The organism is Pseudarthrobacter sp. BRE9, from assembly GCF_031844305.1.
GTDB lineage: Bacteria > Actinomycetota > Actinomycetes > Actinomycetales > Micrococcaceae > Arthrobacter.
Window position 1 is genome coordinate 55,317 of record NZ_JAUZUY010000012.1, and the last position, 53,632, is coordinate 108,948.

At 63.7% G+C, this 53,632-nt stretch carries 69 protein-coding genes and 3 tRNA genes (2 of these 72 only partly in view); 17 read left to right on the forward strand and 55 right to left on the reverse strand.

Translation table 11 applies throughout. The annotated features are described in order from the left end of the window. The 34 genes from Q9R31_RS18430 to Q9R31_RS18595 form a co-directional block, all read right to left on the reverse strand. Positions 1-369, reverse strand: partial view of a hypothetical protein gene (locus tag Q9R31_RS18430; RefSeq protein ID WP_311264160.1) — the 5' portion only. 144 nt of this gene lie to the left of the window's left edge; the window shows 369 of its 513 coding nt (coding positions 1-369); it begins with the start codon at positions 367-369; the stop codon falls past the left edge of the window. Then, positions 370-555 (reverse strand): hypothetical protein, encoded by a 186-nt coding sequence (locus tag Q9R31_RS18435; RefSeq protein ID WP_311264161.1) that lies wholly within the window; start codon positions 553-555, stop codon positions 370-372. It abuts the gene before it with no gap. A 10-nt stretch (positions 556-565) separates the two neighbouring features. Beyond that, entirely contained in the window at positions 566-973 is a 408-nt protein-coding gene (locus Q9R31_RS18440) for a hypothetical protein (RefSeq protein WP_311264162.1), read from the reverse strand. Beyond that, positions 970-1,353, reverse strand: coding sequence for a hypothetical protein (locus Q9R31_RS18445; RefSeq protein ID WP_311264163.1), 384 nt, complete (start codon positions 1,351-1,353; stop codon positions 970-972). Before Q9R31_RS18445 ends, Q9R31_RS18440 begins: the two co-directional genes overlap by 4 nt. Next, positions 1,350-1,745, reverse strand: coding sequence for a DUF6093 family protein (locus tag Q9R31_RS18450; protein ID WP_311264164.1), 396 nt, complete (start codon positions 1,743-1,745; stop codon positions 1,350-1,352). Before Q9R31_RS18450 ends, Q9R31_RS18445 begins: the two co-directional genes overlap by 4 nt. Then, positions 1,742-2,149: a hypothetical protein gene (locus Q9R31_RS18455; protein WP_311264165.1), complete on the reverse strand. Its 408-nt coding sequence runs from the start codon at positions 2,147-2,149 to the stop codon at positions 1,742-1,744. The genes Q9R31_RS18450 and Q9R31_RS18455 overlap by 4 nt, the downstream gene beginning before the upstream one ends. Before the next feature lie 23 nt (positions 2,150-2,172). Further along, positions 2,173-2,484 carry a hypothetical protein gene (locus tag Q9R31_RS18460; RefSeq protein ID WP_311264166.1) on the reverse strand — a complete coding sequence of 104 codons (312 nt, stop codon included), beginning with the start codon at positions 2,482-2,484 and terminating at the stop codon, positions 2,173-2,175. Positions 2,485-2,503: 19 nt separating this feature from the next. Next, the gene (locus tag Q9R31_RS18465; protein ID WP_311264167.1) at positions 2,504-3,463 is read right to left on the reverse strand and encodes a major capsid protein; all 960 of its coding nucleotides are present in this window, start codon (positions 3,461-3,463) and stop codon (positions 2,504-2,506) included. Between the two features lie 53 nt (positions 3,464-3,516). Continuing rightward, entirely contained in the window at positions 3,517-4,032 is a 516-nt protein-coding gene (locus Q9R31_RS18470; protein ID WP_311264168.1) for a hypothetical protein, read from the reverse strand. Positions 4,033-4,089: 57 nt separating this feature from the next. Further along, positions 4,090-5,292: a hypothetical protein gene (locus Q9R31_RS18475; RefSeq protein ID WP_311264169.1), complete on the reverse strand. Its 1,203-nt coding sequence runs from the start codon at positions 5,290-5,292 to the stop codon at positions 4,090-4,092. A gap of 40 nt (positions 5,293-5,332) precedes the next feature. Continuing rightward, on the reverse strand, positions 5,333-6,730 hold the full coding sequence (locus Q9R31_RS18480) for a phage portal protein (protein WP_311264170.1): 1,398 nt from the start codon (positions 6,728-6,730) through the stop codon (positions 5,333-5,335). A gap of 16 nt (positions 6,731-6,746) precedes the next feature. Further along, positions 6,747-7,382: a terminase TerL endonuclease subunit gene (locus Q9R31_RS18485; protein ID WP_311264171.1), complete on the reverse strand. Its 636-nt coding sequence runs from the start codon at positions 7,380-7,382 to the stop codon at positions 6,747-6,749. Further along, the gene (locus tag Q9R31_RS18490) at positions 7,345-8,337 is read right to left on the reverse strand and encodes a terminase (RefSeq protein ID WP_311264172.1); all 993 of its coding nucleotides are present in this window, start codon (positions 8,335-8,337) and stop codon (positions 7,345-7,347) included. The genes Q9R31_RS18485 and Q9R31_RS18490 overlap by 38 nt, the downstream gene beginning before the upstream one ends. A gap of 1,387 nt (positions 8,338-9,724) precedes the next feature. Beyond that, on the reverse strand, positions 9,725-9,892 hold the full coding sequence (locus Q9R31_RS18495) for a hypothetical protein (protein ID WP_311264173.1): 168 nt from the start codon (positions 9,890-9,892) through the stop codon (positions 9,725-9,727). A gap of 118 nt (positions 9,893-10,010) precedes the next feature. Continuing rightward, positions 10,011-10,595 carry a hypothetical protein gene (locus Q9R31_RS18500; protein ID WP_311264174.1) on the reverse strand — a complete coding sequence of 195 codons (585 nt, stop codon included), beginning with the start codon at positions 10,593-10,595 and terminating at the stop codon, positions 10,011-10,013. After that, on the reverse strand, positions 10,592-10,966 hold the full coding sequence (locus tag Q9R31_RS18505; RefSeq protein WP_311264175.1) for a hypothetical protein: 375 nt from the start codon (positions 10,964-10,966) through the stop codon (positions 10,592-10,594). The genes Q9R31_RS18500 and Q9R31_RS18505 overlap by 4 nt, the downstream gene beginning before the upstream one ends. Continuing rightward, positions 10,963-11,223, reverse strand: a complete 261-nt coding sequence (locus Q9R31_RS18510; RefSeq protein WP_311264176.1) for a hypothetical protein — start codon at positions 11,221-11,223, stop codon at positions 10,963-10,965. Before Q9R31_RS18510 ends, Q9R31_RS18505 begins: the two co-directional genes overlap by 4 nt. Positions 11,224-11,296: 73 nt before the next feature. Then, positions 11,297-11,689 carry a hypothetical protein gene (locus tag Q9R31_RS18515; protein ID WP_311264177.1) on the reverse strand — a complete coding sequence of 131 codons (393 nt, stop codon included), beginning with the start codon at positions 11,687-11,689 and terminating at the stop codon, positions 11,297-11,299. A 3-nt stretch (positions 11,690-11,692) separates the two neighbouring features. Continuing rightward, entirely contained in the window at positions 11,693-12,511 is an 819-nt protein-coding gene (locus Q9R31_RS18520; protein ID WP_311264178.1) for a hypothetical protein, read from the reverse strand. Positions 12,512-12,529: 18 nt separating this feature from the next. Then, positions 12,530-13,021, reverse strand: a complete 492-nt coding sequence (locus Q9R31_RS18525; RefSeq protein WP_311264179.1) for a hypothetical protein — start codon at positions 13,019-13,021, stop codon at positions 12,530-12,532. 510 nt (positions 13,022-13,531) lie between these two features. Continuing rightward, positions 13,532-13,978, reverse strand: a complete 447-nt coding sequence (locus Q9R31_RS18530; RefSeq protein ID WP_311264180.1) for a single-stranded DNA-binding protein — start codon at positions 13,976-13,978, stop codon at positions 13,532-13,534. Between the two features lie 2 nt (positions 13,979-13,980). Then, positions 13,981-14,238: a glutaredoxin domain-containing protein gene (locus Q9R31_RS18535; protein WP_311264181.1), complete on the reverse strand. Its 258-nt coding sequence runs from the start codon at positions 14,236-14,238 to the stop codon at positions 13,981-13,983. Then, positions 14,235-14,780, reverse strand: a complete 546-nt coding sequence (locus tag Q9R31_RS18540; RefSeq protein WP_311264182.1) for a hypothetical protein — start codon at positions 14,778-14,780, stop codon at positions 14,235-14,237. The genes Q9R31_RS18535 and Q9R31_RS18540 overlap by 4 nt, the downstream gene beginning before the upstream one ends. After that, entirely contained in the window at positions 14,777-15,601 is an 825-nt protein-coding gene (locus Q9R31_RS18545; RefSeq protein ID WP_311264183.1) for a PD-(D/E)XK nuclease-like domain-containing protein, read from the reverse strand. Before Q9R31_RS18545 ends, Q9R31_RS18540 begins: the two co-directional genes overlap by 4 nt. Next, on the reverse strand, positions 15,594-15,749 hold the full coding sequence (locus Q9R31_RS18550) for a hypothetical protein (RefSeq protein WP_311264184.1): 156 nt from the start codon (positions 15,747-15,749) through the stop codon (positions 15,594-15,596). Before Q9R31_RS18550 ends, Q9R31_RS18545 begins: the two co-directional genes overlap by 8 nt. A 52-nt stretch (positions 15,750-15,801) precedes the next feature. After that, complete coding sequence (locus Q9R31_RS18555; RefSeq protein ID WP_311264185.1) at positions 15,802-15,969, reverse strand: hypothetical protein; 168 nt, start codon at positions 15,967-15,969, stop codon at positions 15,802-15,804. 61 nt (positions 15,970-16,030) lie between these two features. Next, a complete protein-coding gene (locus Q9R31_RS18560) occupies positions 16,031-16,432 on the reverse strand; it encodes a hypothetical protein (protein WP_311264186.1) in 402 nt (133 codons plus the stop codon). Positions 16,433-16,604: 172 nt separating this feature from the next. Further along, a complete protein-coding gene (locus tag Q9R31_RS18565) occupies positions 16,605-16,793 on the reverse strand; it encodes a hypothetical protein (protein WP_311264187.1) in 189 nt (62 codons plus the stop codon). Then, a complete protein-coding gene (locus Q9R31_RS18570; RefSeq protein WP_311264188.1) occupies positions 16,790-16,933 on the reverse strand; it encodes a hypothetical protein in 144 nt (47 codons plus the stop codon). Before Q9R31_RS18570 ends, Q9R31_RS18565 begins: the two co-directional genes overlap by 4 nt. Before the next feature lie 403 nt (positions 16,934-17,336). Continuing rightward, positions 17,337-17,519: a hypothetical protein gene (locus tag Q9R31_RS18575; RefSeq protein WP_311264189.1), complete on the reverse strand. Its 183-nt coding sequence runs from the start codon at positions 17,517-17,519 to the stop codon at positions 17,337-17,339. After that, positions 17,520-18,239: a hypothetical protein gene (locus Q9R31_RS18580; RefSeq protein WP_311264190.1), complete on the reverse strand. Its 720-nt coding sequence runs from the start codon at positions 18,237-18,239 to the stop codon at positions 17,520-17,522. 271 nt (positions 18,240-18,510) lie between these two features. Further along, complete coding sequence (locus Q9R31_RS18585; RefSeq protein ID WP_311264191.1) at positions 18,511-18,777, reverse strand: hypothetical protein; 267 nt, start codon at positions 18,775-18,777, stop codon at positions 18,511-18,513. 129 nt (positions 18,778-18,906) lie between these two features. Beyond that, complete coding sequence (locus Q9R31_RS18590) at positions 18,907-19,107, reverse strand: hypothetical protein (protein WP_311264192.1); 201 nt, start codon at positions 19,105-19,107, stop codon at positions 18,907-18,909. A 41-nt stretch (positions 19,108-19,148) separates the two neighbouring features. Then, positions 19,149-19,409 (reverse strand): helix-turn-helix transcriptional regulator, encoded by a 261-nt coding sequence (locus Q9R31_RS18595; RefSeq protein ID WP_311264193.1) that lies wholly within the window; start codon positions 19,407-19,409, stop codon positions 19,149-19,151. 141 nt (positions 19,410-19,550) lie between these two features. Here Q9R31_RS18595 and Q9R31_RS18600 point away from each other — a divergent pair, with 141 nt between their 5' ends. Both Q9R31_RS18600 and Q9R31_RS18605 read left to right on the forward strand, forming a co-directional pair. Beyond that, positions 19,551-19,811, forward strand: a complete 261-nt coding sequence (locus Q9R31_RS18600) for a helix-turn-helix transcriptional regulator (protein WP_311264194.1) — start codon at positions 19,551-19,553, stop codon at positions 19,809-19,811. Between the two features lie 312 nt (positions 19,812-20,123). Then, a complete protein-coding gene (locus Q9R31_RS18605) occupies positions 20,124-20,396 on the forward strand; it encodes a helix-turn-helix transcriptional regulator (protein ID WP_311264195.1) in 273 nt (90 codons plus the stop codon). A 62-nt stretch (positions 20,397-20,458) separates the two neighbouring features. Here the strand turns inward: Q9R31_RS18605 and Q9R31_RS18610 are convergent, their stop codons facing one another. The 7 genes from Q9R31_RS18610 to Q9R31_RS18640 all read right to left on the reverse strand — a co-directional run bounded on the left by Q9R31_RS18610 (position 20,459) and on the right by Q9R31_RS18640 (position 25,851). After that, on the reverse strand, positions 20,459-21,583 hold the full coding sequence (locus Q9R31_RS18610; RefSeq protein WP_311264196.1) for a tyrosine-type recombinase/integrase: 1,125 nt from the start codon (positions 21,581-21,583) through the stop codon (positions 20,459-20,461). Continuing rightward, entirely contained in the window at positions 21,570-22,328 is a 759-nt protein-coding gene (locus Q9R31_RS18615) for a hypothetical protein (protein ID WP_311264197.1), read from the reverse strand. Before Q9R31_RS18615 ends, Q9R31_RS18610 begins: the two co-directional genes overlap by 14 nt. Continuing rightward, a complete protein-coding gene (locus tag Q9R31_RS18620; protein WP_311264198.1) occupies positions 22,325-22,528 on the reverse strand; it encodes a hypothetical protein in 204 nt (67 codons plus the stop codon). The genes Q9R31_RS18615 and Q9R31_RS18620 overlap by 4 nt, the downstream gene beginning before the upstream one ends. Further along, on the reverse strand, positions 22,519-22,704 hold the full coding sequence (locus Q9R31_RS18625; RefSeq protein ID WP_311264199.1) for a hypothetical protein: 186 nt from the start codon (positions 22,702-22,704) through the stop codon (positions 22,519-22,521). Before Q9R31_RS18625 ends, Q9R31_RS18620 begins: the two co-directional genes overlap by 10 nt. A gap of 176 nt (positions 22,705-22,880) precedes the next feature. Then, positions 22,881-22,969 (reverse strand) — tRNA-Ser (locus Q9R31_RS18630). Between the two features lie 102 nt (positions 22,970-23,071). Next, complete coding sequence (locus Q9R31_RS18635; RefSeq protein ID WP_311264200.1) at positions 23,072-23,602, reverse strand: GNAT family N-acetyltransferase; 531 nt, start codon at positions 23,600-23,602, stop codon at positions 23,072-23,074. A 5-nt stretch (positions 23,603-23,607) separates the two neighbouring features. After that, positions 23,608-25,851 (reverse strand): prolyl oligopeptidase family serine peptidase, encoded by a 2,244-nt coding sequence (locus Q9R31_RS18640; RefSeq protein WP_311264201.1) that lies wholly within the window; start codon positions 25,849-25,851, stop codon positions 23,608-23,610. A gap of 84 nt (positions 25,852-25,935) precedes the next feature. Here Q9R31_RS18640 and Q9R31_RS18645 point away from each other — a divergent pair, with 84 nt between their 5' ends. Next, positions 25,936-27,867 (forward strand): FAD/NAD(P)-binding protein, encoded by a 1,932-nt coding sequence (locus Q9R31_RS18645; protein WP_311264202.1) that lies wholly within the window; start codon positions 25,936-25,938, stop codon positions 27,865-27,867. 17 nt (positions 27,868-27,884) lie between these two features. Here the strand turns inward: Q9R31_RS18645 and Q9R31_RS18650 are convergent, their stop codons facing one another. Together Q9R31_RS18650 and Q9R31_RS18655 are read right to left on the reverse strand one after the other, a co-directional pair. Beyond that, positions 27,885-28,664 (reverse strand): VOC family protein, encoded by a 780-nt coding sequence (locus tag Q9R31_RS18650; protein WP_311264203.1) that lies wholly within the window; start codon positions 28,662-28,664, stop codon positions 27,885-27,887. Between the two features lie 186 nt (positions 28,665-28,850). Further along, positions 28,851-28,938: transfer RNA gene (locus Q9R31_RS18655), tRNA-Ser, on the reverse strand. 108 nt (positions 28,939-29,046) lie between these two features. Here Q9R31_RS18655 and Q9R31_RS18660 point away from each other — a divergent pair. The 8 genes from Q9R31_RS18660 (at position 29,047) to Q9R31_RS18695 (ending at position 36,005) form a co-directional block, all read left to right on the forward strand. After that, positions 29,047-30,030, forward strand: coding sequence for an NAD(P)H-quinone oxidoreductase (locus Q9R31_RS18660; RefSeq protein WP_311264204.1), 984 nt, complete (start codon positions 29,047-29,049; stop codon positions 30,028-30,030). 118 nt (positions 30,031-30,148) lie between these two features. After that, complete coding sequence (locus tag Q9R31_RS18665) at positions 30,149-30,754, forward strand: PadR family transcriptional regulator (RefSeq protein ID WP_311264205.1); 606 nt, start codon at positions 30,149-30,151, stop codon at positions 30,752-30,754. A 125-nt stretch (positions 30,755-30,879) separates the two neighbouring features. Continuing rightward, a complete protein-coding gene (locus tag Q9R31_RS18670) occupies positions 30,880-31,164 on the forward strand; it encodes a DUF1540 domain-containing protein (RefSeq protein WP_311264206.1) in 285 nt (94 codons plus the stop codon). Between the two features lie 221 nt (positions 31,165-31,385). Continuing rightward, positions 31,386-33,683: a carbon starvation CstA family protein gene (locus Q9R31_RS18675; protein WP_311264207.1), complete on the forward strand. Its 2,298-nt coding sequence runs from the start codon at positions 31,386-31,388 to the stop codon at positions 33,681-33,683. Beyond that, on the forward strand, positions 33,683-33,886 hold the full coding sequence (locus Q9R31_RS18680) for a YbdD/YjiX family protein (RefSeq protein ID WP_311264208.1): 204 nt from the start codon (positions 33,683-33,685) through the stop codon (positions 33,884-33,886). The genes Q9R31_RS18675 and Q9R31_RS18680 overlap by 1 nt, the downstream gene beginning before the upstream one ends. A gap of 78 nt (positions 33,887-33,964) precedes the next feature. Next, a complete protein-coding gene (locus Q9R31_RS18685; protein WP_311264209.1) occupies positions 33,965-34,591 on the forward strand; it encodes a bacterial proteasome activator family protein in 627 nt (208 codons plus the stop codon). A 7-nt stretch (positions 34,592-34,598) separates the two neighbouring features. Further along, a complete protein-coding gene (locus Q9R31_RS18690) occupies positions 34,599-35,042 on the forward strand; it encodes a hypothetical protein (protein ID WP_311264210.1) in 444 nt (147 codons plus the stop codon). A gap of 117 nt (positions 35,043-35,159) precedes the next feature. Further along, entirely contained in the window at positions 35,160-36,005 is an 846-nt protein-coding gene (locus Q9R31_RS18695) for an aldo/keto reductase (RefSeq protein WP_311264211.1), read from the forward strand. 155 nt (positions 36,006-36,160) lie between these two features. Here Q9R31_RS18695 and Q9R31_RS18700 read toward each other — a convergent pair whose 3' ends face one another. The 3 genes from Q9R31_RS18700 to Q9R31_RS18710 form a co-directional block, all read right to left on the reverse strand. Continuing rightward, entirely contained in the window at positions 36,161-36,346 is a 186-nt protein-coding gene (locus Q9R31_RS18700) for a hypothetical protein (RefSeq protein ID WP_311264212.1), read from the reverse strand. A gap of 99 nt (positions 36,347-36,445) precedes the next feature. Beyond that, on the reverse strand, positions 36,446-37,216 hold the full coding sequence (locus Q9R31_RS18705) for a hypothetical protein (protein ID WP_311264213.1): 771 nt from the start codon (positions 37,214-37,216) through the stop codon (positions 36,446-36,448). Positions 37,217-37,613: 397 nt separating this feature from the next. Then, positions 37,614-38,648, reverse strand: coding sequence for a hypothetical protein (locus Q9R31_RS18710; RefSeq protein ID WP_311264214.1), 1,035 nt, complete (start codon positions 38,646-38,648; stop codon positions 37,614-37,616). A 130-nt stretch (positions 38,649-38,778) separates the two neighbouring features. On the opposite strand from Q9R31_RS18710, the gene Q9R31_RS18715 reads away from it, so the two are divergent. After that, complete coding sequence (locus tag Q9R31_RS18715) at positions 38,779-40,020, forward strand: NAD(P)/FAD-dependent oxidoreductase (protein ID WP_311264215.1); 1,242 nt, start codon at positions 38,779-38,781, stop codon at positions 40,018-40,020. Positions 40,021-40,192: 172 nt separating this feature from the next. Here the strand turns inward: Q9R31_RS18715 and Q9R31_RS18720 are convergent, their stop codons facing one another. From Q9R31_RS18720 to tmk, 6 genes are all read right to left on the reverse strand, one after another. Further along, the gene (locus Q9R31_RS18720) at positions 40,193-41,134 is read right to left on the reverse strand and encodes a polysaccharide deacetylase family protein (protein WP_311264216.1); all 942 of its coding nucleotides are present in this window, start codon (positions 41,132-41,134) and stop codon (positions 40,193-40,195) included. A 230-nt stretch (positions 41,135-41,364) separates the two neighbouring features. After that, on the reverse strand, positions 41,365-43,341 hold the full coding sequence (locus tag Q9R31_RS18725) for an amino acid transporter (protein WP_311264217.1): 1,977 nt from the start codon (positions 43,339-43,341) through the stop codon (positions 41,365-41,367). Positions 43,342-43,520: 179 nt separating this feature from the next. After that, a tRNA-Thr gene (locus Q9R31_RS18730) sits at positions 43,521-43,593 on the reverse strand. Between the two features lie 105 nt (positions 43,594-43,698). Further along, positions 43,699-45,267: an alpha/beta hydrolase gene (locus tag Q9R31_RS18735; RefSeq protein WP_311264218.1), complete on the reverse strand. Its 1,569-nt coding sequence runs from the start codon at positions 45,265-45,267 to the stop codon at positions 43,699-43,701. After that, positions 45,264-46,427, reverse strand: coding sequence for a DNA polymerase III subunit delta' (locus Q9R31_RS18740; protein WP_311264219.1), 1,164 nt, complete (start codon positions 46,425-46,427; stop codon positions 45,264-45,266). The genes Q9R31_RS18735 and Q9R31_RS18740 overlap by 4 nt, the downstream gene beginning before the upstream one ends. Continuing rightward, positions 46,411-47,097 carry a dTMP kinase gene (tmk, locus tag Q9R31_RS18745; protein ID WP_311264220.1) on the reverse strand — a complete coding sequence of 229 codons (687 nt, stop codon included), beginning with the start codon at positions 47,095-47,097 and terminating at the stop codon, positions 46,411-46,413. The genes Q9R31_RS18740 and tmk overlap by 17 nt, the downstream gene beginning before the upstream one ends. Before the next feature lie 135 nt (positions 47,098-47,232). Between tmk and Q9R31_RS18750 the strand changes: the two genes are divergently transcribed. Continuing rightward, positions 47,233-48,423: a PLP-dependent transferase gene (locus Q9R31_RS18750; RefSeq protein ID WP_311264221.1), complete on the forward strand. Its 1,191-nt coding sequence runs from the start codon at positions 47,233-47,235 to the stop codon at positions 48,421-48,423. Between the two features lie 9 nt (positions 48,424-48,432). Beyond that, positions 48,433-48,786: a DUF2516 family protein gene (locus Q9R31_RS18755; RefSeq protein WP_311264222.1), complete on the forward strand. Its 354-nt coding sequence runs from the start codon at positions 48,433-48,435 to the stop codon at positions 48,784-48,786. Here the strand turns inward: Q9R31_RS18755 and Q9R31_RS18760 are convergent. Continuing rightward, the gene (locus tag Q9R31_RS18760) at positions 48,771-49,625 is read right to left on the reverse strand and encodes a class I SAM-dependent methyltransferase (protein ID WP_397428271.1); all 855 of its coding nucleotides are present in this window, start codon (positions 49,623-49,625) and stop codon (positions 48,771-48,773) included. The two genes, Q9R31_RS18755 and Q9R31_RS18760, sit on opposite strands and share 16 nt — an antisense overlap. Positions 49,626-49,720: 95 nt before the next feature. On the opposite strand from Q9R31_RS18760, the gene Q9R31_RS18765 reads away from it, so the two are divergent. Beyond that, entirely contained in the window at positions 49,721-50,467 is a 747-nt protein-coding gene (locus tag Q9R31_RS18765) for a phosphoglyceromutase (RefSeq protein WP_311264224.1), read from the forward strand. Between the two features lie 74 nt (positions 50,468-50,541). Here the strand turns inward: Q9R31_RS18765 and phoU are convergent, their stop codons facing one another. Beyond that, the gene (gene phoU, locus Q9R31_RS18770; protein ID WP_311264225.1) at positions 50,542-51,204 is read right to left on the reverse strand and encodes a phosphate signaling complex protein PhoU; all 663 of its coding nucleotides are present in this window, start codon (positions 51,202-51,204) and stop codon (positions 50,542-50,544) included. A 205-nt stretch (positions 51,205-51,409) separates the two neighbouring features. Between phoU and Q9R31_RS18775 the strand changes: the two genes are divergently transcribed. Together Q9R31_RS18775 and Q9R31_RS18780 are read left to right on the forward strand one after the other, a co-directional pair. Continuing rightward, positions 51,410-52,642, forward strand: a complete 1,233-nt coding sequence (locus Q9R31_RS18775) for an ATP-binding protein (RefSeq protein WP_311264239.1) — start codon at positions 51,410-51,412, stop codon at positions 52,640-52,642. Continuing rightward, positions 52,639-53,319, forward strand: a complete 681-nt coding sequence (locus Q9R31_RS18780; RefSeq protein ID WP_311264226.1) for a response regulator transcription factor — start codon at positions 52,639-52,641, stop codon at positions 53,317-53,319. Before Q9R31_RS18775 ends, Q9R31_RS18780 begins: the two co-directional genes overlap by 4 nt. Before the next feature lie 93 nt (positions 53,320-53,412). Here Q9R31_RS18780 and Q9R31_RS18785 read toward each other — a convergent pair whose 3' ends face one another. Beyond that, positions 53,413-53,632, reverse strand: the end of a protein-coding gene (locus tag Q9R31_RS18785) for a hypothetical protein (protein WP_397428272.1). 419 nt of this gene lie beyond the right edge of the window; the window shows 220 of its 639 coding nt (coding positions 420-639); its start codon lies beyond the right edge, outside the window; its stop codon occupies positions 53,413-53,415.

Below are 53,632 nucleotides of genomic sequence, written 5' to 3' on the forward strand. Positions count from 1 at the left end.
CAGCGCGGTCGAGTACGGCAGGCCGGTACGAACCACAAGGTACTGGGTAGTGCCCGGAACGAGCGTGTCCTTCGCCTTGTTGAACGTCGAAGCGTTCGGGGAGTTGGTGTTGTCGATGTACTCGACTTCCAGGCCACGCTGCGAGCGGCCCTTCTGCTCATACGTCTGAGTCGTGCAAAGACGCTCGTCGTTGATGACCTGCTCAGACAGGGACGGCTTGTAACCGCCGCCAGTCAGGTAGCAGGAGATGTCAACGGCGCCGGCCACGTTCAGCTCAGTGAGCTTCGGGGCGGACGTGTCAGCGATAGCGGGAACGAGCTTGACGAGTACGTTACCGTCCGCCGGTGTCGATGGGATGTCAGCAGCCATTTAGCTTTCCTCTTTCTTGGATGCCCGAATGGGCTGAATGTTGTGTTTCGGGATTCGCGGCCGGTCCACTTCGGGGAAACGGTCGCTCTTGACGGGGGTGAAGATACCCTCACTGATCCGCCAGTCATCGGCCGGGACATCGAACTCGTGCCCGGATTCTTTGTCTTTCACTCGCACAAAAGCCATGGTTGGCCTCCTATGTAGTGGGGGATCCGGTCAGGATCCAGTCGAACGGCTGATACAGAGGGCTCTCGGCAGTGCCTGGGATAGTCACGTCAAGGTCTGGTTGGATCGGCTGCTCATTCGGGACGGACTCGATAGCACCCAGAACCCAACCAGCAACAGCCGGGCGCTTGCCCTCCAAGGCGTCACTGACCTTCTGAGCGATCACCCGCACCGAACTGGCAGTGATACCCACAACGGTCGTCCGGGACCGCAGAACACGGCTCGAAACCGTGCGCGCCATGGAACGCTCAGCCGCGGTCGGGAAGTTCGTCAACACCAGCACATAAGGGAACGACGGGCTACTGGGAACCTTGTCTTTGTAGACCGTGAACCCGGTAAGTAGCGCCTCAAACGCAGACGCCAGCGCATCCCCGGTCATAGTTGACCCGCCCATTTATCCAGCAAGTCAGCGAGCGCACGTTGGAAACGCGGGCCTTCAGAGTTGAGAGGCTGCTCAATGTCGAGCGTGCCGCCACCGCGGCTAGTACCGAAGTACGCCACGTTACCGATGCCTCCACCACGTCGGCTCTTATCGGGCCCGATAACGTACCGCACCTTCCCCGGCAGGTAATGGGAATCGTAAGAGATAGCACTAGCCATGCCCTTGAAGTGCTTAGACCACAGGGCCGAGTACGCCATTTCCTTCTTGATATTCAGGGCACCCTTTTGCACAACCGCGTCAACCTCTTTCAAAGCGTCCCCGGCCACATGCCCTAGATTCACCGCAAGCTGCTTCAACTCCGCGCTGCCATCACTCACGCCGACACCTCTTCCACCCTCACCCGCTGAGCCGTCGCACCCGACTTATGGAACAACTCCACAACCCGATACACCCGCCCCACCAGTTGCGGATCCAGGACCGCGCCCGTCATCGTCACCACATCATTCACAGCGAACGGGCCAGCACTAATCGGCGTATCCCACCGCGTGGACTGCACCGTAAACGAATGCCCACCGGCTGTTGGGTTAGACGACTGCGCGATGGTCTGCTGCACCTTGCACTTGCCCTCATAAATCCGGGACAGGCTCGGGGTAACGGCGCCCGTGTCAGGGTCAGTCACAGGCGCGCCGGGCCGGTCCACCACGCACGAATCGAACATGAGGGCTTCCGCCTTTGCGCGGCCACGCAGGACAGCCGACTCGGCGCTCATACTCCACCCAGGCCCAGAACGTACATGCCATACACCGGAACTTCAGCCCGCGGGGTCAATAGTGCGGCCTCATCCTCGGTTAGGTACATTTCGCCGGACGAAATCGCAGCATCCAACGTCGCCGCGTCCGTATGGTCATCAATGGACTCCGAGCGGACCCGCAGACTCTCCGGATTCTTCAACACCCGGACAATCATCGACGCCATCACGTCCATAACAAGATCCACAGAAACCAGAGGCTCAGTGGCCGGCGGGACAGGCGCCGTGTTCGTCTCAATGTCCGGGAAACGTGCCCTTATCCGGATCCACGCCCGATTAGACAACCCCGGAACCAGCGCGGCTTCCTCGGTAGTAAGAGGGCGCCACACCTTCTCAATGTCAGATTGCTCAACAGTGACCTGCATGGCGCCCTCCTACCCTTCGACTACTACTTGCGCTTCGACTCGCCGGTCTCGATGTTCCGGACCACGCGGACAGTCTCACCGTCAGGGGCAATAACGTCGTACTCTTCAGTACGCGCCTCACCACTCACGACCTCTTCCTCAACCTTCGGGAGGGGTTTGACGGAGTTCACGGTCCCAACCTTCAGCGCCTCAGCGCCGGGGTTAGGGGTTACCGTAGAAGCGAGCTCACTCGGGTCCGTGGTGTCCGCCGGCCCATCGCCGGGTGCGGTCACAGACGGCTTGGTAGTGTCCGTGTCGAGAGTCGTAGTCTCTTCGGTCTTCTTTGAAACAGCCATGATGCTAGTTCCTTCCTGTTTATGCGTTCAGCACGCCGGTCAGGCGAGCTGCTGCCTTACCGCCGAACACACCGAGACCGCAGTAAAACTCGATGCGGGTGCGGTAGACAGGCTGGGACTGGAGCATTCCAAGGTCATCGACCATAACGCCGCCGTTGGTCAGGCCGGTGACAGCCTGGTCGCCTTCACCCTGGCCAAACTTCACGGCGTAGACAGAGGACGTGGTCCCGGATGCGGTGCCCTGAGTTTCGGTCTGCGCCAGGATGGAAGTGCCGGCCAGGTTAGCGCCAGGATCCAGAACAGGAATGCCGTTCCAAGTCACAACGCGCTTGCCGGTCAGGTCTTCCTTCACCAGGTCCACGCCGCCGAGGCGACGGCCTGCGGAACGGATCTTGCTGATGATGGACGAGTTGGCGTAGATGGCTCCGTTGGTGCCGTCAATGCCGGGGACGGCGCCGATGAGGGCGTCCATGGCGTCGAAGAACGCCTGAGCGTCCGTGGACCCATTGCCCAGGACGGGTGCGCCGTTGGTGCCGGCCGCGATGACCTGATTGCCGGTGATGCGCTTCTTCAGACCATCGAAGCCCTTGGTGTCAACGGTCACGTCGCCGTTGAAGAACTTATCCTGGAAGAAGTAGGAAGCGGCCTTGACCTTGAGCGCGGTCTGAGTAGCGCGCTGATCGTTGAGGTTGCCGCGGGTCTGGACAATGAAGCGGTCCACGTCCGCATCGCCACCGAGGATGACCAGAGACTCGGTCTTCTGGTTCACGGTGCCGGTGGACTCAACGTAAGCCTCGTTCACCGAACGGAAAGCAACACCCGGCAGGGTGCCCTCTTCGTTGTAGGCGTAGGCGTTACCCTCAATGTTCATGAGGGGCAGCCGGTCAAGGACAGGGGAGGACTGGACAAAGGTTTCCAGCACGCCGCGCTGAAGGGTGTTCTGCGACAGGGTAGCCGCTTGTGCAAGGGTGACAGCCATTGTGGCCTACCTCTTTCTTTTTGAAATGGCCCGCAGGCTATCGCCCTTGGGGTTTACTTACCTGCGGTCTCGTAGGCGTGGGTCAGAGTGCCCAAGCCGGGGGTAGTCTTCACGTCAGTTGTTCCACGCGAACCAGCGCCGGGAACTTCACCGACGCCGCCAGCAATGAAGGACTTAGCGAAGTCGTCCGCGTCAGCCTCAAGCTCTTCCTTCGTGGAGCCCTGCAATCGCAGCGCCGCCTTCAGGTCAAGGCCCTTAGCCGCCGCGACCTCGTACCGAAGCAGCTTCGATTCAAGGCCCGAAATGGTTGCGCCCTTTTCGCGGTCGGACTCTTCCAAAGCAGCAGCCCGCTCGGCGGCTTTCTGCTCGGCGGTCTTGCTGGACTCTTCAATTTCCGCGAGCCTTTCAGCAAGCGGGGAGAGTTCAGCGACCTTCGCGGAGTTTTCCTTAGCGCGGGCTTCCCATTTGCGGGCTTCCGACTTCCAATCCGTAGCGTCCTGTGCAGGAGCCTCGGCGGTATCAGTAGCGGTGGTTTCAGCCGCGGACTGCTCTGAAGCGTTTTCGCTCATTTGTGCTATCTCCCGTGCGGGTAGTTGCCTTCGGGCCGTGCGGCCTTCCAGCGTTTGTTAGCCGCCCATCGACTGACGGGCGGTGATCTTCGCCGCAGCGTCACCGTTCACGATGATGTTGCGGAAGTCGTTTTCAGCGGCGGCGGCAAGCTCGGGGGTGAGTTTCCCGCGCCCGTAGGGGTTCCTGCCGGCGCTCACCGCATCCCAGTTCGCTTTAGCGTCGAACACGCGGCGTTCAGCAGCGGTCATAGTCGCCCGCAGCGCAGGGTTGCGCTCACCGGTCCTGCGCGCCTCTAGGATGGCCTCACGGACGCCCACTCGGGTCCCGCCTCGCCCCAGCGCGCCGAAGCCCTCAGCCTGCCCACGGAGGACGCCGGAAGGGTTCTGACCGCCAGGCAGGATGTACCCGTTACGCTCCAGGAGCCGCAACGTGTCGTCACGCGACAGTCCTTGAGAGTAGATACCTTCGGGAGTGAGCCTAGGTTGCCGGCCACGCCCGAAGTTCCCGGCCCGCGTAGTGCCTTCCCGCGTGACCAAGCCGCCCGGCTGCATCCCGCGCCGGGAGTTGACCACTTGGAAGATGTCACCACCGTCACGAATCGCCTGCGCGCCGGCAGGAGTAAAGGACTTATCCTGATCTGCCTTAGAGAGGCCGTGGAAATACTCGTAAGGGTCAGTGCTGACATCCTTAGCGCGGTTCTCCGTAGACGGGATATGCCGGCAATCGCACCGCGGATGACGTTGAAAGCCCGCGTTCCAGCGGAAAAACTTACCCGCCAGAACCACGCAGCGAGGACACGACGGAACCGACAACATCCGCACATACCCAACACGCGGGCGCGCCACAATATCCACAGAAGCAGCAGCCCGGCCCGTATCAGCAACCATCGTCTGCACGTTCCGCTCCAGCACGCCACGCCCAGACCGCAACGCAACACCAGGAGACGCGCCCCCGGCAATCGCCGCCTTCACCTGAGTAACCGGCGAATACAGCAATCCCGACAGGGAACGCCCATCAGGGGCCGAACCGACAAACCCGGAAGGATCCACAAACGACGCAGGCGCCGAATAGGCACCCTGCGCCGCCAGTGAAGAAGCCCCGTACCCGGCCCCAAGCTCAGCAGCCCGGAACTGCACCTGCTCAATAGCAGGCTGTAACCCAGCCAAAGACCGAACCCACGAACCCGTAAGATCCGCCGGGTTCAACTGCCGCCAAAACCTGCGGCTAATACCCAGGGCGACAATCTCAAGCTCACGCATAGCCCGGTCATACTCAACAGCGGCATCAGGGAAGCCCACACTAACCGCCGATCTTGGCCGCCAGTGCGTTTATACCCGCGTCCTGCTGAGCCACATCCGAATTTGAGTTATCCACCCATTCCTGAACCTTCGGCGGGGTAGCATCCGGCAGCATAGACCAGGCATCCTTACGAGACATGCCCGACGTGATCAGCTTCCCAACACCGTCCACGATCTGCGCGAACGACTGAATCTCCGAGCTGCCCCAGATAACCTCAGCCGCCACGTTATCGCCGGACTCACCACGGGAACGCGCCGCCAGTCGCATAACAGACTCCAGCGACTCGCCCGCCGCCATCTTCAAGTCAGTGATGAGTGACTGGAACGTCGATTCAGCGCCGGCCATACCGTCGCCGGTCAGGTTCGCCATTTTCGTCAGCGAATACTGCGGCGGGATCTGCCCCGTACTGAAGAACGTGTTCAGGAACGTGTCGTAAACCTTGATGTAGTTATCGAGGTTCGATTCCGGCAGGTCAAAGACCTTCGTATCAACACCAGGGAACACCAAAGCCCGGTCAACGCCCAACCGGCCCGGAGTATTCAGCACCGGGAGCGGCTGACCGTTCAAGTCCAGCATCGGCGTACCGTCAGAGTTCTTCCGAACAATGACGTTGCCGCTCTTATCCCGCGCAACAGGATCGAAGCCGGTAAAGACGCGCTGACGGTAAGCGGAAAACTGCATCGCCAACAGAGTGTTAAACCGGATTGTGTTGATTGCATCCTGCTGCGGAACCAGCTTGTCAATCGGCGCGTGAGGAACACCATCCGCGTCAACATTGAAATCGAACGTCACGAACGGCAACCCGCCAAGGTTATGCCGACCACCCAGCGACAGGGTCCAATCCTTATCGCCCTTAGCCTGCGTGAACTGCACCCACTCGGCATCCGTGTAAACGTAAGCATTCAGGACGCCATCAAGGCCCGCGATCTGCTTGACCGCAAACAAACCCTCAAACGGGTCATCCGGGTTCGGCTCAATCCAAACCCGCTTACCATTCTCAGGGCGGATCTTCGGCGTCTTCGGCGTAGCCTTCACAGGCGAAACAGACATGATGCCGCGGCCATGAATATACATCTGCTTGTAGACGATCTTCTGACGAGAATCCAGCTTGTTAGGCTGCCAAATCTCATTCCAGGCCGTCAGGTCAGCACTGTCATTCTGACCAGTCCGGAAACCATCAGCCTGCATACGCTGAACCGGGGCGTTCATCGCAATCTCCAAGAAATTAGCGATGGACTGCTTCTGCAACGACGTGTACTCCGTATTCACGCCCTCAGGCGCGAACGGGGCATCCTGCCGGCCCTCAACATAATCCTGACGGCGCTGCCAAGCCGGAGCCTGAGCGCTCAACCGGTTCAACCCGATCTCCAGGTAGTTACGTGCGAGCTTGGCGTCCACGCCACCACCTCATTCTTTAGTTGAAGCCATACACCGCATTAGAAATACGCGAGTTTGACTGGTACGCATCCGTCCAACCCTCTTCGCGGGCGTCGGAAGCAGCCGTATGCGCAAGGATGCGCGCCATAGCGGCGTCTATCTTCTGATGATTCGTAGGTTTGATAAGCACATACTGCTGCCCCGGCTTAGCGGCCTTACGGGCATTCGCAAGATGAAGCCCAGCGATAGGGCAGCCGTCGTGACTGATCCGCTTAGTAGCAAGGTCAATCTCAAACCGCTTAATCTCCGCGTACATGGCCTTGATCCGGTTCGTAGCCCACTCGAAAACGTGATTCTCGCCGTACTTCAGCGACCAATCACCAATCTCCGAATACCAGTCCTGCGGGTCACAATAGAACCGCTCCACCCGGTAGCGCTCAAACAGTTCATCAACGGCCGCGTGAACCTCACCGCGGGGAATCTGACCGCCCCACTCAGCAGGGTTCCAAATCGCCGGGCGCCTATCCGGGCCGTAACGCGGGGTAAACGTAAACCCGTCAATCGTCTCAGCCTGGAGAGCCGTGTAATCGTCATTCTCGGAACCGTCAAAACCTAGGCAGATAGCGGTACCATCATCAGGATTCGGAAGCCACGGGCGAGGCGTAAGCTGCATCCCACAAACCATCCTTCAGCCATGCGCCAGAACCAGACACCAGACGGTTACCAAAGAACCTCTCAGCCTGAGCCCTATCCGTCTCCATCAGCTCCGCAGCCTCACCCTCAATCGAGTCAAGGTTCACCCACGGCGAGCCCTCATAAACGAAACGGTGAATCCTAGCCCGGTCACGCTTGTTCCCGTAGGACAATTCAGCGGGAGGCTGCCGGAAGAACTTGAAAACATCCTTCGACTGTGACTCAAAAGTCCGCTGGGCCGTGGAGTTCTCCGCAGGATCCCAAGCATTCGTCGTCTCAATCGTCCGGCCGCCCATGCCGGCAGCGCCACGGCGCTGCGTCTCAGCAACCTTGATCATCTTGTTTGTCTTCGTGTACAGGCCAGACTCATCCTGAAAAGCAAACGAAATAGGGTTACCAAGCTTCGATTGAGCGTTAGAAGTAACCGCGTCAATCCGGTCCATATCCTCATCGCCGGACTCGCCAACAATGCGGATAAAATCCTCACGAATCAGCAGCAAATCAGCCAGCGGACCAAGGCGAATCATCGCCTTCAAGGGCCGCAGGATGTTATCAACCTGATCCTCAGACGTGGCCGTCAACTGAATCAGCGGAGATGGGTGACGGATACCCTTCGGCTCGCCGTCCAGGTACTCATACGTCCAACCACACGAGCAACCATTAGCGGAGCACTCGTACAACTCGCCAACCTGAGCCCAACCATTAAAAATGACCGGGCCGACAGCCTCACCAGTCGTCACAGCAGCCGCCCAAGGACCCTTGCCGGTCTTCTGAGGCGCCACAATCTGCGAACGCCGATAGACAAACGCCTGATTCAACATAGGCCGCTCGGGAACCCACACAGCATCCGACCGGACACGGTAATGGTTCGCCGTACACCAAAACTGCCAATCAGACTGCCGAAACTCAGAACCACGCGAAAACCCATCAGGCACTCGGCAATGATGAGCTATCCAAGCGTCAAGCAAATCGCCCAACGTAGGAAAATCAACGAGAAAACCCTCAGCCGCCGCCATTAACAGCCCTCAACCTGCGAGCCGGCGCAGCCTTAGTTTCAGGAGCAGCCTTCGTGGTGCGCTTCTCAGTGACCTCATCAGCAGCAATAGCCCAGCCATTCTCACGTAGCCCAGCCGGCGTCAAACCAATCTGATCACCCAGCCGATGAACCTGACCGAGAAACGCAGCCGGCACATCACCCTCAGACCGCACAGACCAGCGGCAATACATCGCCACGGTCCGGATCCGCCAAGGCTCAGCAGCCCAAGCCGCAGCCTGAGGAGTCGCCCACAGCTCGGCCCACACTTCCCGCTCCCGGTCAGTCGCATCCGGCAAGTCATAGACCGGAACATCGCCCGTGTAGCCCTCAGAAGGCAGCGCAGTGAACTTCAAGCCCCGAGAGTCAGAACGGCCAGACCGAGGATCCGCCGGAGGCCCAGAACGATTACGAGAACCACCCTTAGTCATGGTGCCCTCCTTCGCCATTCTGGAAACTCTGAACCCTGCGGACCCCCGAGAGACCTCACCGGCGGTCTGGCGCGGCGGTGTCGGTTTGGGGGTGCCCCCCACCCTTGTCAGGTCGGTCAGAGGTGTGATCGTCGCCCTGCTGCGGCGCGGTTGCAGCGGTCGCGGTGCTCGGGTCCGTTGTACTTAGTGCGGTCGTTGTCGTCGTGCCCTAGGTCCCAGGGTTCGCCTGGTTGTATGGGTTCGTTGCATCGTCCGCATAGGACGCCGCCTCTTGCGACCTTGGGCGCCCATTGTTTGCGGAGTGCTTGGTGTTCGGCGCCGTATCCGCGTTGGTTGCTGTTGCCTCTGACTTTGTCTGCTTCGGCTTGGTGCTTGGTGCAGTAGCTTGTGGTTGCAACGACTGGGCATCCGGTCTTAGCGCAGATGCGTTTAGCCCTTGCCATCTAGTCGGCGGCTTTCAGGTAGCCGTCCTCGTTGCCCCAGAGTGTTTGGGTGAAGTAGGTTCCGTCATCGATGCATAGTCTTGCCCGGCATTTGCCGCAGGTTAGCCAGTCGCAGTTGGGGGAGTCGCAGTGTGGGGCTGATCGGGTTAGTGATGCGGTGCAGCAGGGGCAGGCTTCAGTCACGCTGACCTCCCTGGTGTTGGAGTGTGGAGCTACTGGTCGATGGCCGCGTTCTCAATTGTTGGTCGGCTGGACGTTCGCTCAGTGGGGCGTCAGGGCCTTGCACCTGACTAGGCCGGCTTGGTTACCGATACCCCTTGTGCCGTCTGCGTGGGGGGTCGCGACGGGCACGTCACCTGCTTACGTGAGCTGGGGTCTCGACCAGCCGTCCTCGCAGGTAGTTCTATCCGGCTGCTTAGGCCAGCGGGTAAGTCTTCTTGGCGAACTCATCCGCCTTCATTGCCCACACCTTTTCGGGGGCGTGGTCGAACCGGTAGCTAACCGATGCGGGCGAAGCAGCAACGACTTCGCCCGTGCTGTCTGCACCAAAAACCCGGAAGCGTTCACCTTTGTTGATCGTCATGATTCCCCCTGCTTTGTTTTGGGCAACAAAAAAGGTCCGAACCATCCGACGGTCCGAACCTATTTAGCAGACAACTCTGCCTTCAATTTGCCACACTATCATTAAGTGGTGTTGATTACTACTTCTGTGCTCGCGTGTCGTGCCATGCTGCAAGGACTTCGTGCGGGTGGTAGGTCGGCAGCGGGTCACGCTCAACCGGCCTGAGTTTCCCGCGCCGCGCCCAGTCCCTTACGTCCATGCTGGTGATGGTGATCTTCGCGTGCTTCCTCAGCCATGGGAGTAGTTCGCGGGTCGGCATGGGTGGTGCTGCTTCCCTGAGTCGTTGCCGGTTGGCGTCGTGGTTGATGACAGGTTCTTCAGGCCCCCAAACCAGTTCCCGAGCTTGTTTGACCCAGATCCTGGCCATGTGGAGCCATTGCCCTGCGTCGGGGTAGTCGTGCGCGGCTGTGTGCGCCCGCTCAGGGAGTTGTTGCAGCCACGCCTGTAAGAGCATCGCGTCTAGGCTTCCGGGTGGCTTAGAACCCGCGTGACCACCCGTTGAACCGGCGGCAGGGTTACGGACCACAGCGGTACCAGCCCTGACACCGGCCAGCATCTCGATAAGCGCCGGCACATCCACAAGTAGGGCGTCCAGTTCCACGATGCAGGCGGTGCAGAGGTAGAGGCTTGTCGCTCGGCCGCAACCCTCAGTCGTGCAAGTCATGCTTCCTCCAGTTCGGTGATGGTGAGGACTATTGCGGGGTCACCTTTACCGCCTTGACGTAGGTCTGGGCCGATGAGGTGGGCGTTGGTGTCGTCGGGTATGAGCCCGTAATCGACCAGCCCATCGATTGCCGCTTTGAGGGTAGGCAGCAAGTTATGCGCGTCGTAGGCCCGGTTCGTGGGTTTGATGACGTGCGCGACGATATGCACCCGGCCCAGGTTGCGGGGCAGGTCAGCGGCCATCGCGTTAGTCAATGCGAGCGTCCGCCAATGCTTCGTCAGTTGCGCCTTCTTCGCCCAATGATGTCTTTGGTTCAGGTTTAACATCGGGACCGCTGATGCCACGGTTAGCGTCCAGGTGCGGGCGGTCATGCGGTGATCGTTTCGCGGGCTTTGGTGAGGGTCACGTCGCGTTTGTTGACCATGCAGGAGAACAGCCGGTAGTTCCCTGTTGCGCGGGTGTGCCAGGTGATCCGGATCGTGTCGATATCCTTTGACCGCTTTGCCTCGATGCTGATGAACGGTGAGTCTCCGGTGTCTTCGCCGTGCTGCAAGACGAAAGACCAGCCGTAGTCGAGTAGTTCGGTTACGACGTCGGCCAGCTTGGCGGGGTAGGTGAGCGTTGTCATCCCTGCTCCTTAAAGTCGTGAGCCCCAGACTTGTCCGGGGCGTGGTGGTTGGTGGTGGGGGCGGTCATGCGGCTCATATCCGGCCCCGTGCTTTTAGGTCGTTGATGCGTTCTTGTCGGCCTTGTTCCATGAGCCGGTCCCACTCTTCGGGGTTACGTTGGCGCCAGGAGCGTTGAATCTTGCCGTCCTGGGCTTCCAGTTCGCGGCGGGTTTTTGGGACCTCTATGGCCCTTGTGCTGGCTTCCTGGGAGGCTCGTGCGTTGAGTGCACGCTTCAGGATGGAGCCGGGCTGTGCTTGCTGCCCCGGATTGGCCCGGTAGTGGGCGACGACGGCGGCTTCTGCTTCGTCGTAGGTGATGGGCTCCATGGAGTGTTGCCAGATGTCGGCGGCGGCGTCGTTGGCCTGGACGAACGGGTCGAACTGGTTTATCCAGATAATGAGGCGGGTTGTTCCGATGAGGTCCACGGGTCATCCTTCGATTTCGAACATTTGGGTTTGGCGTTCCTGTTTGGCCTGGGCTCGCTGCATGAGTTCAAAGCCGGCCTGTAGGCGGACTTGGGAACCGGTGGGGCGCATCCCTGCCGGCGCGTTCTTTTCGGGCAGTGGGCCGTCTTCCCAGCATTTGCCGTTGAGCCATGTAGCAGGGAGTTTGGTGTATTGGGCTTCGCGGTTGGGGTCTTCGCGGTATCGGATGGCGCCTTCGACCAAGGCCTCAGCGGTTGCTTGCTTCCTGGCTTTGGCGTAGGCCTTCTCTGCTACGCCTTTGGATTCTTTGCGCGGGTATTCGAGGTACCAGTCGATGAACTCGTCCTGCGGAGCTGGACAAGTCTTTTTCCCCTGTTCCTCTGTTCCTCTGTTCCCCTGTTCCCCTGTTACAGGCGCGAGGGTTTCGGGAGGGCTCGCGACACTCTCGCGAATTTCTGACTCTTTGTAGTCAAAAGTCCCGTCAGGACGCGGATTTCTGCCCTTGCCAGGCTTGTCTATTCGCTGCGCTGACTCCCAGAACGATATGTACAGCAGGTTGTCCCCGCGGGCCTCGTATCGATGCACTAAACCGGCTTGGTGTAGCTCGGTAATAGCTTCGGACACCCTCGCGACAGTCTCGCGAGGGTTAGCGAACATGTCGCGAGGGAATACGTCGGTGACGATAAGTTCGATGTCGTCCACTCCGACGCCGTTGTCGTCCACGTAGGATTCGAGGCCCTTTAGGACGAGTCGGGCGTCCCAGGATACTGACGCGATCCTGCGGGATTTCCAGAACTCCGGTTTGGTGCCACGGATCCTCATGGGGACCCCTCCTTTCGTTTAGCTTGCTTTGTTGCCGGTCAACTGTCGGCGTCGTTTGTCGTAGCGGGCGGATTCTTTGGCGGCTTCGATGAGTCCGTCTGGTCCGCCCCAGATGATGGGCGGTTCTGAGAGTTTGCGTGCTGCGAGGACGAGCCTGTTACGGGCTTCCTCGGCTTCCTTGGTGGCTTGGATGCGGCGGCGTTGCAGGGCTGCTACTTCTTGTTCTTCGGCCCTGAGTGCGGCGAGTTCGGCTTCGGCTTTTTCGACGGCTGCTGCGGCGATCTGCTTTTGAATGCGGAGGGCTTCGAGGTTCTGTTTCGGGGCGTTGCGAATGTAGGCCATTACTTCTTCTGTCCTTTCATGGCTCGGCGGATTGCTTCGTTTGCGGTTGGATCGGCGTGTGTTGCGGCGCTCCCTGCCAGTCCGCCGGGTTTCCGTTCGTCCCAGTGGCATGGGCATGAGCGTTGTTTTCCGCAGCAGTGCGGTGTCCAGCAACACGAGCGGGCGCACGGGGTCATCCGTAGGTTTCCTGTTCTTGTTTGCGTCTGGCGCGGTATTCGCGGCAGGCGTTTTTGTTCGCTTGCCTACAGGCGTCGTCGATGGGCTCTTTGTGTTTGCGGTGTCGGGCGTAACCTCCGGGTGTGCCGCAGGGTGAGGGTGTGTTGTTGCGTGTGCGGCGCGGCTTGTCGTGCTGCCTGGGTGGTCGCTTGGGCTTGGGTTTGGGTTCGGGTAGGGGTTTGCGTTCGGTGTCCGCGTCAAACACGGTCCCGCGGTAGACGTAGGCCATCAGGTCCTTCCTGGGGATGCAGCAAGGGGCGCCCCGTGTTGGAGCGCCCCTTTGCTGGGTTGGTTATCGGTTGTCGAGTGCGGCCCGTAGATCCGCTAACGTAATCGGTTGTGGTTCGCGGCAGTCGTGTTTCTCGGGCCTGCCATGCGTGACGGTCAACTCCCCGCCGCACCGGTAACAGTCAGTCAGGAAGGACAGTTGCTCGTCGCGGGGCTTCGTGCGGAACGCCATGACTAGAAAGCTGGCTCGTTGGCCGGACCAGAACCCCAGCCGCCTGCGTTGGCCGGCTGCCCACCCCATCCACCCTGTGCGGGCTGCTGAGACGGCTGCTGCTGGGACTGTGCGGGCTGGTTGCGGGGCACGAAACCAACTGAGTCAGCCACGACATCCAACGATTCGCGCTTCTCGCCGTTGTGTTCGTACTCGCGGGTGGACATGCGGCCCGTGACGATGACCTTGCCCTTGCCGCCCTGTGCTGCGATCTGCGCGTCCGTGGCTTCGGCGAGGTAGCCGAACAGGGTCACGTTGAACCAGGTTGTGCCGCCGTCCACGTACTGCCCGGACTGGTCCTTGACACGGGCGGTTTCGGCTGCGGAGAACGACAGGCGCGGCTTACCGTCCTGGCTGAACTTGAGGCCCTGAGACTTGCCAATATTGCCGGTGAAGGTTACTGATGCCATAGTTACGCTGCCACTTCCTGCTGGGTGTACTTGTTGAGGTTGTCGGGGTGGAAGCCGTGCCAGTGGAGGTCGGTTTCCGGGTCGCCGTTGGAGACGATGACGACGGGCACGCCTTCATAGCCCAAGGCCTTGATGGCTTCGAGGTCAGCCGGTGACGTGGTGACATCAACGGTCGAGTAGTCAACGCCGCGCTTGTCGAGCCAACGCTTAGTAGCGCGGCAGGGCTGGCAGTTCGGCTTGGTGTAGACGGTGATGGTCACGCTTTGTTTTCCTTGCTGTGGTTGTTGACGTATTCGAGGATGTAGGCGGGGGCGCCTTGTTCTGCGAGGTAGGCGTGGTAGGCGTCGATGGTTCCGTCCGCTGCTGCCTTGGCGGTGTTGGTAGCCACTAACTCGGGGATCTCGCCCGGTGCCAACGCGGGCGCGTCGGGGAGGGGCTGCACAGTGTAGGTAACCCGCTTACCCCTCGTGGCTGTCAGCTTCAGGTTCAGCGGGCCGTCAAGGTGGGAGAGCGCGGCGATGCGGATACCACCCACCGCTTCCTTACCGAAGCGCACGTTCGGATCATGGAAGAGCTGCACGCGGCGCCCGACCCATGCGTCGGAGTCGTCGCCCCATGCAGTGAGCAGAACGCGCAACATGGTCAGCGGTGGACGCCATACCCTGCTCTCGCCCGCCAGGTCGATGTCATACTTTTGTTCCGCCGCGCCGTTCTTGACGCCTGCAATAGCAAAGACCCTCGGGCCTTGCAGGAAGTCCTCGGCGTTCCATTGGTCGGAGCGTGGTTCTGCGGTGATTTTCATAGCTTCAACTCCAGTTCTTCGATGCCCAGTAGGTCTTCGGTTTCGTAGACCGCGTAGTTGGGGAGGCTGATGGGTTCGACGGTTGGGTAGCCGGGCCAGTTGCCGTTATCGGAGCATTCGCGGTAGATCCGCTTAGCCCGGTCGTTGAGTGCCCGGCCTAGTTCGATGGCTTCCCAGTCAAGTTCCACGACAGACACCAGGTAGGGCGCGGTCTTTTCAACCAGGATGAAACCGAACGGCAGATCTTCGCCGGTCAGCGCCTTCACGCCATCAACGTAATGCGCGTTTGACTGGTGATAGCCGTAGTTGTGCGCCGTCTTGCCGAACTCTTTCGGGTCAGCGTTGATCGTGGTCTTCAAGTCCCAAAGCTTGCCGGGCTGCCATGCGTCCGGGCGGCATTTCAACGTAACGTCTTCCTCCTCCCAAAAGACGGACTGTTCCGCCTTGTGCCCGGTCAGTGCAGCCCGTGCGATGGGATGCGCCATGACTGAATCGCGCATGGCCCGGATCCCGTCCATTTCCTTCTTGGTCAGCGGGATCAAGCCGGCGGCTTTGGCTTCGTCCGCCGGGCCGGTCCACTTGGCGCCGCGCTTGTCGGCTACGTCGATGACCTTGACGCCGGATTCGTCGCCTTCGAGGATCAGCGAATGCGCCACGGTTCCGATGTCGTAGGCGTCCTTGCGTACCGGGTGGTCGCGTTCCCAGCGCCAGTGAGCTGGCGTCCGGGTTGCGAGCGTCTTGAGGCTAGTCGAGCCCAGTGCGGCATGTGCGTGGTACGCCTGATTGGACAGTTCCGGGATGATGTATGGCTTCTTAGGCACTGGCTGCCTCCTTGGTGGCTGCGTGGCGGTAGGTTTCGACTTCCCAGGCGTACTTCCGCTTGGTGGCCGCGTTTTCCCATAGGTGGTAGGTGTAGCCGTAGTGTGTTTCGATGCCCTGGTAGGTCCAGCGCCGGTCACTTTCGGGCAATAAAAAAGGACCGTTTTCGGCGGTCCTCATTCTGGTTTCGAGTTCGTACATGTCACGTCGTGGCGGTTGAGATGTTGGATTGCACACCTTGTTCTCCTTCGTGGTGGCAGTCGGTGCCGGTGAGGATTTGTTTGATCGTGGCGATGTCGATCACCCATGCGCCCATCATTTGTTCGATAGCGAAGACGGCGCGGAGGTTGCGCTCGGCTGATTCACACATACGGGCTCCTTTGCCGGCGTGGATACTGGGTTGCGGTAGTCAGGTTGACGGACACTGCGGCTCACGAGGTGGCCCTCGTTTTCGCTGCCTGGGTTCGGAGCCATGTTGCGGTCGTGTTGGCCTCTGCTGAGTAGGCGCCATACCGGACAATGTCTTCCAGCCCATATTCCTTGCTGGCTGTCATTTCCTGCATGGTGTTGTGGTAGGTGTCGGATCGCTGCTTGAACCGCTCGGCAGCCTCACCCAGTGCTTCGGCTTTGGCGTCGGCCACCAACCCAAACCCCGCAGCAGACAGGGCCTGCGCTTGGTGCCACTGGAGGCCCTGATATCCAGGCAGCCTATCTACCCCAGCGCGTTCGTCGCCATTCCAGTAGCCGCATCGGCAGGTCACGCCAGACGCTACGGACATGCCCGTTGTGGGCTGGTGCGCCCGGATTACTTCAGCTATCTGCTCGGCGCTCACACTGTCTCCTTGGTGTCGGTTTCCCATTCGCGGGGCCTGTAGTGGGGCATGGGCGGGAGGGGCTGGGAGTAATCGAACACCACGCCGGTTGTTTCGGCCTGGTTCGTCAACAACTCAAACCGGGCCGTCCGACCAGCAGCGTCCGCCGTTATCGCGTTCAACTCAGCGGCGGTCATCCTGCCAACCCCCACGCCCGAAAATAAGACTCGCGGTGGTCAACCTTGACGATGGCCGGCAACGCGTTCCACTGCTCCGGGGTCAGCCCATGCCAGCGAAGAATCAGCAGCTCCTGGATTTCCTCACGCGACAACTGCTGCACATGGACAACCGGGCGGCGGCGCTTGAAAAACTTGAGCATCACTTGGCCTCCTTAGCTTCGTTGCTGATAGTGACAAGGTCCTTGAGCGCGGTAATCAGTTCCCGCAACACCGGGTAGTTGTCAGCGGTTTCGGGCACTGCTTGGGCGAGCCGCAACACTGCGGCGGGGTTCGTGCTGGTCATGGCAGGTCCTTAGTGGTGGTTTGGAGCCTGCCGCGTGATCGCAGGTAGGCGTCAAGTTCGCCCTTCACATACCGGGCGCGGTCATCGCTGACCGTTGCACAAGCCGAGTCGCAGTTCCGGCACAGTTCGCCAACACGGATCCTTGTTCCGGGGAATAGTTCGGCCTTGATCTTGCCGGGGCGGGTCATGTGCCCGCAGGTCTGGCAGGGGCGGATCAACTTCTGATCGCCCTTTACCGGTGTCGGGTCCGTGCGGCGGTGACAGTATTTGCACATGCCCTTCGCGTGCCGGCGAACCGTACCAGGAACCTCAGCCTCATCCGCGGTCTGATACGACGGGCGCAAGTACCGTTTGCAAGTACCAGCGCACAACACCACACCCTTGATGTACTGACGCTTCTCACTCACCTTTGAGCCCTCCCATTCAGCAGGTCCGGGAACTCAGCCAACGCTGCGGCCAGTTCCTCGTCATCCAGGTTGTCGAGCATGAACATCAGCCGGTCGTGGGCTATGGCGCGAGGGATGAAGATTACGGCTCCGATGATGACAGCGGCCCACGCGAACACGTACAAACCATTGAGCATCATTTACTTCACTTCCTTGCGGCGGCGGATCTTGGATGCGGCGAAGATGAGGGTGCCTACACCGGTTGCGCCGACCGCGTAGGGGAGTGCTGTCATGACCGCGCCGGTGTTGGACAGTTCGCACTGGCCTTTACCGGTTTTGGAGTCGATCACGTACAGCGGATCCTGTGTGATGGGGACTGCGGTGAACTCCCAGTTACCTGTCACGCCAGCGGGCCAGGAATAGACGCGCTCTTCGGTCGGTGCGGCCAGGGCGTAAGTGACTGAGAACTTGGCGTTATCGGGTGATAGGGCAGACGACGCGCCCGCAACACCAGCGCCCAGGTCCTTCGGGATCACTACACGCCCAAACGGCTCCTCCGGGCGGGCGCATGATGCCGGAACATACACGGGCTTGTTCGGTGCGGCGACAACCTGCTCAGCCGGCGCCATGCAACCAGCGGCGAGAATGTCGAGCTTGTCGGTGTTCTGCCCGTCAAAGTAGTACCGCACACCCTTATCGACCCAGTTGTATGCGGGGATGATGTCGGCGGCGTCCAGGTGGTTCGCGTGTCCACCAGCCGTAGCGTCCTTGGCTACCTCGATCTGGTTCCAGTGACCGTTCGCCGCGGACGTTGCATGGCAGATCGTGACCTTATCCGAACCAGCGTGCGCCGGAACAACAGACAACAGCGGGGCCGCAACCAGTGCGAGGACAGCGGCGGGAATCAGGGACTTCTTCACTTTGTAACTCCTTGGGTTGTGGTGCGGCGCCAGACCTTCAGCGATCCGTGTCGGCGGGTCTTACTGGTTGATGTTTGGTATGCGACTGGTTCGATGAGGCCGTTACGTGATGCCCTTCCGAATGCGAGCCCCACCCAATTCGGATTAGGTGCTGGGCGGAGGACCTTACGCAGCGCATCGGCCGTAAATTCGGGTTCCGTGATTGCGAGCCGAAGGATTGCTAGGTCAGCATCCAGATGCCAATCGGCATCTTCGAGGACTGCGGCGGCGGTCATGCTGCGTGCCTCCTTGCTGCGTTTTCATGGTTCTGGGCGGCGCGTTCGGCGTCCACGTTCTCTGTAGCAACTTCGCCCGTCTCGTCCCAGTAGTGCAGGCAGTAGGCGAGTAGCTGCTCCATCTCGTCAGGCGTCCGTATATAGGACTCGTGTGTGCGGCTCATCGCTTTGGCGAGCTTCTTCACGGCGGAGCGGGGTAGTTCAATGTTCAGTTCGTTTTCGCGGATCCGGTTTTCCCAGGTTGCGAGGCTGCATTTAGGCATGGCAATTAGACCTATCTCCGAGGGACGAACCCAAGGGTGAGGTGAAAAAGGGGTGTGGTTGGTGCCCTGATGCGGGCGAGAGTGTTGCGTGGCCGGCGCTAAGGCTGCGGCGGGTGGTGCGGTGGTGCTTTATGCGGAGAGTTTGCGGAGTGCTTCCGCGATTCGGTCCTTGTCGTACCCGGACTGCTTGGCGCCTGCTACGATTTGTGCGATTTCGTCTTGCTGGTCCGGGCTGAACCTGTAGAGCCTGCCGATCCGGTCACAAGGCCATTCGCCCGACTGGGCTTTGCGCCTCACGGTATCGGTGCCCACCTGATACTTAGCTGCCATGTCCTGTGTTGTTGCGTAGGACTCGGATATGCGGCCCATGACTAGGCGGCTGCCTGTCGTTTTTCGGTGAAGTCTTCGGGGAGGATTTCGGAGGGCCACACTTGGAGTGCGGCGGCGATCTTGCGGAGTTCGATTAGTGTTAGTAATCCGTCGCCTTCGAGCCGGCGGCAGAGGGTCTTGTAGGGGATGTTGGTTTGGTCTGCGAGGGAGTTTTTGCTGACTCCCTTGTCTTCGAGTACCTGGTTGATGAGTTCGGATGCGGTGACGTGTCGAGGCTGCTTCCCAGCGTTTGTCTTAGCCATGTGACTAACCGTAGCTTAGTCGTCCGACTAAGCGCAACCCTATAAGCAAGTAATTGCAGGCGTGTCATTCGAGTACCCGTTTGGCTTACCCAATTAGTCGATCTATTGCAAACCGTGTCCGTTTGAACATAAGCTAGCCACATGACTAACGCATTCGAGGGTTTAGAAGAAGCTCTCTCAACTCAGATCAAGGTCGAGCTTGTAGAGCGAGGCATGGATCAGAAGACGCTGGCCGAACGAGTGGGCATCCACCCCGTAACGATGACCAAGTACCTGAAGAACCAGCGCACCATGCCAGTCACCACCCTTTTCGACATCGCCGCCGCTTTCGGCATTAGTCCTCGTCTACTGATGCAGCGCGCCGAAGCCAGAATCTCCCGTCCAGCAGCTCGGAGGGCATGAGGCCGCGAGCCGCAGCCAGGGTGAAGAGTTCACCAACGGTCATCGTAGCTACGTGGATGTAGTTGTTATGCACTGCGGCTGCCCCCGAGGTTAGAACAAAGTTTCGGTTCCTGAGACTAGCCCGCCCCTCCGACAATCGGATGGGGCGGGTTTTTTGGTGGAATCCGCAGTCAGATTACCGCAAGAAAACTTGATTGCTTAATCTCACTTCCTACTTGCAAGTATTGTTGGCATCGGCTTATATGGACTAGCCGAGCGCACTTGCGGTATAAATGCTGGTCAAGGGTATATTTACCCCATAGGAGCGTTAGCATGGCGATCATGCCCGCAGGAAAAGAGCCAGAGCCTGGCGCGTTCGCCCGTGCCGTGAGTCATGAGGTGCGCCACCTGTTGACTGACCGGCGTGTGAGTGGGGCGCAGATGGCAAGCATGATTGGAAGGTCGCAAAGTTACGTGTCGAAACGGCTCCGGGCCGAAAGTAGTTTCACTGCGAACGACGTTGAGACGATCTGCCGCGCACTCAACATGGACCTGCTGGAGCTACTGACCGCCGCGGTACGTCGCGCACGCTCTGGCCGCGTCTGACCCCCAACAAAAAGCAGGCCCCGCACCCCCCGATGATTGGGGGAGTGCGGGGCCTTAGTTGTTTACGCTTCGATGATGCCGGTTAGTGCCTGCTCAACCGCTGCGGCTGCCCTAAAATGCACGTCCGGGACGAGGTGACCGTATGTCTTAGTGGTCGTGGAAATATCCTCGTGTCCTAGCCGGTTCGCCAGCTCGAATAGGTTCATGCCGCCGGCGATTAGCAAACTTGAGTGCGCGTGCCGGATGTCATGAATCCTAGGCCGCTTTTCTAACCCGAGGTCCGCTGCCTTGACTGCCGCATACCAGGCATCGAGCCATTGCCGGTGTTGCGGGTAGACGGTGGTGGTGGGGCTGATGCTGAACACTGGTTTACCTCGTGGCGCACTCTCTACCCGTTCCCGGATGGCTTCAACGGTGGACGGTGCGAGGGCCACTGTCCGCCGCGCTTTCTTGGTTTTGGGCGCCCCGACTGCCCAGCCGTCTTCCATTTCCTGCCAGGCTTTCATGATGCGCACTGAGGGCGTCACGGCGTCTAACTGGAAGTCTGTAGCCAGTAGCGCTGTTGCTTCTCCTAGACGCAGCCCTGAGCCGATTAGGAGCCGCCACATGGGTTGGTGCCAGGGGTCGGCGTGGTCGATGATGGCGTTGACTTGCTCCATTGTGAGGAACATGGCTTTGTCTTCGGTGGCGTCGTCTTTGGGGAGTAGCCGGCCGTTGCATGGGTTGTCTACGCGGAGTCGTCGGCGGACTGCACTGTTCATGGCGGCGTGGACGAATCCGTGGACGTTGGCGACTGTTTTGGGTGAGCAGCCTTTTTTGGTCATGCCTTTTATCCAGCGGATGAGGTCATCCTCTGTCACCTGGTCCACGGGTAGGTGTCGCAGCCCGTCGAAGTGGTTTTTGATGTAGCCGCGGTACCGTTTGATGGTGTATTCGCGGACGTTGATGAGCCGTTCAATATGGCCGAGTGCTACTTCCTCGAACGTGGGCGACTGTGACACCTGCCGCAGTAGTGCTGTTTGCGCGGCCATGGTGTCGTGTTTGACGGCTTCTAACAATCCCTTCCACTGGTTGGCTGCCTGCTCGGTGGGGAGTGTTTGTCGTTTCCGTTGCCCGCCGTCGTACCATTCGACACGGTAAGACGTGACCCGGCCCGCTGCGTTCCTCCGCGCCTCAATCGTCGCCATCGGTGGTCCTGTACCCTGCGGCCCGGTTGCGGATCCATTGGGCGACTTCACTGCGAGTAGCCCCATTAGCCAAGCCGATTCCACTGTAGGGCTCAATCAACTCGGCTAGTTCCGCAAGTTCTTTAGCCAGAGCTTCCCGGACTACGCCTGGCGATGCTGCTTCAAAGGTAGCGCGGGCGTTGCTCAACACTGCGCGCAGGTTGTCTACGCTCACGTAGCCGCTAGAAGGGCCTTGTGAGTCGTAGTGTTCTGGGCCGTCCACTAGCGCGTAGATAGGAGCCAGCATGTGCGGTGCCGCGGCTTCGAGGATGGTTCGTATGTATTCGATGTCGCGTGCGTTGGCTGGCTCGTTGAATACAAGACCCGCCGCGTTCGCCGCCGCCTCGACAGCCTCCGCCGGGATCACTTGGTGGCTCATTTCTCCCCCCTCGGCTACTGCGAGTTTCCTGCATCTTGCCAGCCACTCTTCGACGGTTTCCAGGTATTCGAAGGTGATGGTTGGCGCCGGTTCGTGGACTTCGGTCCCGTAGTCCGGCCCGCCCCATTCGGTGCCCTCATATGCTTCCAGAGCTTCGAGTCCGGCTTTTGCTGCCCGGTAGCGTTCCCATGCTTCCAGCGTCGGCGGCGTTGTGATCTTGTTTGCTTTCCGGTCAAAGCGCGGATCTTTCCAAGCGCGCATTGAGAACACTTGTTCCTCGCTGAGCTTGACACTCATGGAAACCTTGCCGTCAGGGGCTATCTTCATTTCTCTCCCTCGGTGTTGAGCATGTACGGTGCCGCGGCTTCGAGGGCGGCCCTTATTGCGGCGGTCAGATCGAATTCACGCACGTCGATGGTCACACCGTCGGGCGCATCTGCGTCCACCCAGCCAAGATCCATAGCGCACAGGGATGCAATGACAGAATTAGTCGCCGCCTCGACAGCCTCCGCGGGGATCATGCCCATGCCGCCATCATGGCTTTGTGCGCCCGTTGCTGGGCTTTCAGTGCGTCCTTCAGGTGGGCGCGGTACTCGGTCACGGTTTGGTCCTTGGGTGGCTGCTCTGTCAGGTCCAGGAGCCTTTGCTGTGCTGCTTCGTAGACGACTACTGCGGCGTCGAACTGTTCGCCTCGTTCACTCATAACTTCCCCCATCGGTAGGCCGGGAGTCCGTGCGGATTTCCGGATTAAAGAAGGAATCCCCTAGAACTCGCCGGTTCCGGGGGCTTCATGACTCAACTTTAACACCGCTTGGGGGGATTTTCGAGGTTTTTGGGGGGATGCCCGGCAACTTCGTTGAGTTACCGGGCATCCACGGGCGGAGACGGGGGGATTTGAACCCCCGGTCGAGTTTAACCCCGACCCTTCATTAGCAGTGAAGTCCATTCGGCCGCTCTGGCACGTCTCCAATTGCTATTCCTAGCCCACCAAGGATACGCAGATCCGGCCATGCAGTGCAAAACGCGGTCCCCGCCAAGCCCCCGGGCATGCCGCCGCGGGCCCGGGCACCCTACGGGAGGCGCTGCGCCTGGCGGACCATGCGGATTTCAGGCAGATCCTCCCAGTCCGCCAGCACATCCCGGGCGCCGTCCGGTTCAAAGCCAAAGCGGCGGTAAAAATCAATGGCCCGGCCATTCCCGGCGGCCACCCACAGGCTCGCCGGCCTGTTGCCAAGGGCTGCCGTGATCAGGCCGCGGCCCAGCCCAAGGCCCTGGTGCGACACGAGAAGGTACAACCCCCACAGCTCCAGGTCTCCGGACGCCGGCGGCGGGTGCCCTTCGGGGGAACCGGGAGCAGGCAAGAGGCGCGCACCCGCGAACCCAACCACCGTCCCGCCGTCGCACGCCACCCACGCCGCGGCAGGTTCCGGCCGGTCCAGCAGGTGCCGCCAGAGCCGCAGCCGGTCTGCCGGATCCACTGCAGCGAGGAAAGCATCGGACAGCATGCCCCGGTATGTTTCCTGCCAGCAGCGGACGTGCACCTGGGCCAGGCGTTCGATGTCCCCGGCGACGGCGCGCCGGACGGCCAGCCCGGATTCCACGGCGGTCAGCCTGCCAGCGCCTTCCACAGGAAATGCTGGCTGCGGGCCTGCAGCGCGGCTGCCTGCCGGTTGTCCGAGGCGCCGGCATGGCCGCCCTCCAGGGCCTCGTGGAACCACACGTTGGGGATGCCCATGGCCAGCATCCGCGCGGCCATCTTCCGCGCCTGCACGGGGCCCACCCGGTCATCGGAGGTCGCCGTCCAGATGAAGGTCTCCGGGTACTCCACCGCGTCCTTGAGCAGGTGGTACGGCGAGAAGGTCCTGATGTACTCCCACTGCTCGGGGACGTCCGGGTCCCCGTACTCGGCAATCCAGGAATGCCCGGCGGAGAGCTTGGTGTAGCGGCGCATGTCCAGCAGGGGCACCCCGCAGGAGACGGCCCTGAAAAGCTCGGGGTACCGGGTGAGCATGTTTCCCACCAGGAGGCCGCCGTTGGAGCCGCCCACGCAGCCCAGCCGCCGGGGTGATGTGACGCCGCGCGAGATGAGGTCCCGGGCCACGGCCGCAAAGTCCTCGTAGGCGCGGTGCCGGTTTTCCTTCAGCGCCGCCCGGTGCCATGCCGGCCCGTACTCCCCGCCGCCGCGGATGTTCGCCACCACATACACGCCGCCGCGGGAGTGGAGTGCCTTCCCGCCGTTTCCCTCAGACAGGGTGGTCCGCCGCTCCAGCCATGCCCGGCCGACCGTGCCGCTGTAGGCCGGCGTCCGCGAGACCTCAAACCCGCCGTAGCCGGACAACTGGGTGGGGTTCTGCCCGTCCAAAGCCAGCCCGCGCGGGGCGATCTGGAAGTACGGGACCCGGGTGCCGTCGTCGGACACGGCGAAGTGCTGCTCCACTTCATACTCGCCGTCGGCAAAGAACGACGGCGACCTCTTCACCGCGGCATGCCGGCTCACTACTCCACTGGTCCCGTCAGCGGCGGATTCCAGGGTGCCGCGCATCAGGGTGGTGGGGGTGGTGAATCCAGTGGCGATAAGCCAAAAGTCGTCGCCGGCGCCGCCGTCGGCCGGTCCCTCGTCTTCGTCGTCCACGGCGTAGGCATTCACGTCATGCAGCGGCGGGCAGGCGTCGAGCAGGGTGGCCGTCCAGCTGCCGTCCGCGCTGACGGTGGGGCGGGACGGATCCAGCACCCGGATCTCCGAGGAAACGTCCCTGAGCAGGTTGAGCAGCAGGAAATTTCGGGTCCAGCTCCAGGACTGCAGCGACGTGTGGGCATCGGGGGTGAACAGCACGGTGAGCTGCCGGGTGCCGGCGAGGTAGTCCTCGAAGTTGGCGGCGAGCAGTGATCCTGACGGGTACGTGGTGCCGCCCAGGACCCAGTCCTGCTGCGGGCGGAAGAGCAGCCATTCCCGGTGTGCGCTGACGTTGACGTCGGTGGGCACATCGATCTGCACCCAGTCCCCGTCCCGCAGCACAAAGTTGGTCCGGTTGAAGAAGTCGATGTAGTCCACAGCGAAGGTGCGCTCGAATCCGGGCGTGGAATCGTGCGCCGCAACCGCCATCATGTGGTCTTCAGGCACCTCGAAAAGGCGCGGGGCGGAGGCCAGGGAAGCACCGCGCTTGAGGGTCACTGCCGTGCGGGCATAGGAGGACGCGGTCTTGGGCAGGCCCTCTGCGGTGGAGGAAACCAGCAGCGTATCGGCGTCCAGCCACGACACGTTGCCCTTCGCCGTCGGCAGGTCGAAGCCGCCCCGGGCAGGATCCACGAAGCCGCGCGCGTCGACGTCGAACTCACGGTAGCGGTTCGCGTCGCCGCCGTCCGGGGAGAGGGCAAGCAGCGCCAACCGGTAGGGCTGGCCGGCCGCGGGGCGCAGGAATGTGGCGCCGTGGAACACCCACTCCTGGCCTTCGGTGCGGGACAGTTCGTCAACGTCCAGCAGGACGTCCCATTCGGGAGAATCAGTGAGGTAGCTCTCCCAGGTGGTGCGCCGCCAGAGGCCCTTGGGATTCTGGCTGTCCTTCCAGAAGTTGTAATACCAGTCGCCGCGCTTGCCCACCATGGCGATCCGGTCCGTGGAGTCCAGGACCTCCAGGATGCTGGTCTCCAGTTCGGCGTAGCCGGCGTCCTCCAGCAGGTCCTCGGTCCGGGAATTCTGCTCCTTGACCCAGGCCAGCTGTTCCTCGCCGTAGATGTCCTCCAGCCACACATTCTCGTCGACGGGCACCGGCGCCGTTCCCTGGGATGCGGTGCCGGAGGTGTCCTGGCCGGGACCGGGAACGGAGGCTTGATCAGCTGCTGTGGTGGTCATGCGCCCCATCCAAACAACATCCCCCAAGGCTGGCAAGTCAAGCGGCCGCGGCATACTCCGCTTCCAGCCCGTACGCTGGATGCCGTGGAATTATCGCAGAGCAACCGGGCCGTCATCATCGGCGGCGGCCCCCGTGGCACCAGTGTGCTGGAGCGGCTGCTCGCACACGCTGCCGCGTCGAAAAGCTCCGTGCCGCTTCACATCGACGTGGTTGACCCCTACCCGGCGGGCGCCGGCCACGTGTGGCAGCCCGGGCAGTCGCGGTTGTTCCTCATGAACACCCAGTCGTTCTACCCCACACTGATTCCGCAGGATCCGTCGCTGCCCGCGCCGGTTGCCGGCACCACCTTCGACCAGTGGCGGGTTCAGCAGCAGCTGGACCCGTTGCCGGCCCTCACCGGCGAGGAACGGGCGGAACTGGCGGTGCTGGGGTCGGATGACTTTCCCAGCCGCGCACTCTACGGCCGCTACCTTCAGTGCACGCTGGAGGAACTGCTGGGCAACGCTCCCGACGGCGTCACGGTCGAATTCCACGAAACGTCGGCCGTGGCGGTCCGTACCGCGGGGGACGGCAGGTTCGACGTCGGCCTGGCCACCGGAGCGACGCTCCAGGCCAACGCAGTGGTGCTGGCCCTGGGGCACATTCCGTCCCGCCTGAACCCGGAACAGCGTGAGCTGCAGGCCTCAGCTGCCCAGCTGGGTTTGCAGTACTTTCCCCCTGCCGCGCCTGCGGACGTGGACTGGTCCCGGATCCCCGCGGGCGAGCCGGTCCTGGTCCGCGGGATGGGCCTGAACTTCTTCGACACGATGGTGCAGCTCACCGAAGGCCGCGGCGGAAAGTTCGTGTCCACCGGCAGCCGCCTCGAGTATGAACCGTCAGGCCAGGAACCGCGGATCATTGCCGCATCCCGGCGCGGGACCCCCTACCGCGCCAAAGCAGCCCTCAACGGCTACTACGCCACGTCCATCACGCTCCGCTACCTCACCGAGGCCGCGCTGGAGCGGCTGGCGAAGGCCGGAATCCGGCCCTCGTTCGACCACGACCTGTGGCCCCTGCTGCACCGCGATGCCCTCTGGGCCTACTACTCAACACTCGTGCGCTCGCAGCCCGGCGCGGTCCCCGATGCGAAGGCCTTCCTCGCAGCGCTGGAGGAAGCCCTGCAGCCGCACGCGCACAGCGCCGCCAACTGGGAAGGCAACGTCGAGAGCGTCCTGGCCGTCCACGTCGGTCCGCGGCACCGCCTGGACCTGCGTGGCCTGGCGGCCCCGCTTGCGGGGCGCTCGTTCGCCTCCCGCGGCGAGCACGACGCCGCAGTGGTGGAGTTCCTGCTGGACGATGCCCGCCGTTCGGCCCTCGGCGAGGACGATCCGGTCAAGATGGCCATCGGCGCCCTGCACCACGGGCGGGCCGTCCTCAAAACGGCAGTAGCCGACGGCGGCATCACCGATGAGTCGTGGGTCGCCGGGCTGCGTGGCTGGTTTGAGTCCTTCGTCGAGGGCCTTGCCAGCGGACCGCCGGCGCTGCGCGCGGAACAGCTTGCCGCACTGGCCAGGGCCGGGGTGGTCAGCTTTGTCGGGCCGGACCCCAAATTCGGTGTGGACCGGAAGTTGGCGATGTTCACCGCTTCCTCGCCGTGGGTGGCGGGTCCGCCGGTCAGGGCACGGACCATGGTGGAGGCCCTTGCTCCGGGCAACCGGGTGTCGGCCAACGATTCGCCGGTCCTGGAGCAGTTGCTGTCCGACGGGCTGGTGCGGCCCCGGCTCATGATGACCGCCGAAGGTGCTCCCGTCGAGTCCACGGGCCTGGACGTGGAGCCCCACCCGTACCGCCCGCTTGCCGCCAACGGGTCTGTAACGGAAAACCTGTATGTGCTGGGACTCCAGTTGTCCTCCACCCAGTGGGGCACCGCCATCGCTGCCGAAGCCCTCCAGCCGGGCAGCCCCGCCTACCGCAGCGGCCAGCGCACCCTCCGGGATGCCGACGAGATCGCGGCCGCCATCCTGCGCAGGGTTTAAACGCCGGTGGATGTATGTCAGGCTGACGGGCTGGAGATCACCTTGAACATGCCGCCTGTGGGATCGGCCAGCTGGGCTACCCGGCCGAAGTCGCTGTCCGCCGGTCCGTCAAGGAGGGTTCCGCCCATAGCCAGGGCCCGCTCCACTGTCGCATCCGTGTCCTCAACAGCGAAGTACACCTGCCAGTGGGAAGGGACCTCGCCGGGCAGGTAGCTGGAAGCATCCATGATTCCGGCCTGTGCGGTTTCGCCCGAGCCCAGGGTGGTGTACCGGAATTCCGGAGCATCACTCATTACGCTTGTCTGCCAGCCGAAGGCTTTTTCATAGAACGTCACGGCGCCCTGGTAGTCCTTGGTGTGCAGTTCGTGCCAAGCAGGTGTTCCGGGTTCTCCTGCGATTTCATAACCGCGCATCTCGCGGCGCTGCCACGCACCAACGGACGCGCCGCTGGGGTCGCCGAACATCGCCATGATTCCCTGCCCGGGGACGTCCATCGGCTCCATGTGGACCTGCCCGCCGTTAGCGGCCACTGAAGCTGCTGTGGCTGCGGCGTCGTCAGTGCAGAGGTATGTGGACCACATGTCCGGGAATCCGGCCTGGTCCTCCTGTTTCTGCATGATGCCGGCCACCATCCTGCCGTTCCGTGACGCCGTGATGTAGCCGCCGTAGAGTTCCTGGTCGCCGGACTGGAACTGCCAGCCGAAGAGTTCGCCATAAAACCCGCGGGCCTTGGCGGCGTCCGAGGTGATCAGGTCAATCCAGCAGGGGGAGCCGGGTTTGATGTCGGGGCTGGGCATAAGGATCTCCTGGTGACGTAGGTGCTTTGGGCGGTGGCAGGCCTGCAGCGATCATAAATTCCGAAGAGGAACACCAAGAGGCTATGTGCAGGGTCTGACGCTGGCAATGGTCCACCCGTCCCAGGCTTCCGGAAAAACGAAGGACCCCTGCCCGGCCATGATGTTGGCGAACAGGGGTCCCAAGAGCGGAAGGTAAGAGATTCGAACTCTTGGTACGGGGTTACCGCACACTGGTTTTCAAGACCAGCTCCTTCGGCCGCTCGGACAACCTTCCTCAGCTAGTAGTGTTTCATAGGCACTTGCCTGCAACAAAACAGGCCGGGGATGGCGACCGGTGCACACTGGTTGCAGCCAGGATTTGAGTCAGGAACGGGAGAGGTCCATGAAAGCCGTCTACATATCGGAACCGGGCGGCCCGGAAGTGCTGGAAGTCCGGGACGCGGATGCCCCGGTACCCGGCCAGGGTGAAGTGCTCATTGATGTGGTGGCCGCTGGCCTGAACCGTGCCGATGTCCAGCAGCGCCGGGGCTTCTACCCGCCGCCGCCCGGAGCCTCCGAGATCCCCGGACTGGAAGTGTCGGGCCGGATCGCAGGCTTTGGCCCCGGCGTCGGCAAGCCCTTCTCCCTGGGGGATAAGGTGGTGGCCCTGCTGGCGGGCGGCGGCTACGCCCAACAGGTGGCGGTTCCGGCCGAGCAGGTTCTGCGGGTGCCTGAAGGTGTGGACTTGGTCACTGCGGCGTCGCTGCCGGAGGTGGCTGCAACGGTCTACTCGAACCTGATCATGACGGCGCAGCTGCAGCCGGGCGAGACCGTCCTCATCCACGGCGCCACCGGCGGCATCGGCACCATGGCCATCCAGCTCGCCAAGGCCTTTGGAGCCAAGGTGGCCACCACCGCCGGCACGGACGAGAAGGTGGGCACCGCCAAGGCCTTCCTTGGAGCGGATATCGCCATCAATTATGCAGAGGAGGACTTCCCGGAGAGCCTGCGGCGCCAAAACGACGGCAAGGGAGCCGACGTCATCCTGGACGTGGTGGGTGCCAAATACCTCCAGCAGAACGTGGACGCCCTGGCCGACTACGGACGCCTGGTGGTGATCGGCCTGCAGGGCGGCACCAAGGGTGAACTGGACCTGGGCCTTCTGCTGAAGAAGCGGGCAGCCGTGGTCGCCACCGCCCTGCGGCCCAGGCCGGTGGCGGAAAAGGGTGCCATCATGACCGCGGTCCGGGACGCCGTATGGCCACTGGTGACAGATGGCAGGATCCGCCCGCTGGTTGCCAAGACCTTTCCGCTGGACCAAGTGGCTGCAGCCCACCGCTACTTCGACAGCGGAGACCACGTGGGCAAAGTTCTCCTCGTCATGTAGCACCTGGCGCTGCATACCCGGTATTGATTCCGGGTTCTTTCGGCGGTAGGCTCCCGATACGCGGTATGCACAATGCTTGGGGCCTGCAGACCGGTAGTGACCAGCCCGGGGGAGCAGCATGTCCATTCGCCACAGCCTCCTCGCCCTGCTGCAGGACCAGCCGCGTTACGGCTACCAGCTGCGGGTCGAGTTCGAGAAACGCACCGGAGCCACTTGGCCCCTGAACATCGGGCAGGTATACACCACGCTTGACCGGCTGGAACGCGACGCCCTGGTGGCCAGGGAAGGCGACGACGGTGAAGGGCACGTGGTCTACAGCATCACCCCCGCGGGCGGGGCCGAGGTGCGGAATTGGTTTTCCGCCCCCGTGGAGCGGAGCAACCCGCCGCGCAACGAGCTGGCCATCAAGCTGGCACTCGCCGTCACCCTCCCCGGGGTCGACGTCCAGGCCATCATCCAGGCCCAGCGGGTGGCCTCCATCCGGTCGCTGCAGGACTACACCAAGGCGCGCCGGGACACGGCGGCAAACCAGCGGGCAGTGGACACCGCCTGGCTGTTGGTGCTCGATTCGCTGATCTTCCAGACCGAAGCGGAAGTCCGCTGGCTGGACCTCTGCGAGGCCAGGATGGTGCAGCAGGCGCAGGCTGCTGCCACGGGCGCAGCCCGGAAAATGTCCAATGGGGCCGCGGATGACGCCCCGCTCAACGCGGACAGCCGCCGCTGAGCGTGCGGGAGCCGCCGCAGGTCCGGCATTAGGGCACAGAATTGGGTCTTTTTGATTGCCGCGATCAGGCCTACGGTGGGTTCCGGGAGCCGCCCGCCGGGCGGCAGAACTTACGGAGGAACGTCATGACAACACATGTTGCCGACTGCAGTGTCACCCGTTGTTCGTTCAACGACCATGAAGGCTGCACCGCGCACGCCATCACTGTTGGCGGAACCCAGGACCACGCATCCTGCGCCACGTTCATCGAGACCGGCATCCACGGCGGCCTGCCCAAGGTCCTCGCCGACGTCGGCGCATGCCAGCGCGCCGAGTGCGTCCACAACGAGCACCTGATGTGCAACGCCCCGGAGGTACACGTCGGGCCGGGCGCCGACAACGCGGACTGCCTCACCTACGCGCACGCCTGACATTCCACCCCATCCCTGGCGAAGGCTCCCGTCCGGAACACCGGACCGGAGCCTTCGCTGTGCCGCCGCCGGCCGTCGTCAACCTGATCCTGCTCATTCGTCGCCGGGTCACCGCCACTCGCCGCACAGCCCGGCGCCGCGCCGCCGTCGGACGTTCCCGGCAGGACCGGCGTTGGTAGGGTGCCCAGTAGCAAAAGTGGGAAATCTCTCAAGGAGGAGACATGGCCGGAGTGCCTGACCAGCGAAAGAACGGATCCCGGGCGGAGGGCGGGCTGGCGACGGACCCGGATGTTCCCCCGCCCGCCGTGGACGAGGCTCGCCTCGACGCCGAAGACCGGAGGTGGACGCCGGGCAAGATCGCACTCTGGGCGGCAATCGCCCTCCTGGGTGGGGTGGCCTGGTTCATGCTGGCGATCGTCAGGGGGGAAACCGTCAATGCCATCTGGTTCGTCTTTGCCTCCGTGTGCACCTACCTCATCGGGTACCGCTTCTACTCGAAGGTGATCGAGCGCTTCATCACCAAGCCCGATGACCGCCGCGCCACCCCTGCCGAATACAAGGCAGACGGCAAGGACTACGTCCGCACGGACCGCAACGTCCTGTTCGGGCACCACTTCGCCGCCATCGCCGGCGCCGGTCCGCTGGTGGGCCCGATCATCGCGGCCCAGATGGGCTACCTGCCCGGCACCATCTGGATCATTCTCGGCGTCGTCCTTGCCGGCGCCGTCCAGGACTACCTGGTCATGTTCTTCTCCATGCGCCGCGGCGGCCGGTCGCTCGGCCAGATGGCCCGCGAGGAACTCGGCGTCATCGGCGGCACAGCCGCCCTCATCGCTACCCTGCTGATCATGGTCATCATCGTGGCCATCCTGGCGCTCGTCGTCGTCAACGCGCTGGGTGAAAGCCCGTGGGGCGTGTTCTCCGTAGGCATGACCATCCCCATCGCACTGTTCATGGGCGTCTACCTCCGCTTCCTGCGCCCCGGCAAGGTCATGGAGGTCTCGGTCATCGGCTTCGTCCTCCTGATGGCGGCCATCATCGGCGGCGGCCTGGTGGCGCAGACGGAATGGGGCGCCACCATGTTCCACCTGGACAAGGTCACCATCGCCTGGGGCCTCCTCATCTATGGCTTCATCGCAGCGGTCCTGCCCGTGTGGCTGCTGCTGGCCCCGCGCGACTACCTCTCCACCTTCATGAAGATCGGCGTCATCGTGATGCTCGCGCTGGCCATCATCGTGGTCCGGCCCGAAGTCAGCGTCCCTGCCTTCAGCGAATTCGCGGGCCGCGAGAACGGGCCGGTGTTGTCCGGGGCCCTGTTCCCCTTCCTGTTCGTCACCATCGCCTGTGGGGCGCTGTCCGGATTCCACGCCCTGATTTCCTCCGGCACCACCCCCAAGCTGGTGGAGAAGGAACGGCAGACCCGCTACATCGGCTACGGCGGCATGCTGATGGAGTCCTTCGTGGCCATCATGGCGCTGGTGGCAGCCATCTCGATCGACCGCGGGCTCTACTTCGCCATGAACGCCCCTGCAGCCCTGACCGGCGGGAGCGTGGAAACAGCAGCCACCTGGGTCAACAGCCTGGGCCTGAGCGGCGTCAACATCACACCGGGCCTGCTGAGCGAAACTGCGGCCAACGTTGGGGAGCAGAGCATCGTCTCCCGCACCGGCGGCGCACCCACGCTGGCCGTCGGGCTGGCGCATATCATGCAGCAGTTCATCGGCGGGACGGCCATGATGGCGTTCTGGTACCACTTCGCCATCATGTTCGAGGCGCTCTTCATCCTGACCGCCGTCGACGCCGGTACGCGCGTTGCCCGGTTCATGCTGCAGGACTCGATCGGCAACTTCGTCCCCAAGTTCAAGGAAGCATCCTGGCGGCCGGGAGCCTGGCTCTGCACCGCCATCATGGTGGCTGCCTGGGGTGCCGTGCTGCTGATGGGCGTCACCGATCCGCTGGGCGGCATCAACACCCTGTTCCCGCTGTTCGGCATCGCCAACCAGCTGCTGGCCGCCATTGCGCTGGCTGTGTGCCTGGCCATTGTCGCCAAGCGCGGCACCTTCAAGTACCTGTGGATTGTTGCCCTGCCGCTGGCCTTCGCCGCCGTGGTTACCATCACCGCCAGCTACCAGAAAATCTTCTCCTCCACTCCGGCCGTGGGCTACTTCGCCAACAATGCTGCCTTCAGCAAGGCGTTGGCCGACGGCAAGAAGGAGTTCGGCACCGCCAAGACCGTGGCCGCGATGGAGGCCGTTGTCCGCAACACCGCCATCCAGGGCTGGCTGTCCGTGATCTTCGTGGTGCTCACCATCATCGTGATTGCGACGGCGGTGCTCGCCACCGTCAAGGCGTTCCGTGACAGGGCGGCTGGGAGAGCCACTACGGACAATGAGGACCCGGCAGTTCCGTCACGGGTCTTCGCCCCCGCCGGGCTGGTCCCTACAACGGCCGAACGCGAACTGGCAGCCGAGTGGGACAGGGTGCCCGCGGACGCCCGTTTTGAACGGGCCGGGCACTGATGAGCGCCGGCATCGCCCTGGTTGCCGATGGGTTCCGCGGATTCGCCCGCTACCTGGGCGGGGTCATGGGCGCAGATGCTTATGCCAAATACCTGGAACACCACCGGGCGGCCGGACACCAGGAGCCACCCCTTAGCGAACGCGAGTTCTGGCGGGACCGCACGGACCGCCAGGACACCAACCCGCAGGGCAGGTGCTGCTGATTGAGCCGGCAGCGGACAAGCACGCCACAGGGCTTCATGGGTGGACCCCGGGCGGATGGGCCGTGAGAGTATGAACGCATGAGCGATCCCAATGACACTCAGGCACCTGAGGACCTCCCGGTAGAAGGCACTCCCGTTGACGACACCCAGGACCCCGTGCAGGCTGCGTCCGCCGCGGACGGCAAGTCCAGGGGCAGCAGCCTGCAGGACCTGGTGGACGAGCCCGCCAAGGTGATGCGGATCGGGACCATGATCCGCCAGCTCCTCGAAGAGGTGAAGTCCGCACCGTTGGACGATGCCGCGAGGGGCAGGCTGGCTGCCATTCACGCCCGCTCCATCAAGGAGCTTGAGGACGGGCTTGCGCCGGAGCTCGTGGCAGAACTGGACAGGATCAACCTGCCGTTTTCCGGTGACGCCACCCCGTCTGACGCCGAGCTCCGGATCGCCCAGGCCCAGCTGGTGGGCTGGCTTGAAGGCCTGTTCCATGGGATCCAGACCGCCATCGCGGCGCAGAACGCCGCCCGCGAACATGCCGCCGCACAGCTGCAGCTGCGCCAATTGCCGCCGGGCACCATGATTGCCCCCGGCGTCATCATTGGCGAAAACGGCGAGCCGCAGCGCGCCCCAGCCGGGGCGCGGCCGGGGCCGCCGGCACGGCCCAACCAGCGTGACGACCCGGACCACGGTCCCGGGCAATACCTGTAGGTTCCGCTTGGGCTTTTTCAGCGCTGCCCGGCAGGGGCGCAAAGATGACGCGGAATTGGGCAAGGGGTTGTGGCGCCGCGCGCACGACCGCTTCCAGCGGGGACTTGACCGCTTCCACCAGGTGCTGGAGGGCGTGGAGGACGACCAGCTGTACGGCGAACTGGTGGATATCGCGAACGAACTCGCTGCCCTCCTGCAGCGCGTCCGGGCGGTGTGCATGGAGGCCCAGCGGCGTGCGCCCAGCGAGGGCCTGGACATACCGGCAGGCCTTGCCGACGTGCACAGATCCCTGTCAAAGGCCGGCAACTCGCTGGCCACCACGGCGGAAGCGGCGGCAATGCTTCGGCTCGCCGTGGGTCCGGTGCCGGTGGGTGCGGCATCGGTCCGGCGCCGGGCCGACGCGGTGTTCCAGCAGGTGGACGACGCCGAGAGGCAGCTGCGCGGGGACTAGCTGGGCCAGTGCCGCGAAATTATTCCCGGTTCGGCAGGAGAATATTGCGGTTAAGCGGGTGGCTGACATTGGGCCAAACGGGGTCCTGGGGCCGGGGACCTTTGGCAGGATGAAGGAATGACTTCTTCACCTACTTTGACTTTCAACGACGGAAACACGATCCCCCAGCTCGGCTACGGTGTGTGGCAGGTTGAGGACGACGTGGCTGAAAAGGTCGTGCGCCAGGCGTTCGAAGCCGGCTTCCGCCACATCGACACGGCGAAGATCTACGGCAATGAGGCAGGCGTGGGCCGTGCCATCGCCAGCTCCGGCCTCTCACCGGAACAGATCTTCATCACCACCAAGCTGTGGAACGCGGACCAGGGGTACGAGTCCACCCTCGCCGCCTTCGAAGAATCCATGGACCGGCTTGGCCTCGAAACACTGGATCTCTACCTGATCCACTGGATGCAGCCCAAGCAGGACAAGTACGTCGACACCTGGAAGGCGCTGATCGAACTCCAGAAGCGCGGCCGGGTGAAGTCCATCGGTGTCTCCAACTTCACTGCTGAGGGCCTTCAGCGCCTGATCGATGAAACCGGAGTGGTGCCGGCCATCCACCAGATCGAGCTGCACCCCTATTTCAGCCAGCGCGAACTGCGGGAATTTGGAGCCGAAAAGGGCATCCTGACCCAGGCATGGTCCCCGCTGGGCCAGGGCGGGGAACTGCTGCAGGACCCCGTGGTTGCTTCCATCGCTGCCAAGCACCAGGCCACCCCTGCCCAGGTGGTCATCGCCTGGCACCTCGCCATCGGCAACGTGGTCATCCCCAAGTCCGTGACCGAGTCCCGCATCAAGGAGAACTTTGCCGCCCTTGAGGTAACCCTGGACGCTGAGGACGTGGACGCCATCAACAACCTGGACCGGACCGCCGGCGGTGAAGGCCGCATCGGACCCGATCCCGCGGTCTCCGACTTCGCGTAACCCGCGACGGCGGCACCGGCCCAACCGGCCGGGGAATGTCCGCCAAACCAACGTCAGCCCGCGCTGCCCGCAACCGCCAGGCAGCGCGGGCTGACGCCTTTAACATCGCTGGTGCATAACGCGGCTGGCTTGCCCCAGCGTTATTCCGGCACCGGTCAGGCAGCGATCCGGACGTGCTCCACGGTGACGGCATCCACCACCGCCCAGCTGTCTTCGCCCTGGCAGTGCCGGCAGGCGAAGCGCTCGGCCTCTTCGAGCGTTTCAAAGACCTCGGAGCGGGTGCGGCCGCAGTCGGCGTCGAAGTACGTTACGTGAAATTCCTGTACAGCTTGGTTTTCCATGAATCCAGTGTGCAACCGGGGTCTGACATTTTTTGGAACCAGTGCCGCGTGTTGTTGTGACTTGCCACCGCGGCGGGTCCCGGCGGCGCGCCGGGAGAGTTAGCTCGCACGTGAATCTGCGATGGTTCCTGCCATCGCGCGCACCTTCAGCGTGAGCGCGGCCAGCGACAGTGTTGCCAGTCCGCTCCACGTGAGGGTTCCGCTCCATATCTCGGGCGGGAAGCTGAGCGCCCCGTCATGAAGTGCCACAGCCGCGAAGTAGGGGGCCCAAAAGACGACGGGTGCCAGGCCTGCCGCGGTCACGAGCCGCGCGGGACGCTCCGGCGCAGGACGCACCACAGCCCACACCAGTCCCACCAGGACGGCGCCGGCGAGGGCCGCCGGAATGAACCAGGCATCCCGCAGGGCCACCATGACCTGCAGGGCCGCGGATGGGACCAGGGCCATGGCCGCAGGCACCGCGGCGGGCAGCCGCCACCGCAGTGACAGCAACAAGACCGGAACAAAGAGCACGACCGTCGAGACAAGGAATGATGCCAAGGAGACCATGATGCTCGACGACGTGGGAACGATCACTGCCGGCTGGGTTCCGGCGGCGCTGGAGTATGTCTGGATCAGGCCATGGCGGGCGAAGACCGCAAACTCCTGCAGGATGAACGCCGCGACCATGCCGGCGAGCATGGCGCTCACAAACGCCGGAACCAGCTGTGGCCATGCCCGGTCAGCTGAGTGCCATGCTGCCGAGAAGGGGGCGCCCAGGATGAGGAAGGCGCCGGTGGCGAGTCCCAGATGGGAGGGGCTGAACAGTGCATTGATGTTCTGCTCAATGCCGAACACCGAGTGCCAGGCGAAGTCACCCATTCCGGACACCAGGAACAGCATGACGCCGGCCGCCGCGGCCCCGTAGCCGGCGGGGACCGCTTCCCACCACCGGGTTCCCGGGGCGTGCCGGCGCCAGGTCAGGGCGGCGATCCAGACGGCGCAGGCCGCGAAGCCCGAGTAAAGGATGGCGTGCCATGGCGTGAAGAACGTCTCAAGGTCGCGGAGGTTGTTGTGGGCCCAGCCGTCAACGTAGGTTCCGGTAAGGAGCCAGACGCCGACCGCGAGGGTGACGGCGTCCTCGGCAGCCGTCGTGGGGCGTGAACTGAAGCCGGCGGAATCGCAAAGGCGTGTGCTGCTGCGGCGTCCATAGCTCCACAGTAGGTCCCGCCGACGTCCGGGGCGAGAGGGCCGCCGCCAGCATCTCCCGAGTGGAAGTTGGCCTCCCTCAGCTGCTCGCCAGGCGGAGTACGCGTTCCTGCGCCAGCATGGCAGTACGGCTGGCTTTGTCGGCCGCCCGCACCGCCTGTTTCGCTTCTGCGGAAGTGGCGGCAAGCCGCTTGCGGGAACGGTCCAGGCTTTCCTCGGCGGCCTTGAGCCGATTACGAAGCTCAGCCGTTTCCTGTTGCAGTTCGGCGATTTCCGCCCGCGTCTGTTCCTCCTGGTCCTGCAGTTCACCTGCCAGCCGGGAGGCGTCCTCTTCAGCGGCCCGTGCCTCGGCCAGTGCGGCCTTGGCTCTTTCAAGTGCCGGCGGCGAGGCCGGCCGGGGAGCCTGCCGCACTGCCTCAAGCCGTGGCTTGGCGGGCTTTGGCTGGGAAGCATGTTCCGCCGTCGTCCGAGTCTTTGCCGCTGTTGCCTTGCGCCCTGCTGCCTTGGGCCCTGCTGCCTTCGCCGCTGCCCCCTTCGGTGCTGTTCCCTGCGTTGCAGCCGGGGGAGCACCGACGCGGCGGGTGGCCGGCGCGGCCGGGAGCAGCCCGGGGAGGGCCACCGCCCCGTCCAGGTCGACGTCGTTGATGCCGTCGGCGGACAGGACCTTCAGCAGCCGCCCACTGCCAACGGCAGCCGCAGCACGCTCATCCGCCGTCAGTGCCCGAAGGGTCTCCTCAACATCTGCGGCCATGACGTCGCTGATGGTGCGGCCCTGCTCCTGGGCAACAGACCGGGCAATGTCGACGGCGTCAGCGAGCATGGTGCGGCGCTCCCGGCCCAGTTCGCGGAGGGCAGGCGCGTCCAACGAGTCCTGGGCCGCCCGCATCCGCACCCCAAGTCCGCCCAGCCCGGCCAGCACGTCCGGCCGGTACCGGGCAAGCATGTTGAGCGCCCACGCAGCCACTGATGGTTTCGGCAGGGCGCGGACTGCTGCCGCCAGCTCCTTGTCCTGCCGCGCAACGTCCTTGGCTGCCGCGGTCCGGGCCGCCACGAAGTCGTCCAGCGACCCGCCGTACAGCCTGTCCGAAATGTCCGCCAGGGCTTCGTCTTCCATGCCGCCATCTTAGGTGGCGTGCTGCAGCCGGCCAGCCCGTTCCCCCTCCGGTGCAGCGACAGGATGTCTGCGGCCGCGGCAGTGGCATGGGCCCCTTTCACTCCTCCGCCCGGAGGGGTAAGTTGCACGAATGGACGATTCATACCAGGTCATCGTGGTTGGCGGCGGCTTCGCCGGAAAGACGGCGGCTGAGGAGTTGGGCCGCAAGGGCATCCGGGTGCTGCTGCTCGATGCCAACAATTACCAGCAGTTCCAGCCGCTCCTCTACCAGGTGGCTGCATCCCAGATTGGCGTCTCAGCGGTCACCCGGCCGCTCCGGTCGGAATTCCGCAGGATCAACAATGTCCGGGTCCTCACAGCGGAGGTGACCTCCATCGACGCGGCCGGGCGCACCGTCACCACCGCAGACGGCTCCAGTTACCAGGCCCGTATACTTGTCATCGCCACCGGGGCCGTGCCGAACTTCTTCAACACACCGGGCGCTGAAGAGCACGCCTACCCGCTGTATTCGGTGGCGGATGCAACGCGGCTCAGCGCTGCCATTACCGGCGTCCTGGACGAAGCTGACCGCGGGCCGGCGGCGGAAGCTGATGTGATAGTGGTGGGCGGTGGCCCCACCGGTGTGGAGACAGCCGGCGCGCTGGCGGAGAACGTCAAATACATCGTGCCCAAATACTTCTCCCCGGGACTGGCCGCCAGGTGCCATGTCCACTTGGTGGATATGGTTCCGAACGTGCTGGCCGCCTTTTCGGAGAAATCGCAGGCGTATGCGCGGAACCGCCTGACCAAGCTGGGCGTGCAGCTGCACATGGGCCAGGCAGTCGGTGAAGTCCGTCCCGACGGCGTGACCCTCAAGGACGGCACCGTTATTCCCGGACGGATCGTGGTGTGGGCCGGCGGCCTGCAGGCCGGCCGGATCATTACCGGGTCCGGCCTGAAACAGGGCAAGGGCGGCAGGGTAGACGTCCAGCCCGACCTGACAGTCCCTGACGTCGACGGCGTGTACGTACTGGGGGACTCCGCCAACATCACCGACGCCGCCGGAAACAAACTGCCGCAGCTCGGGTCGGTTGCCCAGCAATCAGGCAAATGGGCGGCCCGCAACATTCATGCGGACCTTACCGGCGGAGTACGGCAGCCCTTCCACTACTGGGACAAGGGATACATGGCAATGGTGGGCCGGGGCGCAGCCGTCGCGGAGCTGGGGCGCCGGCGCCTGCAACTGCAGGGCCCCCTCGCGTTCGTTTCCTGGCTGGCGGTGCACCTGGCACTGCTGCCCGGATTCCAGCAGAAAGTCAGGGCCCTGTTCTCCTGGGCCAACGGCTACGTCACCCACAGCCCCGCGCAGGTAGTGGTGGGCAGGCCGGATTAGGTCCCCGCCCGGCACTTCCGCTGGAGCCTCGCGTCTGGACCTGCACACCTGCGCATCGACGTTCAAGCGGGGCCGGCGCCGTCGTCAGTCCGTAACACCCACCCCCGCGAAGTCGTCCCGCACTTGGATGCGTCCCCTTGCCACACGCCGCCAGCAGACCGCGCCGGCACGCTCAGGGCAGGTGGGTGAAGGCGATGCCTGCCGCCAGCAGCTTGTCCAGGGCCTGCTTGATACCTTCGGCGGTTCCGCTGTTGGGGCGGTTGCCGTGGCAGATGACCACGTCACCTGCCCGTGCCTTTCCCACCTCTTTCGCCACAAGGGCGGCCGGATAGGTTGCGCCGCCGTCGCCATTGATGCTGAAGCCCGCAGCCTTCACGCCCAAGGCGTCCAGGATGTCCACGGCCACATCATCCATATACGCGGTTCCGGGGCGAAAGTACCTGGGACGTTTGCCCGTGATCCCCGCCAGGACGCCATCGTTGGGCATGATCTCGTCATAGACTTCGCCGGCATTCCTGGTACCCGGGATGCCATAGGCCGTGTTGCCGCCGGTGGACAGCGGCTTATGGGACGTTCCGTGATTCGCAACTTCAAAGAGCGGATCCGCTGCCAGCTGCCGGGCCGTGGCCGGGTTGGCTGTAACCCACCGCGAATTCAGGAAGAGCGTAGCCGGGACGTGCCGTCGGCGCAGCGTATCAAGCAGCGCCTGATCATAGCCGCTGCCGCCGGAACCGCCGCAGAAGTCCAAGGTGAGGGCAATGCCCTGCGATCCGGGCGGCAGCCGCGTCAGGACACCGGGTGCCTCCAGGCCCCAGTATCGTGCCTGGCGCTTCGCGTAGGTGTCGACGACCTGCGTGCGGGACGGCACGGGCCCTGCCGGCGTCCTGGGTGCCGGCTCATCGCCGTCGGGTCCGGTATGCAAAATAGGCGCGGAGACGTTCGCCGGACCATTGCCGGCTTCCGCAGACGCGTCCCGTGCCACGGAAGGGTGCTGTGGTCGTGGCTGAAGGTCGGGCACGGCGGCCGACAACGTCAGCACGGCTGCCAGGAGGAGGGTCCTGCGCGCCGGGCCTTTCCCGTCCTGGCTCAGATGCCGGGGTGCGTTTGGTTCCACTCCTAAAATCCCCGCCGGGCGGCGGTACCAACGAAAGTGCGGGCCCGCGGGGCCGGGGACTCCGGGGTGTGCGGCTGCTCGTGGCCAAAGCGCATTGAAGGTGCAACGGCGCGCGGAAAAGCAGCCTGGAAACGGGTCATGTGGGGAGGATACCGTGGCTGTCGTGCCGTTCCCTGGACCTTGCAATGCACCCGGGGTGGCGCCACGTAACAAAGGGCCCGGCCGCTCACTTATCCCACGTGGATGCCGGGTCTGGCAGCCTTCTCCGGCTCAATCTCGCGAAGGATTTCGCGCACCAGCGGCGGGGTGTCACCCTGGCCGAGGAACAAGTAGCGCATGAGGTGGGTGACCGGGCTCCCCTCGGACCATTCGAAGTAGCACTGGGGGTTGACGCCGGTGGAGTCACGCATGGCCAGCAGGACCGCGGCGATCGCGTTCGGCACCGCCGGGGACTTCACCCGAAGGACCCGGTACCCCTCCACTTCAATGCCTTCGACACGCAGCGTATGCGTGAAGTCCGACGGGTCTGAGATCTCGACTTCCAGGAAAATGACGTCAGCCGGGCCGGGCACAGGGTTCAGCCCGCGCTGTTCGTATTCCTTCTCTGCGTACTCTGCCTTGTCACCGGCCTGCTTCTTGTTCGCGATGATATGCAGTTCGCCGTCGAAGGCGATCGAGTCCGTGATGAACCGGCGGGCGGCCTCGTCGAACTCGATGGTGTCCACGCGCAGTTCGGTAGTGCGGGTGACCCGCGATATGAGTGAGACCGCGATGATCCCGGCGATGAAGAACGCCGAGATGAGGATGCCGTCCGGTTTTTCGAGGACGTTGTCGCCCAGTGCGTAAAGCAGGATCAGGGTCAGGATGCTGAAGCCGACGGCCCCGGCCCTGCTCCGGCGCCGGATGGCCGAGACCGTGACCGCGACCGCCCCGGAGACCATCATGGCCAGGATGCCGGTGGCATACGCGCCCGCCTGGGCGTTCACGTCGGCGTGGAACGCGATGGTGATGCCGATGCTCAGGACGGTGTAGACCAGGACCACGGGACGGACGGCGCGGCCCCATTCGGGCGCCATGCCGTAGGCGGGCAGGTAGCGGGGCACGATGTTGATAAGCCCGGCCATGGCGGAGGCGCCGGCGAACCACAGGATCAGCGCGCTGGAAATGTCGTAGACCGTGCCGAATCCGGGCCCGAACAGGTCGTGGGCCAGGAACGCCAGGGCGCGTCCGTTTGCCTGTCCGCCGTCCTGGAACTCCTTGGCCGGGATCATGACCGTGGTCAGGAAGCTGGTGGACATGAGGTAAACACTCATGATGAGCGCCGCCGTCGTGAGCAGTTTTCGGGTGTTCTTGACCCTTGAGGCCATGACCTCATCGGGCGTGGTTCCGGTGGCCTTGATCAGGGGCATCATGGACACCCCGGTTTCGAACCCTGACAGGCCCAGGACCAGCAGCGGGAAGGCGATGATGGCGGGGCTGACCAGCCCGAGCGGGCCGCCGCCGCTTGAAAAGAGGCGGTCTGTCCAACCGGACACAAGTGACGGATCGGCTGCCAGGTGAACGAATCCGGCCACCACGATGGCCGCGTTGAGCAGCAGGTAGACGGCTACCAGGGGGATGGCCACGCCGACAGCTTCATTGAAACCGAGCAGGAAGACCCCGCCCAGGATCAGCAGCAGAACCACGGTGATGATGACGGCGCTGCCTTTGAGGGCTTCCGGGATCAGCGGGTTCTCCAGCAGGTGCACTGTCGCGTCGGCGCCGGAGAGGGTGATGGTGATGATCCACGAGGTCGCGACGAAGCCGAGGAGCAGCAGGACGAAGAATTTTCCGCGCCAGAACGGCAACAGCTTCTCCAGCATGGCCACTGAACCTTGCCCGTGGGGGCTTTCCTGGGCGACACGCCGGTACATAGGCAGCATGCCCAGCAGCGTCAGGGCCACGATCAGCAGGGTGGCCAGCGGGGACAAGGCCCCCGCGGCCAGGGCTGCGATGCCGGGCAGGTAGGACAAGGTGGAGAAGTAGTCGACGCCGGTCAGGCACATCACTTTCCACCAGGCGTTGGGATTGTGGTCCTCCTCGGCCTCCGGACCGGCAGGGGCAACCTGGTTGGCGAGGAGCCAGCGAACCAGGGGCTTGTGGTCCGGCGTGGAGGATTGCTTCAGGTGCACCTGGGCCGGAACGGCGTGGTCAGGAGGGGGTGTCATTGGGGTCTTTCTATTGATGACCGGGAACCAGAGGAGCTAAGGATATGGAATCAAAGTCCATATGCCCGATCCTAGCGACCGGGCCATAAGTGTGCCCTGCTCTCATACAGTGCTGCCCTCTTAACCAGCGAAAAACCCCGGAAACCCCTGAAAGAAGGGGCTGTCCGGGGTTTATCCCGAGCTTCCTATCAGAATCGAACTGATGACCTTTTCATTACGAGTGAAACGCTCTACCGACTGAGCTAAGGAAGCACCGCACGAAATCTCCCGGCGGAACCGGGCCCTTCATGCAAGAGTCAACTGTAATAGAGTCCCGCCGCCCCGGTCAAAATGGCCGGGCAGAGGCCGCTGCGATCCTCAGCACACCGTGTTGTCGGCCGGAACTTTGCCGCTCACCAGGTAGTTGTCCACCGAATCCTCCAGGCAGCTGTTGGCCCGGCCGTAGGCCGTGTGTCCTTCGCCCCTCCAGGTCAGCAGGGAGGCGTTCCCCAGTTGCTTGCGCAGGGACGCTGCCCAGTCAACGGGAGTTGCGGGGTCGCCCGTGGTGCCGATGACCACGATGGGGGAGTCGCCGCTGTATTCCACCGGGGCCGGCGTGCGCACGTTCTTGTACGGCCAGTTTGCGCAGGTGGTCCCGCCGTAGGCAAAGAAGTAGCCCAGGGTGGGGGAGTCCTTTTCCAGCCGTTTCTCCTCAGCCCGCATGCCTTCGGTGTCCGAAACCATGGGGTAGTCCAGGCAGTTGATGGCGTTGAAGGCAAATGTCGAATTGGATGTGTAGGAACCGTCGGACGCCCGGTCCGCGCCGAGATCGGCAAGCCGCAGCATGAGACCGACGTCCCCGGACAGGGCGGCCTCCAGCGCCTGGGTGAGGGCCGGCCAGCTTTGGTCGTTGTAAAGCGGGGTGATCAGGCCGCTGACCAGCGTGGTGGCATTCACCTGCCTCCCGTCCTTGGCCGTGCGGGGTGTCTGCTGAACGGCGTTGATGAGGTCCCGGATTTGCTGCACCCCGGCGTCGACATCGCCGTGCAGGGGACACTTGCCCTGCTTCTGGCAGCTGGCAACGTAGCTGTGAAGCGCTTTTTCGAAGGCGCGCGCCTGGCCACTGGTCAGATCCTCATTGCTGATTGATGGATCGAGGGCACCGTCGAGGACCATCCGGCCCACATTGTTTGGGAAAAGCGAGGCGTACGTCGAGCCCAGGAACGTGCCGTACGAGTACCCCAGGTAGTTCAGCTTGGTGTCGTTCAGCACCGCGCGCAGCACGTCCAGGTCCTTGGCGGAGCTGACGGTGTCGATGTGCCCCAACACCGGGCCCGTTTGTGCCGCGCACTGGTCGGCGATGGCCTTGGTGTCGGCCCGTGCCTCCGCCAGCCCGGCATCGGTTTCATACGAGTAGATCTTGGCACGGGAAGCGTCGCGTTCCGCATCCGTCATGCAGCTGACGGGGGCGGAGCGCTTCACGCCACGGGGATCGAACCCAACGAGGTCATAGGCGTTGCGGACAGCAGCTGAAAAATGTGTCCCGGCAGCGTCCTTGACAAAGTCGTAGCCGGAGGCACCGGGGCCGCCGGGATTGACCAGGAGGCTGCCGGTCTTCTTTCCTGTGCTGGCCGCCCGCAGCGCGGCAAGCTGGATGGTCTCGCCGCCAGGATTGGCGTAATCCATGGGCACGGTCACTTTGGCACACTGGAATTCCCCTTCGCAGGGCTGCCACACGACTTCCTGCGAGTAGAACTTCTCCAGCCCGGCAGGAGCGGACGCCACGATGGAGGGGTCGGCCTTGGCGGTGGCAGGCTCCGGCGGGTTCTTGTCGCCGCCGTTGAGGAGACTGCACGAGGCCAGGACCATGGCCAGGGCCATTGTGCCGGCGGCGCGTAGGGCGACCACCAGGGACCTATGGCGTGCGGGCAGGGGGCGGGCAGTCATCGGGTCTCCTTGGAGGGCTGGATCAGGCTGGCAGCCATGGACTCAATGGTCAGCAGCGGGGCAACGTTGGTAGTGGTGATGCGGTCACGGGCCTTGTTGATGGCATCCATTCGGGCCAGCGTGGCTTCCGGGGTGGAGCGGGCGGCGAACTCCTCCAGCTCACTCCTCAACTCAACGTTGACCAACTCCACGGCGTTCCCAAGCTGGATGATCAGTACGTCGCGGTAGAAGGACAACAAATCCGTGAGCGTCCGGTCCAGGGAGTCGGTAATGGATCTCTTGGCGCGCCGTTTCTGGTCGTCTTCGAGCTGTTTCAACTGGCTGCGCATGGCAGGGGGGAGGGTTCCGGATTCCGGTGCTCCCAGCGTCGCCAGGAGGGCGGTTTTCTCCGCAGCGTCGCGTTCCTCGTTGGAGCTGTTCGCCTCAGCGGTGGCAATCTTGACCAGCTTGTCGGCCATCATCACCGCGGCTGTTACGCCACGCAGCCCAAGCGGAAAGCGGACGGTCTCCAGGCGGCGTTCCCTCGCGGCGGGATCCCTGGCCAGTCTGCGGGCGATGCCCACATGGCTTTGGGCAGCACGGGCTGCCTGCTCCGCAAGGGCAGGGTCAACGCCGTCGCGCCGGACCAGCAGCGCTGCCACGTCCGAGGCGGGCGGCAGCCGCAGGGCAACGCTGCGGCAGCGGGACCGGATGGTGACCAGGACATCGGCCGGGGACGGAGCGCAGAGCATCCACACGGTCCGCGGCGTGGGTTCCTCGATGGCCTTGAGCAGTACGTTGGTGGTCCGCTCGGCCATGCGGTCGGCGTCTTCGACCACGATGATCCGCCAACGCCCGGACGACGGCCGGTTGCCCGCGGTGGCCACCAGTTCCCGGGCCTCGTCAATGGTGATGGTGACTTTCTCGGTCCGCACGAAGGTCACGTCTGAATGCGTCTCGCCGAGGATGGTGTGGCACGCCTGGCACTGCCCGCAGCCGCGCAGGCCCACGTCTTCCTGGTCGCAGTTCAGCGCGGCCGCGAACGCCTTGGCGGCATTGGACCGGCCTGACCCCGGCGGGCCGGTGAACAGCCAGGCGTGCGTCAGCCCTTCGCCGCTTGCGGCCTGGCGCAGTTGTTCGACGACGGCGGGCTGGCCCTGGAGGTCATCCCAGACGGTCATGAGGCACCGCCGTCCGTGCCCCTGCCGCGGCAGGAACAGTAAGGAACGTATCCACCCGGGCGAGGATCTGCGCCGCCAGCTCATCCACCGGCAGCTGGGCCGGGAGGACCAGGTACGACTCCGGTCGGCCCGCGGCGAGGTTAAGGAAAGCCTCCCGGATCCGGGTATGGAACTCGTCAGCCTCGGATTCGAGACGGTCTTCCGCTGCCTGGCCGGCGGTACGGCGGCGCCGGCCAAGTTGGGGGTCAACGTCCAAAAGGACTGTGAGGTGCGGCTGGAGGCCCGAGGTGGCCCACTCATTAAGGGAGCGCACCGCGTCCAGGCCCAGGTTGCGGCCGGCCCCCTGGTAAGCCACAGAGGAGTCGATGTACCGATCGGTCAGCACTATCTCACCGCGGCCAAGAGCCGGGCGGATGACCTGGCTGGCGTGGGCGGCGCGGGAAGCCGCAAAAATGAGGGCCTCCGTGTGGGCGTCAATTTTGCCATTGCCGTGGTCCAGCACCAGCGACCGCAGCTTCTCGCCCACGGGGGTGCCGCCGGGTTCACGGGTGCGCAGCACGGTGTAGCCGCGGGATTCCAGTGCCTCCGCCAGCCGCGCTGCCTGGGTGGACTTGCCGGCACCATCGCCACCTTCGAAAGCGATGAATACGCCGGCCCTCTGTTTATTCACTTCTCAAGCCTACCGAGGCGTGCCGACATTTCCCGACCCGCGTCTGCATCGAAGGTGGCTGTCCGGTGAAAGGAGCCGGTCCATAAAGCGGCACCGCTTTCCGGCGGATCCGGCAGGAACAGTACGCTTTTCACCATGAGTCTTTCCGAGCATCAGGCCGCTTCCCTTTCACCCGAGACCGTGGTGGTGGCGGCAGGGCGTCCGCCGCGGGAAAGGGACCAGCCGGTCAATCCTCCCATCACGCTCTCTTCCACCTACTTCGGCACCGGTCCCCTTGGCGACGGGGACCGGGGTTACGGCCGCTACTCCAATCCCACCTGGGATCCGTTCGAGGAGGCGCTCGGCCAGCTTGAAGGCTCTGCGCTTCCCGGCCTGCTCTACGCGTCGGGGCTGGCGGCGGTCAGTTCCGCGCTGTCTCTGATTCCTGCCGGCGGCGTGCTGGTCATGCCCAACCACAGCTACTCCGGCTCGCTGGTGATGGCCTCGGAACTTGCCCAAAAGGGCTTCATCGAACTCCGGACCGTGGACATTGCCGACACCGACGCGGTGAAGGACGCCCTGGCGCCTCAAGGCCCGTCGTCGAAAGCCGCGGCAATGCTGTGGCTGGAAAGTCCCACCAACCCGATGCTCGGCATCGCAGACATGTCCGCCGTCGCTGAGGCCGCGCATGCCGCCGGGGCCATCGTCGTCACGGACAACACCTTCTCCACCCCGCTGGTGCAGCAGCCCCTGCTGCTCGGATCCGACGTCGTCCTCCACTCGGTAACCAAGTACCTCGCCGGGCACTCCGACGTCGTCCTCGGCGCGCTGGTCACCGCCAATCCGGACATCCGCTCATCGCTGCTCCACCAGCGCATCATCCACGGCGCCATCGCCGGCCCCTTTGAAGCGTGGCTCGCCCTGCGCGGCCTGCGGACCCTCGCACTGCGCGTGGAGCGGTCGCAGGAGTCAGCGATGGTCCTCGCGGAACGTCTTGCCGGGCACCCCGCCATTGAATCCATCCGGTTCCCCGGCCTCGATACCGATCCCGGGCATGCCCGGGCAAAAGCGCAGATGAAGGGCTTCGGTTCCATCATCTGCATCCAGGTGGCACCCGCGGCAGGCCTGGGCGGTGCCGACGCGGCGGACAAACTGGTCCAGGCCCTGGAGCTCTGGCTGCCTGCCACCTCCCTGGGCGGGGTCGAGTCCCTGATCGAACGCCGGCGCCGGCACTCGGCAGAACCCGCCAGCGTCCCGGAAAACCTGGTGCGCCTAAGCGTGGGGGTGGAGAATGTCGAGGACCTCTGGGCCGACCTGAAGCAGGCGCTGGACACGCTGGAGGGCTAGGCTGGGCTTGTGGACGGTCGAATAATCATCGCGTACGTAGAGCAGGCAGTGTTCTTCATCCTTGGCCTGGTGGCCCTGGGCCTTGAACTGTGGGCGTTCGTCGACTGTGCCAGGCACCGGGCCAACGCCTTCGAGGCCACGGGCAAGCGGACCAAGACCTTCTGGCTCGCCCTGACCGGTGCTGCTCTTCTGGTGGGCATCATCTCGCTGTTCGGTGCCGGCGGGGGCATCATCAGCACCCTCGGCCTGTTCGGGCTCGCCGCTGTGGTGGCAGCCTCCGTCTACCTGGCCGACGTCCGCCCGGCCGTGAAGGACGCAGGCCGCGGCGGGAGCCGCAACATGGGCCCCTACGGTCCCTGGTGAAGTGGGGCCACCGCTTCCCAATCCACCGTCAGCTCGCCCAGGCGCCACCTGGCAGGTCCGTCCTGGACCGGCAACCCGGCGTCGCGCAGGTTCCGGCACATACCCACCCAGCGCTGCCTGTTGCCGAACGAGGCAAGCGGTGCGCTCCCAAGCCACGCCCGGTCCATCGCCTGCATGAAGGCATGAACCGGTTCGCCGGGGACATTGCGGTGGATTAAGGCCTTGGGAAGCCGTTCGGCCGCGTCCGAGGGCAGGTCAAAGCTGCCGAAACGGATCGAGATGCTCAGGGACAGCGGACGGTGCCGGTCCAGCGTAACCCACGTCACGCGCCGCCCGATCTCGTCGCACGTGCCGTCGATGAATATTCCGTCTGGCGCCAACCTGTCCTGCACCAGCCGCCAGATGCCCTGGACGTCAGCTTCCTCGTACTGCCGCAGGACATTGAAGGCTCGGACCAGGACTGGACGCCCTGGAACGGGCAGTTCGAAGCCGCCCACATGGAAGGTCAGCCCGGGCCGCTGCAGCGGAAGCGCGGCGCGAACGCGTTCCGGTTCGATCTCGATCCCGCAGACCCGTACGTCCGGCCGGACAGTGGCGAGCCTTTGATGGAGTTCGACGGCGGTGGTCGGGGTCGCGCCGTAGCCCAGGTCAATCACCAGGGGGTCCGCCGCGGACCGCAGGCGCCAGGCCTGCGGTCCGGTCAGCCAGCGGTCCACGCGGCGCATCCGGTTGGGGTTGGTGGTGCCGCGGGTCACGTTGCCTACCGGGCGGCCCTGCCTGGCGGCGGATGTCCTGCCGGAAAGTTGCGGGGCGTTCACCCGTTCAGCCTTTTGAACCACCGCACAACCCTATCCCCGCCCGGGGAAGGCGTGCCCCCGCAGCTGGCCTTGTAACGCTGGGCGGGCGGCAACACTGCTCGGCTAGGATGAAAATCATGACTTACAAGCTGATTCTGCTGCGCCACGGCCACAGCGAATGGAACGCCAAGAACCTGTTCACCGGCTGGGTGGACGTTGACCTGAACGACCAGGGCCGCGCGGAAGCAGCGCGTGGCGGTGAGCTGCTGGTGGAGAACGATATCCTCCCGGACATCCTGTACACCTCCCTGCTGAAGCGGGCCATCAACACCGCCAACATCGCCCTGGACAAGGCGGACCGCGGCTGGATTCCCGTCAAGCGCGACTGGCGCCTGAACGAACGCCACTACGGCGCACTGCAGGGCAAGGACAAAGCCCAGACCCTCGCCGAATACGGCGAAGAGCAGTTCATGGAATGGCGCCGTTCCTACGACACCCCGCCGCCGCCCCTGGACGACAACTCGGAGTTCTCCCAGGCACACGACCCCCGGTACGCGGACCTCGGCGATGCCCTGCCGCGCACCGAATGCCTCAAGGACGTCCTGGTCCGCCTCCTGCCGTATTGGGAATCGGACATCAAGGAAGACCTCAAGGCCGGCAAGACCGTCCTGGTCACCGCGCACGGCAACTCACTGCGCGCACTGGTCAAGCACCTGGACGGCATCAGCGACGAAGCCATCGCCGGACTGAACATCCCCACCGGCATTCCGCTCGTCTACGACCTGGACGAGGACTTCCAGCCCATCAAGCCGGGCGGAACCTACCTTGACCCCGAGGCCGCCGAAGAGGCCATCCTGGCCGTGGCCAACCAGGGCAAGAAATAAGGCCTTAACGCGTACGACGGCGGGCTGGTCACCGAAAGTGGCCAGCCCGCCGTCGTCTATTCGCTCGTAAGGCGTCAGCTGTGCTCGGTGGCGTTCGGCTGCCATGCACCGGTGACCAGGTAGGTCACCTTCTGGGCCACGGAGACGCCGTGGTCGGCGAAGCGTTCGAAGTAGCGGCTGGCAAGGGCCACGTCCACAGTGGTGGCGGGGGATTCGTTCCACTCGGAAGCGGCGATGGCCTTGAAGACGCTCAGGTGCAGGTCGTTGATGGCCGTGTTGGCTTTGAGGATGTCCCGGGCCACTTCGAGGTCGCGGCTCTCCAGCAGGACCGTCAGTTTGTCGGCGATCTCCTGGTCCAGTTCGGCCATCCGGGTGAAAGTTTCCGTCATGGACTCCGGAATCACCGTGGACGGGTACCGCAGGCGGGCCAGCTGGGCGATGTGGCGTGCCAGGTCACCCATCCGTTCGAGGGATGCGCTCATCCGCAGCGAACCCACGATCATGCGCAGGTCGCTGGCGACGGGACCCTGCAGTGCCAGAATGTCAATGGCCCGCTCATCGAGGCTGTTCTGCAGGAAGTCGATGCGCGCGTCCGCGGCGATGACATCCTGCGCGAGGTCCACGTCCGCTACCTGGAATGAGGTAGTGGCCTTGTTGATCGCGTCGCTGACCAGCCGGGAGATCTCCACCAGCTGGTCACCGACCTGGGTGAGCTCTTCCTGAAAAACCTTACGCACGTAGGCGTCCTTTCCTTGGAACTCCCGCCGGCCGCTCCAGGGCAGCAGGAATCGTGTCGCCATAAGGCGCTCTGACCTCCAACTGTGTCATCGTCCGGTAAACGATTATGCCCACACAGATGAACGTTAGTTGAACCGTTTGCCGGATGGCCCCTAAGGCGGCAAGGGGCATACGGCAAGAGCATAAAGTGGAGCTGTGGATCCTATGCTCATTGGTCTGGTTGCCGGCCTCATCGGCCTGGCGCTTGGCACGTTCGGCGTGCTTGCCTACCGGGTCAGTGAGAAGCAGCGCGAGCTGCTGGACATCGACGCCGGGGAGCTGGCGCTGCCGCCCGGTTCAGCGGAGGTGCTCGCCGTCGTTGGCCGTGCTTTCGTGGTGCTGGACGACGTGGACGGCGTGGTCCGTGCCAGCCCCGCAGCATACGCATATGGACTGGTCCGCGGACACACCGTAGTGCACAAGGAACTCCTGGACATGAGCGCAGGAGTCCGGCGGGACGGCGTCATCCTGGAAAAGCAGCTCGAACTCCCGCGCGGACCCCTGGGCCAGGGAACCATCATTGTCCAGGTCCGCGCGGCCATGCTGGGTGAGGAATACATCCTGCTCCTCGCTGATGACCGTACGGAGATCACCCGGACCGAAGAGATCCGCAACGACTTCGTCGCCAACGTATCGCACGAACTGAAGACCCCCGTGGGCGCCATTTCCCTGTTGGCGGAGGCGCTTGAATCCTCGGCAGACGACGAAGAAGCTGTCCGCCGCTTCGCCAAGCGCATGCACAAGGAGTCCGCCCGCCTGGCCGCCCTGGTCCAGGACATCATCGAACTATCCCGCCTGCAGGGCGCCAGCGTAACCCAGCAGGGCGGCCCGGTGGACATCAACGCCGTCATCGCCGAGGCCGTGGACCGGTCGCAGCTTCCCGCGGAAAGCAAGAACATCAGCATCGTGGTGGGCGGCCGTACGGACGGCAAGGTCTTCGGTGACCAGGACCTGCTGGTGACGGCGCTGCGGAACCTCATCGACAACGCCATCCGCTATTCACCGCCCAACACAAGAGTGGGGATCGGTGCGCGTTCCAGGGAAGGCCTGGTCTCGATTTCGGTGACGGACCAGGGGGACGGGCTGACCCCTGAGGACCAGGAGCGCGTCTTCGAACGCTTCTACCGGGTGGACGCCGCCCGGTCCCGGCAGACGGGCGGGACCGGCCTGGGCCTGAGCATCGTCAAGCATGTGGCATCGAACCACGGCGGCGAAGTGACCCTGTGGTCACAGCCCGGGCAGGGGTCCACGTTCACCCTCCGGCTGCCCGAGATGGAAGGCCAGGACGGCGATGCCGGGCCCGCCGCCGCAGATGTGCCGGCACTGGCGCCGGAAAAGCTTAGTCTCACCCAAGTACACCGCGCCGCAGGCGCAACAGAACGAGGAGCCAGCGCTTGAGCAGGATTTTGATTGTCGAGGACGAGGAGTCGTTCAGCGACCCCTTGTCCTATTTGCTGGGCAAAGAAGGGTTCGAGGTTGAGGTGGTGGACAACGGCCTTGACGCCATCACCGAATTCGACCGCAACGGCGCCGACCTGGTGCTGCTTGACCTGCAGCTCCCCGGACTTTCCGGTACTGAGGTATGCCGCCAGCTCCGGCAGCGCTCAAGCGTTCCCGTCATCATGCTGACCGCCAAGGACTCGGAAATCGACAAAGTGGTGGGCCTGGAACTCGGTGCGGACGACTACGTCACCAAGCCCTACTCCTCCCGTGAACTGGTGGCCCGTGTCAGGGCGGTGCTGCGGCGCCAGGGCGAGCCGGAGGAACTGGTCGCATCAACCGTCCAGGCCGGCCCGGTCCGCATGGACATCGAACGGCACGTAGTGAGTGTGGAAGGCGAGCAGGTCCTGCTCCCCTTGAAAGAGTTCGAGCTCCTGGAGATGCTCCTGCGCAACTCGGGCAGGGTGCTGACCCGCGGCCAACTGATCGACCGCGTATGGGGCTCCGACTATGTGGGCGACACCAAGACCCTGGACGTCCACGTGAAGCGCCTGCGCGGCAAGATCGAACCGGACCCCTCTGCTCCCCGCTACCTGGTCACTGTCCGCGGCCTCGGGTACAAATTCGAGCCATAGGCCGCTTGCCGGGACAACGTCGGCAGGCATGACAAAAGGGAGGCGCCTGGACGGCCCTCCCTTTTGTTATGCCTGCTTGATGCAGCCGTGGGCCTAGTGGCTGGTGGCGGTTGCCGTAGCGCTCGGAGTGGCGCTGGTTGACGAGCCGGCGCCGGTTGAAGAACCGGTACTGGCTGAAGAGCCCGCGTCGGCGGAAGAACTGGCGCTGGGGCTTGCGGACGACGAGGACGTTGCCGAGGGGCTCGGGGTAGGCACGTAGCCCTTGTACTCCTCCAACGTGGCGTCCAGGACGGGAACCTTGACCGTGTTGCTG

Bases quoted from the DNA above. Each gene is read 5' to 3' on its own strand.
- Q9R31_RS18465 (WP_311264167.1), bottom strand. From the start codon at position 3,463: ATGGCTGTCACCCTTGCACAAGCGGCTACCCTGTCGCAGAACACCCTT.
- Q9R31_RS18640 (WP_311264201.1), bottom strand. From the start codon at position 25,851: ATGACCACCACAGCAGCTGATCAAGCCTCCGTTCCCGGTCCCGGCCAG.
- Q9R31_RS18710 (WP_311264214.1), bottom strand. From the start codon at position 38,648: ATGGAAGACGAAGCCCTGGCGGACATTTCGGACAGGCTGTACGGCGGG.
- Q9R31_RS18475 (WP_311264169.1), bottom strand. From the start codon at position 5,292: ATGCGTGAGCTTGAGATTGTCGCCCTGGGTATTAGCCGCAGGTTTTGG.
- Q9R31_RS18670 (WP_311264206.1), top strand. From the start codon at position 30,880: ATGACAACACATGTTGCCGACTGCAGTGTCACCCGTTGTTCGTTCAAC.
- Q9R31_RS18450 (WP_311264164.1), bottom strand. From the start codon at position 1,745: ATGAGCGCCGAGTCGGCTGTCCTGCGTGGCCGCGCAAAGGCGGAAGCC.
- Q9R31_RS18495 (WP_311264173.1), bottom strand. From the start codon at position 9,892: ATGACGATCAACAAAGGTGAACGCTTCCGGGTTTTTGGTGCAGACAGC.
- Q9R31_RS18505 (WP_311264175.1), bottom strand. From the start codon at position 10,966: ATGACCGCCCGCACCTGGACGCTAACCGTGGCATCAGCGGTCCCGATG.
- Q9R31_RS18520 (WP_311264178.1), bottom strand. From the start codon at position 12,511: ATGAGGATCCGTGGCACCAAACCGGAGTTCTGGAAATCCCGCAGGATC.
- Q9R31_RS18610 (WP_311264196.1), bottom strand. From the start codon at position 21,583: ATGGCGACGATTGAGGCGCGGAGGAACGCAGCGGGCCGGGTCACGTCT.
- Q9R31_RS18715 (WP_311264215.1), top strand. From the start codon at position 38,779: ATGGACGATTCATACCAGGTCATCGTGGTTGGCGGCGGCTTCGCCGGA.
- Q9R31_RS18735 (WP_311264218.1), bottom strand. From the start codon at position 45,267: ATGACTGCCCGCCCCCTGCCCGCACGCCATAGGTCCCTGGTGGTCGCC.
- Q9R31_RS18620 (WP_311264198.1), bottom strand. From the start codon at position 22,528: ATGGGCATGATCCCCGCGGAGGCTGTCGAGGCGGCGACTAATTCTGTC.
- Q9R31_RS18500 (WP_311264174.1), bottom strand. From the start codon at position 10,595: ATGACTTGCACGACTGAGGGTTGCGGCCGAGCGACAAGCCTCTACCTC.
- Q9R31_RS18775 (WP_311264239.1), top strand. From the start codon at position 51,410: ATGCTCATTGGTCTGGTTGCCGGCCTCATCGGCCTGGCGCTTGGCACG.
- Q9R31_RS18605 (WP_311264195.1), top strand. From the start codon at position 20,124: ATGGCGATCATGCCCGCAGGAAAAGAGCCAGAGCCTGGCGCGTTCGCC.
- Q9R31_RS18695 (WP_311264211.1), top strand. From the start codon at position 35,160: ATGACTTCTTCACCTACTTTGACTTTCAACGACGGAAACACGATCCCC.
- Q9R31_RS18740 (WP_311264219.1), bottom strand. From the start codon at position 46,427: ATGACCGTCTGGGATGACCTCCAGGGCCAGCCCGCCGTCGTCGAACAA.
- Q9R31_RS18440 (WP_311264162.1), bottom strand. From the start codon at position 973: ATGACCGGGGATGCGCTGGCGTCTGCGTTTGAGGCGCTACTTACCGGG.
- Q9R31_RS18470 (WP_311264168.1), bottom strand. From the start codon at position 4,032: ATGAGCGAAAACGCTTCAGAGCAGTCCGCGGCTGAAACCACCGCTACT.
- Q9R31_RS18700 (WP_311264212.1), bottom strand. From the start codon at position 36,346: ATGGAAAACCAAGCTGTACAGGAATTTCACGTAACGTACTTCGACGCC.
- Q9R31_RS18485 (WP_311264171.1), bottom strand. From the start codon at position 7,382: ATGCAGCTTACGCCTCGCCCGTGGCTTCCGAATCCTGATGATGGTACC.
- Q9R31_RS18585 (WP_311264191.1), bottom strand. From the start codon at position 18,777: ATGCCTAAATGCAGCCTCGCAACCTGGGAAAACCGGATCCGCGAAAAC.
- Q9R31_RS18510 (WP_311264176.1), bottom strand. From the start codon at position 11,223: ATGACAACGCTCACCTACCCCGCCAAGCTGGCCGACGTCGTAACCGAA.
- Q9R31_RS18570 (WP_311264188.1), bottom strand. From the start codon at position 16,933: ATGACCAGCACGAACCCCGCCGCAGTGTTGCGGCTCGCCCAAGCAGTG.
- Q9R31_RS18460 (WP_311264166.1), bottom strand. From the start codon at position 2,484: ATGGCTGTTTCAAAGAAGACCGAAGAGACTACGACTCTCGACACGGAC.
- Q9R31_RS18540 (WP_311264182.1), bottom strand. From the start codon at position 14,780: ATGAAAATCACCGCAGAACCACGCTCCGACCAATGGAACGCCGAGGAC.
- Q9R31_RS18625 (WP_311264199.1), bottom strand. From the start codon at position 22,704: ATGAGTGAACGAGGCGAACAGTTCGACGCCGCAGTAGTCGTCTACGAA.
- Q9R31_RS18650 (WP_311264203.1), bottom strand. From the start codon at position 28,664: ATGCCCAGCCCCGACATCAAACCCGGCTCCCCCTGCTGGATTGACCTG.
- Q9R31_RS18600 (WP_311264194.1), top strand. From the start codon at position 19,551: ATGACTAACGCATTCGAGGGTTTAGAAGAAGCTCTCTCAACTCAGATC.
- Q9R31_RS18595 (WP_311264193.1), bottom strand. From the start codon at position 19,409: ATGGCTAAGACAAACGCTGGGAAGCAGCCTCGACACGTCACCGCATCC.
- Q9R31_RS18680 (WP_311264208.1), top strand. From the start codon at position 33,683: ATGAGCGCCGGCATCGCCCTGGTTGCCGATGGGTTCCGCGGATTCGCC.
- Q9R31_RS18725 (WP_311264217.1), bottom strand. From the start codon at position 43,341: ATGACACCCCCTCCTGACCACGCCGTTCCGGCCCAGGTGCACCTGAAG.
- Q9R31_RS18660 (WP_311264204.1), top strand. From the start codon at position 29,047: ATGAAAGCCGTCTACATATCGGAACCGGGCGGCCCGGAAGTGCTGGAA.
- Q9R31_RS18590 (WP_311264192.1), bottom strand. From the start codon at position 19,107: ATGGCAGCTAAGTATCAGGTGGGCACCGATACCGTGAGGCGCAAAGCC.
- Q9R31_RS18765 (WP_311264224.1), top strand. From the start codon at position 49,721: ATGACTTACAAGCTGATTCTGCTGCGCCACGGCCACAGCGAATGGAAC.
- Q9R31_RS18435 (WP_311264161.1), bottom strand. From the start codon at position 555: ATGGCTTTTGTGCGAGTGAAAGACAAAGAATCCGGGCACGAGTTCGAT.
- Q9R31_RS18615 (WP_311264197.1), bottom strand. From the start codon at position 22,328: ATGAAGATAGCCCCTGACGGCAAGGTTTCCATGAGTGTCAAGCTCAGC.
- Q9R31_RS18575 (WP_311264189.1), bottom strand. From the start codon at position 17,519: ATGATGCTCAATGGTTTGTACGTGTTCGCGTGGGCCGCTGTCATCATC.
- Q9R31_RS18685 (WP_311264209.1), top strand. From the start codon at position 33,965: ATGAGCGATCCCAATGACACTCAGGCACCTGAGGACCTCCCGGTAGAA.
- Q9R31_RS18675 (WP_311264207.1), top strand. From the start codon at position 31,386: ATGGCCGGAGTGCCTGACCAGCGAAAGAACGGATCCCGGGCGGAGGGC.
- Q9R31_RS18750 (WP_311264221.1), top strand. From the start codon at position 47,233: ATGAGTCTTTCCGAGCATCAGGCCGCTTCCCTTTCACCCGAGACCGTG.
- Q9R31_RS18555 (WP_311264185.1), bottom strand. From the start codon at position 15,969: ATGTGTGAATCAGCCGAGCGCAACCTCCGCGCCGTCTTCGCTATCGAA.
- Q9R31_RS18665 (WP_311264205.1), top strand. From the start codon at position 30,149: ATGTCCATTCGCCACAGCCTCCTCGCCCTGCTGCAGGACCAGCCGCGT.
- Q9R31_RS18455 (WP_311264165.1), bottom strand. From the start codon at position 2,149: ATGCAGGTCACTGTTGAGCAATCTGACATTGAGAAGGTGTGGCGCCCT.
- Q9R31_RS18530 (WP_311264180.1), bottom strand. From the start codon at position 13,978: ATGGCATCAGTAACCTTCACCGGCAATATTGGCAAGTCTCAGGGCCTC.